The sequence below is a fragment of the Citrobacter sp. MGH100 genome (assembly GCF_001034465.1).
Classification (GTDB): domain Bacteria; phylum Pseudomonadota; class Gammaproteobacteria; order Enterobacterales; family Enterobacteriaceae; genus Citrobacter; species Citrobacter youngae.
Map to the genome: position 1 here is coordinate 727,283 of NZ_KQ089801.1, position 57,671 is coordinate 784,953.

At 52.4% G+C, this 57,671-nt stretch carries 49 protein-coding genes and 3 tRNA genes (2 of these 52 running past the window's edge); 19 read left to right on the plus strand and 33 right to left on the minus strand.

Annotated elements, in window-relative coordinates:
- The 6 genes from SK32_RS15035 to syd all read right to left on the minus strand — a co-directional run.
- Positions 1-678, minus strand: partial view of an enolase C-terminal domain-like protein gene (locus SK32_RS15035; RefSeq protein WP_048213077.1) — the 5' portion only. Its footprint begins 663 nt before the window's first position; 678 of the gene's 1,341 nt are visible here — the first part of the coding sequence; its start codon is at positions 676-678; its stop codon lies off the left edge, out of view.
- Positions 679-680: 2 nt separating this feature from the next.
- Positions 681-2,033 (minus strand): galactarate/glucarate/glycerate transporter GudP, encoded by a 1,353-nt coding sequence (gene gudP / locus SK32_RS15040; RefSeq protein ID WP_048213078.1) that lies wholly within the window; start codon positions 2,031-2,033, stop codon positions 681-683.
- A gap of 346 nt (positions 2,034-2,379) precedes the next feature.
- Positions 2,380-2,829, minus strand: a complete 450-nt coding sequence (locus tag SK32_RS15045; RefSeq protein WP_005130932.1) for a flavodoxin — start codon at positions 2,827-2,829, stop codon at positions 2,380-2,382.
- Positions 2,830-2,848: 19 nt separating this feature from the next.
- On the minus strand, positions 2,849-3,631 hold the full coding sequence (truC, locus tag SK32_RS15050; RefSeq protein ID WP_048213079.1) for a tRNA pseudouridine(65) synthase TruC: 783 nt from the start codon (positions 3,629-3,631) through the stop codon (positions 2,849-2,851).
- A complete protein-coding gene (locus SK32_RS15055) occupies positions 3,631-3,960 on the minus strand; it encodes a YqcC family protein (RefSeq protein WP_048213080.1) in 330 nt (109 codons plus the stop codon). Before SK32_RS15055 ends, truC begins: the two co-directional genes overlap by 1 nt.
- Positions 3,961-4,592: 632 nt before the next feature.
- On the minus strand, positions 4,593-5,138 hold the full coding sequence (syd, locus tag SK32_RS15060; RefSeq protein WP_048213081.1) for a SecY-interacting protein: 546 nt from the start codon (positions 5,136-5,138) through the stop codon (positions 4,593-4,595).
- A 68-nt stretch (positions 5,139-5,206) separates the two neighbouring features.
- On the opposite strand from syd, the gene queF reads away from it, so the two are divergent.
- The 5 genes from queF to xni all read left to right on the plus strand — a co-directional run bounded on the left by queF (position 5,207) and on the right by xni (position 11,710).
- Positions 5,207-6,055 (plus strand): NADPH-dependent 7-cyano-7-deazaguanine reductase QueF, encoded by an 849-nt coding sequence (gene queF, locus SK32_RS15065; protein ID WP_048213082.1) that lies wholly within the window; start codon positions 5,207-5,209, stop codon positions 6,053-6,055.
- 113 nt (positions 6,056-6,168) lie between these two features.
- Positions 6,169-7,533 carry a nucleotide 5'-monophosphate nucleosidase PpnN gene (gene ppnN, locus SK32_RS15070; RefSeq protein ID WP_048213083.1) on the plus strand — a complete coding sequence of 455 codons (1,365 nt, stop codon included), beginning with the start codon at positions 6,169-6,171 and terminating at the stop codon, positions 7,531-7,533.
- A gap of 559 nt (positions 7,534-8,092) precedes the next feature.
- Entirely contained in the window at positions 8,093-9,382 is a 1,290-nt protein-coding gene (locus tag SK32_RS15075) for an HAAAP family serine/threonine permease (protein WP_003034073.1), read from the plus strand.
- A 53-nt stretch (positions 9,383-9,435) separates the two neighbouring features.
- Complete coding sequence (locus SK32_RS15080) at positions 9,436-10,803, plus strand: L-serine ammonia-lyase (RefSeq protein ID WP_048213084.1); 1,368 nt, start codon at positions 9,436-9,438, stop codon at positions 10,801-10,803.
- A gap of 151 nt (positions 10,804-10,954) precedes the next feature.
- The gene (gene xni, locus SK32_RS15085) at positions 10,955-11,710 is read left to right on the plus strand and encodes a flap endonuclease Xni (RefSeq protein WP_048213085.1); all 756 of its coding nucleotides are present in this window, start codon (positions 10,955-10,957) and stop codon (positions 11,708-11,710) included.
- A 76-nt stretch (positions 11,711-11,786) separates the two neighbouring features.
- Here the strand turns inward: xni and fucO are convergent, their stop codons facing one another.
- The 7 genes from fucO to SK32_RS15120 all read right to left on the minus strand — a co-directional run bounded on the left by fucO (position 11,787) and on the right by SK32_RS15120 (position 19,962).
- Positions 11,787-12,935 carry a lactaldehyde reductase gene (fucO, locus tag SK32_RS15090; protein WP_048213086.1) on the minus strand — a complete coding sequence of 383 codons (1,149 nt, stop codon included), beginning with the start codon at positions 12,933-12,935 and terminating at the stop codon, positions 11,787-11,789.
- Between the two features lie 27 nt (positions 12,936-12,962).
- Positions 12,963-13,610, minus strand: a complete 648-nt coding sequence (gene fucA / locus SK32_RS15095; RefSeq protein ID WP_005130946.1) for an L-fuculose-phosphate aldolase — start codon at positions 13,608-13,610, stop codon at positions 12,963-12,965.
- Positions 13,611-13,752: 142 nt separating this feature from the next.
- Entirely contained in the window at positions 13,753-14,751 is a 999-nt protein-coding gene (locus SK32_RS15100; RefSeq protein ID WP_005130949.1) for a LacI family DNA-binding transcriptional regulator, read from the minus strand.
- A gap of 66 nt (positions 14,752-14,817) precedes the next feature.
- A complete protein-coding gene (locus tag SK32_RS15105) occupies positions 14,818-16,398 on the minus strand; it encodes an FGGY-family carbohydrate kinase (protein WP_048213087.1) in 1,581 nt (526 codons plus the stop codon).
- A 53-nt stretch (positions 16,399-16,451) separates the two neighbouring features.
- Positions 16,452-17,402, minus strand: coding sequence for an ABC transporter substrate-binding protein (locus SK32_RS15110; protein WP_005130953.1), 951 nt, complete (start codon positions 17,400-17,402; stop codon positions 16,452-16,454).
- Positions 17,403-17,475: 73 nt separating this feature from the next.
- Positions 17,476-18,459, minus strand: coding sequence for an ABC transporter permease (locus SK32_RS15115; RefSeq protein WP_003034055.1), 984 nt, complete (start codon positions 18,457-18,459; stop codon positions 17,476-17,478).
- Between the two features lie 3 nt (positions 18,460-18,462).
- Positions 18,463-19,962 carry a sugar ABC transporter ATP-binding protein gene (locus SK32_RS15120; RefSeq protein ID WP_048213088.1) on the minus strand — a complete coding sequence of 500 codons (1,500 nt, stop codon included), beginning with the start codon at positions 19,960-19,962 and terminating at the stop codon, positions 18,463-18,465.
- A 464-nt stretch (positions 19,963-20,426) separates the two neighbouring features.
- On the opposite strand from SK32_RS15120, the gene fucI reads away from it, so the two are divergent.
- From fucI to fucR, 4 genes are all read left to right on the plus strand, one after another.
- On the plus strand, positions 20,427-22,202 hold the full coding sequence (gene fucI / locus SK32_RS15125; protein ID WP_048213089.1) for an L-fucose isomerase: 1,776 nt from the start codon (positions 20,427-20,429) through the stop codon (positions 22,200-22,202).
- 122 nt (positions 22,203-22,324) lie between these two features.
- Positions 22,325-23,743 carry an L-fuculokinase gene (gene fucK / locus SK32_RS15130; protein WP_048213090.1) on the plus strand — a complete coding sequence of 473 codons (1,419 nt, stop codon included), beginning with the start codon at positions 22,325-22,327 and terminating at the stop codon, positions 23,741-23,743.
- Position 23,744: 1 nt separating this feature from the next.
- Positions 23,745-24,167 carry an L-fucose mutarotase gene (fucU, locus tag SK32_RS15135; protein ID WP_048213091.1) on the plus strand — a complete coding sequence of 141 codons (423 nt, stop codon included), beginning with the start codon at positions 23,745-23,747 and terminating at the stop codon, positions 24,165-24,167.
- 58 nt (positions 24,168-24,225) lie between these two features.
- Positions 24,226-24,954, plus strand: a complete 729-nt coding sequence (fucR, locus tag SK32_RS15140; RefSeq protein ID WP_048213092.1) for an L-fucose operon activator — start codon at positions 24,226-24,228, stop codon at positions 24,952-24,954.
- Between the two features lie 31 nt (positions 24,955-24,985).
- On the opposite strand, the gene rlmM is transcribed toward fucR, so the two are convergent.
- The 4 genes from rlmM to SK32_RS15160 form a co-directional block, all read right to left on the minus strand.
- Positions 24,986-26,086, minus strand: coding sequence for a 23S rRNA (cytidine(2498)-2'-O)-methyltransferase RlmM (gene rlmM / locus SK32_RS15145; protein ID WP_048213093.1), 1,101 nt, complete (start codon positions 26,084-26,086; stop codon positions 24,986-24,988).
- Complete coding sequence (locus SK32_RS15150; RefSeq protein WP_003034037.1) at positions 26,079-26,474, minus strand: DUF423 domain-containing protein; 396 nt, start codon at positions 26,472-26,474, stop codon at positions 26,079-26,081. Before SK32_RS15150 ends, rlmM begins: the two co-directional genes overlap by 8 nt.
- 18 nt (positions 26,475-26,492) lie before the next feature.
- A complete protein-coding gene (gene gcvA, locus SK32_RS15155; RefSeq protein WP_005130970.1) occupies positions 26,493-27,410 on the minus strand; it encodes a glycine cleavage system transcriptional regulator GcvA in 918 nt (305 codons plus the stop codon).
- 362 nt (positions 27,411-27,772) lie between these two features.
- Positions 27,773-28,000 carry a YgdI/YgdR family lipoprotein gene (locus tag SK32_RS15160; RefSeq protein WP_048213094.1) on the minus strand — a complete coding sequence of 76 codons (228 nt, stop codon included), beginning with the start codon at positions 27,998-28,000 and terminating at the stop codon, positions 27,773-27,775.
- 192 nt (positions 28,001-28,192) lie between these two features.
- Between SK32_RS15160 and csdA the strand changes: the two genes are divergently transcribed.
- Entirely contained in the window at positions 28,193-29,398 is a 1,206-nt protein-coding gene (csdA, locus tag SK32_RS15165; RefSeq protein WP_048213095.1) for a cysteine desulfurase CsdA, read from the plus strand.
- Positions 29,398-29,841, plus strand: coding sequence for a cysteine desulfurase sulfur acceptor subunit CsdE (gene csdE, locus SK32_RS15170; RefSeq protein ID WP_048213096.1), 444 nt, complete (start codon positions 29,398-29,400; stop codon positions 29,839-29,841). The genes csdA and csdE overlap by 1 nt, the downstream gene beginning before the upstream one ends.
- A 68-nt stretch (positions 29,842-29,909) precedes the next feature.
- Here csdE and tcdA read toward each other — a convergent pair whose 3' ends face one another.
- Both tcdA and mltA read right to left on the minus strand, forming a co-directional pair.
- Complete coding sequence (gene tcdA, locus SK32_RS15175; RefSeq protein ID WP_048213097.1) at positions 29,910-30,716, minus strand: tRNA cyclic N6-threonylcarbamoyladenosine(37) synthase TcdA; 807 nt, start codon at positions 30,714-30,716, stop codon at positions 29,910-29,912.
- A 134-nt stretch (positions 30,717-30,850) separates the two neighbouring features.
- Entirely contained in the window at positions 30,851-31,948 is a 1,098-nt protein-coding gene (gene mltA, locus SK32_RS15180; protein WP_048213098.1) for a murein transglycosylase A, read from the minus strand.
- A 205-nt stretch (positions 31,949-32,153) separates the two neighbouring features.
- Here mltA and SK32_RS15185 point away from each other — a divergent pair.
- From SK32_RS15185 to SK32_RS15195, 3 genes are all read left to right on the plus strand, one after another.
- Positions 32,154-32,230, plus strand: a tRNA-Met gene (locus SK32_RS15185).
- Positions 32,231-32,278: 48 nt separating this feature from the next.
- Positions 32,279-32,355: transfer RNA gene (locus SK32_RS15190), tRNA-Met, on the plus strand.
- 58 nt (positions 32,356-32,413) lie between these two features.
- A tRNA-Met gene (locus SK32_RS15195) sits at positions 32,414-32,490 on the plus strand.
- Between the two features lie 74 nt (positions 32,491-32,564).
- On the opposite strand, the gene amiC is transcribed toward SK32_RS15195, so the two are convergent.
- Positions 32,565-33,818 carry an N-acetylmuramoyl-L-alanine amidase AmiC gene (gene amiC, locus SK32_RS15200; protein ID WP_048213099.1) on the minus strand — a complete coding sequence of 418 codons (1,254 nt, stop codon included), beginning with the start codon at positions 33,816-33,818 and terminating at the stop codon, positions 32,565-32,567.
- 234 nt (positions 33,819-34,052) lie between these two features.
- Here amiC and argA point away from each other — a divergent pair, with 234 nt between their 5' ends.
- A complete protein-coding gene (gene argA / locus SK32_RS15205) occupies positions 34,053-35,384 on the plus strand; it encodes an amino-acid N-acetyltransferase (protein ID WP_048213100.1) in 1,332 nt (443 codons plus the stop codon).
- A gap of 47 nt (positions 35,385-35,431) precedes the next feature.
- On the opposite strand, the gene recD is transcribed toward argA, so the two are convergent.
- The 12 genes from recD to rppH all read right to left on the minus strand — a co-directional run bounded on the left by recD (position 35,432) and on the right by rppH (position 53,811).
- Positions 35,432-37,252, minus strand: coding sequence for an exodeoxyribonuclease V subunit alpha (gene recD / locus SK32_RS15210; RefSeq protein WP_048213101.1), 1,821 nt, complete (start codon positions 37,250-37,252; stop codon positions 35,432-35,434).
- The gene (gene recB, locus SK32_RS15215) at positions 37,249-40,794 is read right to left on the minus strand and encodes an exodeoxyribonuclease V subunit beta (protein WP_048213102.1); all 3,546 of its coding nucleotides are present in this window, start codon (positions 40,792-40,794) and stop codon (positions 37,249-37,251) included. Before recB ends, recD begins: the two co-directional genes overlap by 4 nt.
- Positions 40,787-43,675 (minus strand): pitrilysin, encoded by a 2,889-nt coding sequence (ptrA, locus tag SK32_RS15220; protein WP_048213103.1) that lies wholly within the window; start codon positions 43,673-43,675, stop codon positions 40,787-40,789. The genes recB and ptrA overlap by 8 nt, the downstream gene beginning before the upstream one ends.
- 178 nt (positions 43,676-43,853) lie before the next feature.
- On the minus strand, positions 43,854-47,222 hold the full coding sequence (gene recC, locus SK32_RS15225) for an exodeoxyribonuclease V subunit gamma (RefSeq protein WP_048213104.1): 3,369 nt from the start codon (positions 47,220-47,222) through the stop codon (positions 43,854-43,856).
- Positions 47,223-47,234: 12 nt separating this feature from the next.
- On the minus strand, positions 47,235-47,558 hold the full coding sequence (locus SK32_RS15230) for a prepilin-type N-terminal cleavage/methylation domain-containing protein (protein WP_048213105.1): 324 nt from the start codon (positions 47,556-47,558) through the stop codon (positions 47,235-47,237).
- Positions 47,543-47,950 carry a DUF2509 family protein gene (locus tag SK32_RS15235; RefSeq protein WP_048213106.1) on the minus strand — a complete coding sequence of 136 codons (408 nt, stop codon included), beginning with the start codon at positions 47,948-47,950 and terminating at the stop codon, positions 47,543-47,545. Before SK32_RS15235 ends, SK32_RS15230 begins: the two co-directional genes overlap by 16 nt.
- Positions 47,947-48,510, minus strand: a complete 564-nt coding sequence (locus SK32_RS15240; protein ID WP_048213107.1) for a prepilin peptidase-dependent protein — start codon at positions 48,508-48,510, stop codon at positions 47,947-47,949. Before SK32_RS15240 ends, SK32_RS15235 begins: the two co-directional genes overlap by 4 nt.
- The gene (locus SK32_RS15245; protein ID WP_048213108.1) at positions 48,501-48,971 is read right to left on the minus strand and encodes a prepilin peptidase-dependent protein; all 471 of its coding nucleotides are present in this window, start codon (positions 48,969-48,971) and stop codon (positions 48,501-48,503) included. The genes SK32_RS15240 and SK32_RS15245 overlap by 10 nt, the downstream gene beginning before the upstream one ends.
- 183 nt (positions 48,972-49,154) lie before the next feature.
- The gene (gene thyA / locus SK32_RS15250) at positions 49,155-49,949 is read right to left on the minus strand and encodes a thymidylate synthase (RefSeq protein ID WP_005123418.1); all 795 of its coding nucleotides are present in this window, start codon (positions 49,947-49,949) and stop codon (positions 49,155-49,157) included.
- A gap of 6 nt (positions 49,950-49,955) precedes the next feature.
- Positions 49,956-50,831: a prolipoprotein diacylglyceryl transferase gene (gene lgt / locus SK32_RS15255; protein WP_048213109.1), complete on the minus strand. Its 876-nt coding sequence runs from the start codon at positions 50,829-50,831 to the stop codon at positions 49,956-49,958.
- Between the two features lie 190 nt (positions 50,832-51,021).
- The gene (gene ptsP, locus SK32_RS15260; protein ID WP_048213110.1) at positions 51,022-53,268 is read right to left on the minus strand and encodes a phosphoenolpyruvate--protein phosphotransferase; all 2,247 of its coding nucleotides are present in this window, start codon (positions 53,266-53,268) and stop codon (positions 51,022-51,024) included.
- A gap of 12 nt (positions 53,269-53,280) precedes the next feature.
- Complete coding sequence (rppH, locus tag SK32_RS15265) at positions 53,281-53,811, minus strand: RNA pyrophosphohydrolase (RefSeq protein ID WP_003825602.1); 531 nt, start codon at positions 53,809-53,811, stop codon at positions 53,281-53,283.
- A gap of 684 nt (positions 53,812-54,495) precedes the next feature.
- On the opposite strand from rppH, the gene mutH reads away from it, so the two are divergent.
- The 4 genes from mutH to SK32_RS15285 all read left to right on the plus strand — a co-directional run bounded on the left by mutH (position 54,496) and on the right by SK32_RS15285 (position 57,491).
- Positions 54,496-55,191, plus strand: a complete 696-nt coding sequence (gene mutH, locus SK32_RS15270; RefSeq protein ID WP_048213111.1) for a DNA mismatch repair endonuclease MutH — start codon at positions 54,496-54,498, stop codon at positions 55,189-55,191.
- Between the two features lie 74 nt (positions 55,192-55,265).
- Positions 55,266-55,979: a TerC family protein gene (locus tag SK32_RS15275; RefSeq protein ID WP_040232169.1), complete on the plus strand. Its 714-nt coding sequence runs from the start codon at positions 55,266-55,268 to the stop codon at positions 55,977-55,979.
- Between the two features lie 146 nt (positions 55,980-56,125).
- Positions 56,126-56,344 carry a lipoprotein YgdR gene (gene ygdR / locus SK32_RS15280; protein ID WP_005123410.1) on the plus strand — a complete coding sequence of 73 codons (219 nt, stop codon included), beginning with the start codon at positions 56,126-56,128 and terminating at the stop codon, positions 56,342-56,344.
- A gap of 106 nt (positions 56,345-56,450) precedes the next feature.
- The gene (locus tag SK32_RS15285) at positions 56,451-57,491 is read left to right on the plus strand and encodes an NADP(H)-dependent aldo-keto reductase (RefSeq protein ID WP_048213112.1); all 1,041 of its coding nucleotides are present in this window, start codon (positions 56,451-56,453) and stop codon (positions 57,489-57,491) included.
- 82 nt (positions 57,492-57,573) lie between these two features.
- On the opposite strand, the gene lplT is transcribed toward SK32_RS15285, so the two are convergent.
- Positions 57,574-57,671: the 3' portion of a lysophospholipid transporter LplT gene (gene lplT, locus SK32_RS15290; RefSeq protein ID WP_048213113.1), read on the minus strand. Its footprint extends 1,096 nt past the window's final position; the window shows 98 of its 1,194 coding nt (coding positions 1,097-1,194); its start codon lies off the right edge, out of view — the gene reads right to left on this strand; its stop codon occupies positions 57,574-57,576.

The following is a 57,671-nucleotide window of genomic DNA, read 5'->3' on the forward strand; positions in this document are numbered from 1 at the left end:
GAAACATGCTTTCAGCGCACGGACGGTTTCAATTTCTTGCTCACCCGGCAGCACACCGCCCTTCAGTTTGAAATCTTTAAAGCCATAACGATCCTGTGACGCCTGCGCCAGACGCACCACCGCGTCGCTGGTCATCGCTTGCTGGTGACGTAATTGATACCACTCATGTTTACCCGGCGTACTTTCCAGATACGGCAAATCGGTTTTGCAGCGATCACCTACATAGAACAGATACCCGAGCACGGTCACTGCATCACGCTGCTTACCCGGACCTAACAGCTCGCAGACCGGTACATTCAGCGCTTTGCCCAGCAGATCCAGCAGCGCGGCCTCCAGCGCCGCCACCGCATTGACGCGCAGCTCAAATGTCCAGGCACCTTTGCCGAAAGTATCAAAGTCAGCAGCCTGATTGCCTTTATGTACCTGCTGGACCACCTTATTCAGGCGGGCCACTTCCTGACCCAATACCATCGGGATAGCGTCAACCAGAGTCTGATAAATCACTTCACCGCCCGGCGCTTCACCGACGCCGGTATTACCGGCGTTATCGGTAAGAACCACAATATTGCGAGTGAAATATGCGTTGTGCGCACCACCAATATTGAGCAGCATGCTGTCATGCCCGGCCACCGGGATGACCTTCATATCGGTAATAACGGGGCTTGATTGTGTTGTCATCATCATTGTCCTGCGACAGGTTTCAGTTCGATACGTTTAATATCACCGACCAGCACCAGATAGCTCACCACAGCAATCAGCGCATGCACCCCAACGTAAATCAAGGCACCATTAAACGACCCCGTCGTGCCCACAATGTAGCCAATAGCAATCGGTGTCACGATGCCGGAGATATTACCGAACATATTGAACAGGCCGCCGCTCAGGCCGCTAATCTCTTTGGGGGCCGTGTCTGCCATTACCGCCCAACCCAGTGCACCAATACCTTTACCGAAGAAGGCCAGCGCCATAAAGCCGATAATCATCCACTCAACGTTGACGTAGTTACAGAACACCATCACCATTGACAGCAACATACCCAACACGATTGGCGTTTTGCGGGCGATATTCAGCGAACCGGTGCGACGCATCAGCCAGTCGGAAATAATGCCGCCGAGCACGCCGCCTGCGAATCCGCAAATAGCCGGGACCGACGCGACAAATCCCGCTTTCAGAATCGACATACCGCGCGCCTGTACCAGATAGACCGGGAACCAGGTGATAAAGAAGTAGGTCAGCGCGTTAATACAGTACTGACCGATGTAGATACCGATCATCATCCGTGAGCCAAGCAGTTGTTTGATTTGTCCCCATTTCACGCTGAACGGAACTTTAGCTTTAGCGGCTGCCTGATCCATGTTGATCAGTGCGCCACCTTCGGCAATGTAGTCCAGCTCTTTTTGGTTTACACCCGGATGCTGGTTTGGTTCATGAATCACCTTCAGCCAGACAAAGCTGATGATGATCCCGAGTCCACCCATAAAGAAGAATACGTGTGACCAGCCTACTTCGTGGGTCAGCCAGCCCATGATTGGCGCGAAGATAACGATGGCAAAGTACTGCGCAGAGTTAAAGATTGCGACCGCCGTGCCCCTCTCCTGTGCCGGGAACCATGCCGCAACAATGCGACTGTTGCCGGGGAAGGATGGCGCTTCAGCTAACCCCACAAGGAAGCGCAGGGTAAACAACGCAACGATAATGCCGAAGCCGCTAAAGATATCGACGAAGCCCTGCAGCAGGGTAAACATGGACCAGATAAAGATGGACCAGAAATAAACGCGTTTTGAACCAAAGCGGTCAAGCAACCAGCCGCCGGGGATCTGGCCGATAACATAGGCCCATGAAAAAGCGGAAAATACATACCCCATCCCGACGGCATCAAGGCCAATGTCTTTGGCCATCTCCGAACCGGCAATGGATAAGGTGGCGCGATCGCCGTAGTTGAAGGATGTGACGATAAACAACATCACCACTATCCAGTAGCGAGCGTTAGTGCGTTTTTCCGCGCTGCTCGCCGCCTGACTTAATGAACTCATTGTTGCACTCCTGAATCGTGGCTTTCGCCAGTTCATTCTGTACAGCACCTGTAGGGTGATCAGAATGAGAGGTTAGTGTGTGGCAGTTTTGGTACAGCTCAGGGCCGTTTTATTCTGACTCGCTGCCTTTTCGGGAACTGACGGGAAAAGTATATGAAGGAGTGCCTCTTACCCTCACCGTGCAAAAACACAACATTGCGAGGGGTGAATGAGGTTGTTTATGGCATAAGCCTAAGGGAATGGAAGATGCTTCACGAAATTGGCGTTTGAGGGGGATTTATTGCCGGGTAATGGCGACGCCTTACCCGGCTTATGATTCGAACTGTGCGGATGGTTGGGTAATATTCTATTTGAGGAGCGTTGCCCAGTGTTCTACCCACGGGTTGGATTCGCTTTCCGGTTCCGGATGTTCACCGGCATCAATCAGCAGCATCTCACCTACACGCTGGGCGCTCTGTTCCTGCAAAAGCGCATCAAACTGCTTACCACCGCCGCAGAAATTGGCATATGAACTGTCACCGAGTGCAATAATGCCGTAGTGAACGTCGGGCTGATAACCCAGTTGGTCTTTAATTCCCTGAAACAGCGGCACGATGCTGTCCGGCAGATCGCCTTGTCCCGTCGTTGACGTTACGACCAGGATGTACTTGTCTTTGTACTTTTCCCAGTCAGCCAGTTCCGGATCTTCATAAACCGTAGCTTTATGCCCCTGATTTGCGAGGATAGCTTCGGCCTCTTCGGCAACCAGCAGCGCGTTTCCGTACATCGTGCCGACAAAAATTCCAATTTCCGCCATAACCGTAATCTCCTGGGACTTAAGAATCTATCTGCTTATCCTGACCTGACAGCCCGCTGAACTCAACCCTTTCATTCTCAGGGAGAAGTCCACGCCAGCCAAACTGTGATAGCGCCTGCATCCAGACGTCATCCAGCCCGGCGCGAATAACCAGAGGTTCACCGGTGAAGGGGTGCGTAAGTTCAAGCTGGCTGGCATGCAACATCAGGCGCTGGCAACCGAAATGCTCCGCGGCGCTGCGGTTTTGTCGCAAATCACCGTGCTTGCTGTCGCCAATAATCGGATGACGCAAATGCGCCAGGTGACGTCTGAGCTGGTGTTTTCGACCGGTTTTAGGATCCAGCTCCACCAGCCCGTAACGGGTGGTCGGATAACGTCCGGTCGCCACCGGCATTTCAACCGTCGCCAGGCCGCGATAATGGGTTACCGCAGGCTGTGGGCCTTTGTCGTCACGGGCAAATTTATCGGCAATCTTGTCCAGCTCTTCCACCAAAGGATAATCCAGCACGGCATCATCCATCAGCCAGCCACGCACAATCGCATGATAGCGTTTTTGGATTTGATGCTGCTCAAACTGCTGTGCCAGCCGTCGTCCGGCCTCGCTGGACAGCCCCATCAACAGCACACCGGATGTCGGTCTGTCGAGTCGGTGGGCGGTAAAAACGTGCTGACCAATCTGGTCGCGCACCGTTTGCATGACCACCACTTTCTCATCGCGGTCGAGCCAACTGCGATGAACCAGCCAGCCCGAAGGTTTGTTGACTGCAACCAGCCATTGGTCCTGATAGAGAATCTCCAGCATCAGGCGTTATCACTGGTAAATAGCGCATCCAGATCCTGCAATGCAATCAGGATCACATCGCGCTGTGGATGATCGGCTGCCAGCGCCATTTCATAATATGGCGCAATAGCGAACGCTTCTGGAAGTGGCTGCGCATTATCAAGCAGCGCATGCATGCGGGGAATCAACACCCACTGCAGCCATTCAACCGGCTCCATGGTATCCATACAAAAAGGCTGCGTGCTGGAAAACAGATGCGCTTCTGGCTCATCCATCCGCCAGTGATTATGTTCACGCAGCAGTGCTTCAAGCGCATGCAACTGCTCGCGCACACGGTCATGAGTCGTCATGAAATTAACCTCAATGATGAAAAATCTGGCGCGAAGAATAGCACCAGTAGAAAGGAAATAAAAAAAGGGAGCACTGTAAAAACAGTGCTCCCGGTTCGTTTCGCAGCATTCCAGCTACTTTTAGTGCTCCCTGCTCATCCGTGACAACTTTTCCTGTGGTCTTGCGACCGCGTTCATCCTGAACTTTTGCATCCTGCTCACATCACCCCGATGTGAAAACTTCATCCTGAAGTGTCCTGGCCATCCTGACCCGCCGAACATCCTGACCGGCTCTCGTTCTCCATCCTGGAGGTGTCCTTTAACGCTTCCCGCGTTTTCCTCTTTGCTTCATCCTGAAACCTGTCCTTGCAGCACCGTCCTGGTGTGTCCTGCCGAAGTGTCATCATCCTGATGTTCACTTCGTTGTGCGACTCCTTGTCGACAGAGATAGAATCGCCTGTTTCGCATTGTCTTACAAGACACTTACAGACATACCCTAATGATTATTTTCATATGAAAGTTATCAATAAAACATTAACCAATTGAATTATAAATAGTTAACATTATATCGGTCGATGAAGTCTTTACTGATCACCTGGCAATCTCCTACAGGGTTTGTAAGAGATCTCTCACACGCCCTAGGGCAAACTGGATTACAGAACAGGCTTAAGTTGAGTAAGAAATTCCGCAAGCGAGGCCGCCAGAACCGTCCGTTTACGGGTTCCCAGCGTTTCCTTGCAGACTTCCCCAGACAAGTTGCACACTGAAATAACATCAAGTTCATTGTCCAGTGTGGCAATAAAAAGTGTAGGAGAGAGCTTAAGGCGTTTTTGCGTAACCAGGTGGCCGATCAGGTTTTCCTGTACGCGCCTGAAGTCATCTTCAGACCAGGTTTGCAGCAGAGTAAGTTTCTCATCCGCAAATTGTGCGTGCATGTCCCCGGCAAACTGGGTGGTATAAAACGCATGAACAGCGGGTTGTACCACAATATCAAAGGCGCGTTCAACCGCGTTTACATTCGGCTCGCCCACAAAAGGCTGCGGTTGCCAGTACACCGCATCGTTCGTGGAGGAGATGATGCACGGAGACGGTACGCCATACAGCTCTTCACTCAGCGGCCAGCTGCCGTTTTTTTCATGCCATGCATCGCAATAACGCGTCGTAAAGGCTGCCAACGCCTGTGCTGTCAATTCGTCCACTGATTTCTCTCTTCACAAAAGCCAGGATACACTTGTCGCATAGTGTATCTGGTTTATGACGGTGAAACATGTCCTCTTATGAAAATCATCAGGCGCTTGACGGCCTGACTCTCGGAAAATCAACGGATTACCGGGATATTTACGACGCCAGCCTGCTGCAGGGTGTTCCGCGCAGCCTGAACCGCGACCCGCTGGATCTTAAGGCCGATAATCTGCCTTTTCACGGCGCCGATATCTGGACGCTGTATGAACTGTCATGGCTGAATGCCAACGGCTTACCGCAGGTTGCGGTCGGCCATGTGGAGCTGGATTACACCAGCGTTAATCTGATTGAATCAAAAAGTTTTAAGCTGTATCTGAACAGTTTTAATCAGACGCGTTTTGACTCATGGGAACACGTCCGTCAGACGCTGGAACACGATCTACGCGCCTGCGCGCAAGGTGATGTCAGCGTAGCGCTCTATCGTCTTGACGAACAGGAAGGGCAGCCGATAGCCCACTTCAATGGCACCTGTATCGACAATCAGGATATCGTCATCGATAACTACCAGTTCAGCACCGACTATCTGGAAAATGCCGTAAGCGGTGAAAAAGCGGTGGAAGAGACGCTGGTCAGCCATCTGCTAAAATCCAACTGCCTGATCACTCACCAGCCAGACTGGGGTTCCATACAAATTCAGTATCGCGGTCGCAAAATCGACAGGGAAAAGTTGCTGCGCTATCTGGTCTCCTTCCGCCACCACAATGAATTTCACGAGCAGTGTGTGGAACGCATTTTCAATGACCTGCTGCGTTTCTGTCAGCCGGAGAAACTGAGCGTATACGCACGCTACACGCGACGCGGCGGCCTCGATATCAACCCATGGCGCACCAACACAGATTTCACCCCCGCAACAGGCAGACTGGTGCGTCAGTAATCTTTTTTCTCAATTTTGCGTGTCGGATTCCGCGCGCAAGGTTGTGAAAGGTCATAAGCCAGGGCTATTGTAATCAGTAGAGGATGATATCTCTCGTCCCGTAAGGAGTTTACTTGATTACACATATTAGCCCGCTTGGCTCAATGGACATGTTGTCGCAGCTGGAAGTCGATATGCTTAAACGCACGGCCAGCAGCGACCTGTATCAACTGTTTCGTAACTGTTCGCTTGCCGTTCTGAACTCCGGCAGTTTGACAGACAACAGCAAAGAGCTGCTGTCTCGTTTTGAAAGTTTCGACATTAACGTGCTGCGCCGTGAACGCGGCGTGAAGCTGGAACTGATCAACCCACCTGAAGACGCGTTTGTCGATGGGCGCATCATTCGCGCGCTGCAGGCCAACCTGTTTGCCGTACTGCGCGACATTCTTTTCGTCAATGGCCAGATCCATAACGCGGGTCGTTTCCAGCATCTGGATCTCGAAAGCTCGGTTCACATCACCAACCTGGTCTTCTCCATTCTGCGTAACGCCCGGGCGCTTCACGTCGGTGAAGCGCCGAACATGGTCGTCTGCTGGGGCGGTCACTCCATCAACGAGAACGAATACTTGTATGCGCGTCGCGTGGGCACTCAGTTAGGCCTGCGTGAACTGAACATCTGCACCGGGTGTGGTCCGGGCGCGATGGAAGCGCCAATGAAAGGCGCCGCGGTCGGCCACGCTCAGCAGCGCTACAAAGACAGCCGCTTTATTGGTATGACCGAGCCGTCAATTATCGCGGCGGAACCGCCTAACCCGCTGGTTAACGAACTGATCATCATGCCGGACATTGAAAAACGTCTGGAAGCGTTCGTGCGTATCGCTCACGGCATTATCATCTTCCCGGGCGGCGTAGGGACAGCAGAAGAGCTGTTGTATCTGCTGGGTATCCTGATGAATCCGGCCAACAAAGATCAAGTTCTGCCACTGATCCTGACCGGGCCAAAAGAGAGTGCGGATTACTTCCGCGTGCTGGACGAATTTATCGTGCACACGCTGGGGGAAGATGCGCGTCGCCACTATCGCATTATCATTGACGATGCAGCGGAAGTCGCTCGTCTGATGAAAAAAGCGATGCCGCTGGTGAAAGAGAACCGCCGAGACACCGGCGATGCCTACAGCTTTAACTGGTCAATTCGTATCGCACCTGATTTGCAGATGCCGTTCGAACCGTCCCACGAAAACATGGCGAATCTGAAACTGTATCCAGACCAGCCTGTTGAAGTGCTGGCTGCAGACCTGCGTCGCGCATTCTCCGGGATTGTCGCGGGGAACGTGAAAGAAGTCGGCATTCGCGCCATTGAAGAGTTTGGCCCGTACAAAATCCACGGTGACCCTGAGATGATGCGCCGCATGGACGATCTCCTGCAGGGCTTTGTTGCACAACATCGTATGAAGTTGCCGGGCACTGCGTATATCCCGTGCTACGAGATCTGCGCATAACCTTCAACACCCGCTAGCAGCGCTATAGCGGTGACAGTTTTGTCCATATCAAAGCCGGATTTGGCGCTTCAGCCAACCGGCTTTTTTAGTGATACCAATCACATAGCTCACGCAATAACATAAATATCAATTATCTTTCGTCTGGCGAGCCCCAAAACGCAAACGATTACCTCCCAGGGGAAACCGTGATTTATCACCGCAAATTATAATTAGTCATCAGAATTCACTAAAAACAACAGTTTTTATAGCGCAACCCTCGTATCTTCGCGCCCTGTCTTTCATGCCATATGTCGTTAATGTTAGCCTTCACGCCCGTAAATTCGCTTTGACTATTTTTTAACAGATTAATGGTCCAAATTTATCCACATAAAAGGTGGATTATTGCATTTGAGATCGCGATCACTGATACATTCATTACTTAAATGTATCTTTCCGCCCGAAAATTATTACGGCGAAAAATTATATAAAAATCGCTAAACGAATTTCGTTTTACAGTCGGGTATTTTTTCATTGGATTGAACCCAAACCCGACTTTTTAAGCTTCCTCCAGGAGAAACAGATGGAAAACACGCAAACCAGCACTATCGTTACGGGCCAGACCCGCAGCGCATGGCGCAAGACAGACACCATGTGGATGCTGGGCCTTTACGGCACGGCGATTGGCGCGGGTGTATTATTCCTGCCAATTAACGCAGGCGTTGGCGGTATGATCCCGCTGATCATCATGGCCATTCTTGCCTTCCCAATGACCTTCTTTGCTCACCGTGGTCTGACCCGCTTCGTGTTGTCCGGTAAAAATCCGGGTGAAGACATCACTGAAGTTGTAGAAGAACACTTTGGCGTTGGCGCAGGTAAACTGATTACTCTGCTCTACTTCTTCGCTATCTACCCCATTCTGCTGGTATACAGCGTTGCAATCACCAACACCGTTGAAAGCTTCCTGACTCACCAGTTGGCGATTACGCCGCCGCCGCGTGCAATCCTCTCTCTGATTCTGATTGTCGGCATGATGACCATCGTGCGCTTCGGTGAGCAGATGATCGTGAAGGCGATGAGTATCCTGGTATTCCCGTTCGTTGCGGCTCTGATGCTGCTGGCGCTGTACCTGATCCCTCAGTGGAGCGGTGCGATTCTGGAAACCATGTCTTTTGACTCTGCGGCAACCACCGGCAACGGCCTGCTGTTGACCCTGTGGCTGGCGATTCCGGTAATGGTGTTCTCCTTCAACCACTCCCCGATCATCTCCTCCTTCGCCGTGGCGAAGCGTGAAGAGTACGGTGATGAAGCTGAGAAGAAATGCTCCAAGATTCTGGCATTCGCTCACATCATGATGGTACTGACCGTTATGTTCTTCGTCTTCAGCTGTGTATTCAGCCTGACCCCGGCGGACCTGGCAGCAGCAAAAGAGCAGAACATCTCGATTCTGTCTTACCTGGCGAACCACTTTAACGCGCCGATTATTGCCTGGATGGCACCGATCATCGCGATTATCGCTATCACCAAATCCTTCCTCGGCCACTACCTGGGCGCACGTGAAGGCTTCAACGGGATGGTGATTAAGTCTCTGCGCGGCAAAGGCAAATCCATCGAAATCAACAAACTGAACAAAATCACTGCACTGTTCATGCTGGTAACCACCTGGATTGTGGCGACGCTGAACCCGAGCATCCTCGGTATGATTGAGACCCTGGGTGGCCCAATCATCGCGATGATTCTGTTCCTGATGCCGATGTATGCGATTCAGAAAGTACCGGCAATGCGTAAATACAGCGGCCATATCAGCAACGTTTTCGTTGTGATTATGGGCCTGATCGCTATCTCCGCTATTTTCTACTCTCTGTTCAGTTAATTCCCCTGCGCCGCTCTTCGGGGCGGCGCACCTCGATACACAATGGACGCCTCATGATTAGCGTATTCGATATTTTCAAAATCGGCATTGGCCCTTCCAGCTCCCATACTGTTGGCCCGATGAAAGCAGGCAAACAATTCACGGATGACCTGATTGCACGCGGAATTCTCACTGACGTAACCCGCGTAGTGGTTGATGTCTATGGCTCTCTGTCCCTGACCGGGAAAGGTCACCATACCGACATCGCGATTATTATGGGCCTGGCGGGTAATCTGCCGGATACCGTAGACATTGATGCTATCCCGGCCTTTATCCAGGATGTGAATACTCATGGACGTTTGCTGCTGGCGGACGGTCAACATGAGGTCGAATTCCCGGTTGATAAGTGCATGAATTTCCATACGGACAATCTGTCCCTGCACGAAAACGGGATGCGTATTACCGCACTGGCAGGCGAAAAAGCCATTTACAGCCAGACGTACTATTCCATCGGCGGTGGATTTATCGTTGATGAAGAACACTTTGGTTTGCCGAATAACAATCCGGTAAACGTGCCATATCCGTATACATCCGCAGCCGATTTGCAACGACACTGTCAGGAAACCGGACTGTCACTTTCCGGCCTGATGATGCAGAACGAACTAGCCCTGCACAGCAAAGAAGAGCTGGAACAGCACTTTGCAAACGTCTGGGAAGTGATGCGCAGTGGAATTGAACGCGGTATCACCACCGAAGGCGTATTGCCGGGCAAACTGCGCGTTCCGCGTCGTGCGGCAGCACTGCGTCGTATGCTGGTTAGCAGTGACAAAACCACGACTGACCCGATGGCAGTTGTAGACTGGATCAACATGTTTGCGCTGGCCGTGAACGAAGAGAACGCTGCCGGTGGACGTGTAGTTACCGCCCCGACGAACGGCGCATGCGGGATTGTTCCTGCAGTGCTGGCGTACTATGACAAGTTTATCCGCGAAGTGAACGCTAACTCACTGGCACGCTATATGCTGGTCGCGAGCGCCATCGGTTCCCTGTACAAGATGAATGCCTCAATTTCGGGTGCTGAAGTGGGCTGTCAGGGTGAGGTCGGCGTGGCGTGTTCTATGGCGGCAGCGGGTCTGGCAGAACTGCTGGGCGGTAGCCCGACGCAGGTATGTATCGCCGCAGAAATCGGTATGGAACACAACCTGGGTCTGACCTGCGATCCAGTTGCCGGACAAGTTCAGGTTCCGTGCATTGAGCGTAACGCCATTGCATCGGTGAAAGCGGTGAACGCTGCTCGTATGGCGCTGCGCCGTACCAGCGAGCCTCGTGTATGCCTCGATAAAGTTATCGAGACCATGTACGAGACAGGTAAAGATATGAATGCCAAATACCGCGAAACCTCACGTGGCGGTCTGGCGATGAAGATCGTTACCTGCGATTAATCCCTGGCGCAAGCTTATCCGGCCTACAGTGCCACAGTCATTTGTAGGCCGGATAAGGCGTCAGCCGCCATCCGGCAAAATGTTGTTTCAGATCTTCGCCTCCCCCCACTGTGAATGTTACCCTACAGCCTGATTTATCAGGGAGAACACCGTGGCCGTCCATCTGCTCATTGTCGATGCACTCAATCTCATTCGTCGCATTCACGCCGTCCAGGGGTCGCCCTGCGTGGAGACGTGCCAGCACGCGCTCGATCAGTTGATTGTGCACAGTCAGCCCACACACGCCGTGGCGGTATTTGATGACGAAGCGCGCAACAGCGGCTGGCGTCACCAACGCTTACCTGACTACAAAGCCGGTCGCCCGCCAATGCCTGACGATTTACACAAGGAAATGCCCGCCTTACGCGCCGCTTTTGAACAACACGGCGTCTGTTGTTGGGTCTCGAGCGGGAATGAAGCCGATGATTTAGCCGCAACGCTGGCGGTGAAAGTCACCCAGGCGGGACATCAGGCCACCATCGTTTCGACAGATAAAGGTTATTGCCAACTGCTCTCCCCAACATTACGCATTCGCGACTATTTCCAGAAGCGCTGGCTGGACGCGCCGTTCATTGAGAAAGAATTTGGTGTAATGCCTCAGCAATTGCCAGATTATTGGGGACTGGCCGGGATCAGCAGCTCAAAAGTGCCGGGCGTTGCAGGTATTGGTCCCAAGAGTGCAACACAGCTACTCGTGCAGTTTCAGCATCTGGAAGGGATTTACGCACATCTGGAAGACGTGCCGGAAAAGTGGCGCAAGAAACTGGAGATGCACCAGGAGATGGCGTTTCTGTGCCGTGATATCGCGCGGCTGCAAACGGACTTACATATTGACGGAAATCTCCAGCAGCTTCGGCTGGCACGGTAGTCTTATTGCCGGATGGCGCTGCGCCTATCCGGCCTACGCATCGTACCCTCCTGTAGGCCGGATAAACGCCAGGTGATTACCAGGCGGTGTGGTACAGCTCGACAATATCGGCAATGCTTGCTTCACGCGGATTACCGCCAGTGCAAACATCGTCAAATGCCGCCTGCGCCAGCGCAGGAATATCTTCCTTACGTACCCCCACATCACGTAAGTGCGGCGGGATCCCCACATCGCGGTTAAGCGCAAACACAGCATCTACCGCGGCCTTACGCGCCTCTTCCAGCGTCAAACCTTCCACTTTCACCCCCATAACCCGGGCGATATCGCGGAATTTCTCTCCGGTGTATTCGGCGTTGTAGTGCATCACGTGCGGTAACAAAATGGCATTGGCGACGCCGTGCGGAGTGTTATAAAAGGCCCCTAGCGGGTGCGCCATCCCATGCACGAGTCCCAGACCGACGTTTGAAAATCCCATCCCGGCAACGTACTGACCAAGCGCCATTGCCTCACCGGACTGGCTGTCACCATTAACAGAGCCGCGCAGCGCCCCGGCAATGATCTCAATGGCTTTGATGTGCAACGCGTCAGTGAGTGCCCACGCCGCCCGCGTAATATAACCTTCAATAGCATGGGTCAACGCATCGACCCCGGTCGCCGCTTTTAACGCGGCAGGCATACCGTCCATCATATCGGCATCAATAAACGCCACCTGCGGGATGTCATGCGGATCGACGCAGACAAATTTACGCCGATTTTCTTCGTCCGTGATCACGTAGTTAATGGTCACTTCCGCCGCCGTCCCTGCCGTCGTAGGGATAGCCATCACCGGTACGCTCGCAGCACGTGTTGGCGATAACCCTTCAAGGCTGCGTACATCGGCAAACTCAGGGTTATTGTGGATAATGCCAATCGCTTTGCAGGTATCCTGTGGGGAGCCGCCGCCTATAGCTATCAGATAATCAGCACCACTTTGCTGAAAGACTCCCAATCCCTCCTTCACCACTGCAATTGTAGGATTTGGGATCACGCCGGAATAGATTTCCCACGGCAAACCGGCGGCATCCATACGGGATGTCACCTTATCGACAACGCCGCACTGTACCAGGTTTGCATCGGTGACAATCAAAGCCTTGCGATAACCCCGACGGATAACCTCATCCGTTAATGCCCCAACAGCTCCCCGGCCAAACCATGCCGTTTCATTCAGAATCATTCTGTTCGCCATCGTATTTCTCCTTTTCGCTATGCGAAATTACTCTTCAATTCGTAATCCGTAAGATTTGAATTTCTCCAGCACAATGGCGATCTCTTCGTCATCCAGCACTGGCACCGGGTCGACAATCGCCAGGGTGCTCAGATAAAGGCGGGCCAGGACTTCTACTTCATGCGCCAGCCATAGTGCTTTTTCCAGATTCGCTTCACAGGCAATCAACCCGTGGTGCTGCAACAACGTTGCCTTACGGCTTTTCAACGCGACGCTCACATGCTCTGACAGCTCTCGTGTACCAAACGTCGCATACGGCGCACACGGGATAGAGTTCCCCCCAGCCGCGGCAATCATGTAATGGATTGCCGGAATAGGACGGTTCAGAATCGACACGGCGGTGCAATGAATCGCATGGTTATGAACGACTGCATTGGCATCCGGGCGCGTCTGATAAGCCGCCAGGTGAAAACGCCATTCACTGGAAGGTAATTGTCCTTTATCATATTTGCCGTCGTTATCTACGAACACGATCATGTTTTCAGTGAGTCTTTCGTAAGGGATACCGCTGGGTGTGATCAGCATTCCATTTTCATAGCGCGCACTTACATTTCCTGCAGTCCCCTGATTCAACCCAAGCCGGGTCATTTCAAGGCAGGTTTCGATGATTTCACGTGATAAACGCATTCTTTCCATAATGATTCTCCGGGTACAGTTGCCCCTCGTCTTTATTGCGAAAAAATGCAGCCGCAGAGTAAGACGGGTCAGGTTTCAGGTATGAGCAGCCACTGAACATATTTATTCAGATTCAGTTGGCCGATTTAGTTAGTGCGACGAATTATTGTTGTCTTACACGCTTAATTAGTTTCATCTCAACTTTTACAGTTTCTTTAATTGGCTGGTCATCAATAGCACTCATCATCATAGCGAAGGCTTTTTCCGCCCAGACATTTTCATCCTGCTGCATTGACCAGACATTATTCGCGAGGAATCCCAGCATGGGATGTTCATCAAATGTCCCGATATTAATATCCGGTGGGATCACACCAAAACGATTGCGAATAGCAACAACGGCACCTTCCAGCACAGGTAATGATGAGGCAATAAACGCCTGCGGACAGCCCTGTTCGTTGATCAATTTATCCATCAACCGATAACCACCCTCCGGCGTATTATCCGGACCTTCACGCACCCAGTCACGATGAGAAATCCCATTATTGTTCAATGCGTTAAGATAACCTTTTAAACGATCGCCAATACTGGGCAATCCGGTATCCCCGACTAAAAACCAGATCGGAGATTTGCCTGCATCAAACAAACTTTGCGTCAGCTTTTCACCGCCTAAAATGTTATGACTTTCAACCAGCGCGTTATCGGTATACTTAAAATCCCTGTCGAGTAGCACCATCGGTTTTCTGACCTGACGCAAATGGTGTTGCTGATTCTCTAATGTTGAGGGAACAATAAAAAGACCGTCAACATTACGAGCTATTAACGCTTTCGTTAATTTGTTTTCATAATCAACATCATCGTAGGTACAACTAATCGTTAATTGATATCCAGAACGACGGCAACGTTGTTCAAGTTTCTCGGCCAGTGTGGCAAAAAAGACGTTAGATATATTGGGTACAATCAGCCCCAACGTATCTGTTTTATTCAGTTTCAGGCTGCGGGCTGAATGGTTTATGACATAACCATACCGTTCAACGTATTCATTAATACGCGTTTGGGTTTTGACACTGATACGATATTGCTCAGCCTTCCCGTTCAGCACCAGTCGCACGGTCGTCACCGATAAATTCAGATCGCTGGCTATCTGTTCTACTGTTTTAGCCATTTATATGTCCCAGTTCACATCCAAAAACGTCAATTCTCAATCATAAAAGTATTTTAAACTTTTGTCTTACTGCATAACCTGGTTAAGCGCCTGCTGTTGATCCCACATCATCAGATATGCCTGGTATTTACGGTCATAGAAGTCCTGTCGTGCCGGATTCGCTTTAATCACCCCGCCTGGACGAACCATCGCCCGGCAGGCGGAGGGAACATCTGCCCACACCCCGCAGGCTACCGCACCGGTGATAGCCGCACCTAACGTCACCGCATCTTCTTCCTGCATAAGATGAATATCGCATCCGGTGGCGTCTGCATACTCTCGCAACCACAGTGGATTATGTGTTGCACCGCCGCACAGCGTCAGTCGAGAAATGGTATGACCGTTGTCGCGCATCACTTCCATAATGTGTCGGGTACCGCAGGCAATCGCCTGTAATGTCGCCAGATACAGACGAGCAATCTGCTTCTCGCCTCGTTCAAGCGTCAAACCACAAACGCTGCCCCGGGCATCGGGTCGCGCACGCGGGGAACGGTTACCATGATGATCGGCCAGGACATGCAGATAACGACCAGGCTCTGACTCCTGCGCTTCCAATGCAGCCACCCATTCATTAACTAACGCTATCGGATGACAACCCCGCGCCTCAGCCTGGTGATACAACTCAGCGCTGGCACCCGACTCCTGAAGCGTCCAGTCAACCAGCGCCCCAGCCGCGCTTTGCCCCCCTTCCGTCAGCCAGTAGCCAGGCAGCATGGCAGACCAGTACGGCCCCCATACACCCGGTGTATGAATCTCCTGCTCGCTGCACAACATATGGCAATTTGATGTTCCGCTGATCAACGCCAATGTTCCCGCAGGCTCAACCCCGGCAAGCGCAACTCCGCCAGCATGGGCATCAATCATACCACTGGCAACTACCACCGCTGTCGTCAGTCCCAGCGCCTGTGCCGCATCGGGGCTGAGCGTCCCAACGGCCGCGCCTGGGGGCAGGATCCGCGACGGAATTTTGTTCAGTAAATCAGTTAATTCAACCGCATCCAGCAGGGAGTGGCTAAAGCGTTGCTCATGTGCCAGATAGTTCCATTTACAGGTTAAAGTACACAGACCAGCAACATCACGAGCGGTGGCTTTCCAGACCAAAAAATCCGCCAGGTCGTAGAAGCGGTGTGCACTCTGCCAGGTCGCGGGGAAATGGTTTTTTAGCCACAACACTTTGGGTAGTTCCATTTCGACACTGACTTCACCACCGACATAACGCAACGCCGGATCCTGCGTAGCGTTGATACGCAGTGTCTCCTGCACCGCACGATGATCCATCCACATGATGATGTTGTGGTCTGACGGTTCACCAGGTGAAACCGCCAGACCCTGCCCCTGTTCATCCAGAGCCACTAACGAACAGGTGGCATCAAACCCCAACGAGCGGATCTCCTCAACGCCAACCCCGGCTGACGACACAGCCTCCTTCACGGCATGGCAAACCTGCTGCCAGATTTCGGCAGATGACTGCTCTACCCGCTCGGGGCCTGGTCGAAACTGCGAGATAGGGAATGTCGCAAAAGCCAGCCGTTTGCCACTGGCATCAAAAACACCAGCCCTGACACTGGCGGAACCGACATCCACTCCGAGGAAATATCCACTGCTCATAGTAGCTCCCTGACGCTGGCTAATAATGGGGCGAATGTACCGTCCCCGCGGTCTTATTTTTTACCGAATGGGTGCAACAGCTTGTCGATTTCCGGTGTATCAATGTTCTGCGCACTGACAAACTTCACCGGAATATCAATTTCTTTCGGCACAGACTGACCCGATACCGCTGCATTCAGCGTCTTGATGCCCTGATAGCCAATCTGATAAGCGTCCTGCACGACAAAGCCCTGAATAACCCCAGACTTCAGGAAGGCAATGATTGCCTCAGTGCTATCAAAACCAATCACCTTCACTTTGCCTTTCAGGTTCTGACTATCAATAGCGTTTGCTACGCCCAGCGTTGAACCTTCATTAGTGCCATAAATCCCCGCAATATCGGGGTTGGCCTGGATCATATCGATGGTTTTATCCATCGCTTTTTGCGGATCGCCATCACTGTACTGAACCGGCAATACTTTGATATCCGGATATTTTTCCTTCATGCGGGCAATAAACCCTTCCGAACGCTCAATCGCTGAGGAGGTCCCCGCCACGTGCGCAATAATGCCGACTTTCCCTTTGCTACCCACTTGTGCAGCGAGAGCATCTGCCGCTTCAGCCCCTGCTTTACGGTTATTCGTTGCCACAAAGCTGACAGGAATGTCAGAATTTACGCCTGAGTCAAACGTCACCACCTTGATGCCGCGTGAATTCGCTGTTTCCACTAATGGCGCAAGCGCATTGGCGTCCAATGCCGCCAACAGCAATCCATTAGGTTTTTGCGCCATTGCGTTTTCAACCAACTGAATCTGCTCGGCAATCTGAGTTTCATCGGCAGGCCCAACATAGCTGGTCTTATCGCCCAACTCTTTCGCTGCCGCTTCGGTACCCATTTTTACGGTCTGCCAGAATTCATGCTGGAAGCCTTTACTGACCACAGGAAGGTTCATATCTTTAGCCAGTGCGCTGGATGTCATGCAGGCCAGCAGGGATAACGCATAGACAAAATTCCTGGTTCTCATTGTTTTACTCCGTTCTGAGTGAGTCACCCTAAACGTCAGGGTTATGTTGTCCCGTGACTTCCGGGTGCGTAAATCAACGAATTTTTTTGCGTAAAGTATCGAGATAAACCGCGGCGATAACGACTACGCCCATGGCCACCATTTGCCAGAACTGCGAGACGCCCATCAGGTTCAGACCATTTTTCAACACGCTCATAATGAATGCGCCGATAATGGTGCCGCCAATAGTGCCAATCCCCCCCATCAGGCTGGTACCGCCAATGACCACCGCTGCAATGGCTTCCAGTTCATAGCCCACGCCGACGGTTGGCTGGCCCGAGTTCAAACGAGAGGCCAGAATGACCCCGGCAATCCCGGTCAGCAGACCACAAAATGCGTAGACGAAAATTTTCACGCGCTGGACTTTAATCCCGGAAAGATGCGCAGCAACCTCATTACTGCCCACGGCATAGACATAGCGACCAATCACCGTTTTCTTGAGGATATATGCGGCGATCAGTGCGACAACCACGAGGTAGAAAACGGGGTAAGGCAGCACATCGAACAAGCGTCCCTGTGCCAGCATCTTGAAGGTGGGATAATCAGCAAAGTAAATTGCCCGGCCGTCAGTCATTACCATATTGATGCCTCTGACGGACATCATCAGACCCAGGGTGGCAATAAAGGGCGGAATAGTCATTTTAGTGACCAGCAACCCATTGATATAGCCGCATAATCCACCCGCCAGCACACCCGCCAAAATACATACGGGCAGAGGTAATCCCAGCGTGGCGCTGATACCTACCGCAACACCAGAAAAGGCCACTACCGAGCCAAGAGAAAGGTCGATTCCTGAAGTGATAATGACGAAGGTAACGCCAATCGCCATGATGCCAATCACCGAGGTTTGCAGGGCAATTGTCATAATGTTTTCAGTGTTAAAGAAGAAAGGTGATCCAAAACTAAAAAATATCACCAGAATAATCAGACTCAAAAGCGGCGCCAGGCGCATTAAAAGCTCTTTGTTAATTTTTATTTTCTTATTATTGCTGTCTGAAGAGGTTACAGAGATAGTCATAAATTAGTCCTCTAACGTCGCATATTGCATGATTTTTTCTTGTGTGGCGTCATCAGAAGCTAACTCTCCGGTAATACGCCCATTACGCATAACTAAAATGCGATCGCACATACCCAGCACTTCCGGTAATTCAGAGGAAATCATGATGATTGATTTCCCTTTTGCCACCAGTCGATTCATTAATTCATAAATTTCAAGTTTGGCTCCCACATCAATACCGCGGGTGGGTTCATCAAAGATGAGAATGTCGGTGTCTTTGCATACCCATCTGGCAATAATAATTTTTTGCTGATTACCGCCACTTAAATTCAACGCAGCCTGTTCAAGATGCGGCGTCTTAATACGCAGTGCTTTCACCTGCTCTTCGCTGGTTTGCTGACAGCGTTTACTATCCACGTTGCCATATCGGTTGGAATATTCGGGGTAATTTCCTAGCATAATATTGCGTTCAACGGACAACCCTAATGCCAGCCCCTCTTTTTTTCTGTCCTCGGTTAAGTAGCTAATACCCTGCTGGATGGCATCAGGAATATCCTTGATTACCGTCTCTTTACCGTTCAACTTGATGGTTCCGCTGTCGATGGGATCGGCACCAAAGATAGCCCGTGCCAGCTCTGTTCTCCCGGCCCCCATCAGCCCGGCAAAACCTAAGATTTCCCCCTGATGCAAGGTAAAATCGATATTGTTCAGTACGCCTTTGCGCGTCAGTCCACTGACTTCCAGCACCGGTTTACGCTGGGGTTGCGGCTCCCGACGGGGATAGATATTGCCAAGGTCACGCCCAACCATCATGGCAATCAGGTCGCTGATTTTGACCGAATCATAATCCACGGTGGCAATAAACTGTCCATCACGCATGACGGTAGCGCGATCGGCTATCAGCGCCAGTTCCTCCAGTCGGTGCGAGATATAAACGATGCCCGTTCCCTGTTCTTTAAGTAAGCGTGTAACCCGGAATAAACTGTCAATTTCGGTTTCCGTCAACGCCGCCGTTGGTTCATCCATAATAAGAATCTTGGCATTCACCGATATCGCTTTCGCAATCTCAACCATTTGTTGCTGAGCAACAGTAAGATCGGCAACCAGTGTGTCTGGGGAGATATTCAGGTTTAATTTTTGCAAAATATCGATCGCAGCCTGCCGCTGTTGTTTCTCATCCAGACGCCAGCGATTATTTTTGCAAAACTCCCTGCCAATAAATATATTGTCTTCGACCGTCAGTTCAGGAAAAAGGTTAAACTCCTGATGAATAATGGTGATACCTACGCTTTGTGCTCTCAATGGGTTTGCAAACGAAACGGGTTGGTTCTCAAAAATAATATCCCCTTCATCAGGTTGATATACACCGGATAAAATTTTCATCAGGGTAGACTTTCCCGCGCCATTCTCCCCCAACAGCGCATGAACCTCACCTTTGCGTAAAGTAAAATCCACATTACTCAACGCTAATACGCCGGGAAAACGTTTCGTAATATGACTCATCTGTAAAAATGTTTCAGACATTGCTGCTTTCCTCAATATACAGAAACTGTAATCAGTGAATCAGGCGAAAAACAGCGTTGCCAGGAAGCCATCGTCACCGTTAATGCGAATGTGTCTACAAGATCATATGCGTTTTATCAACAATGCTAACTCGAGTTAGCGATTGCCTTTTAAAGCTATTTTAGCTGCCAAAAATAGCCAAATCATTTGGTTTAAAACTGTGACACTGAACAGACAATTTATTTTATCTTATTAATTTAAAAAGAATTTAATGAAAAAAACTGTATTTGTTTATTTGACGCAGATCGAATTTTAACCACTTCTCGTGAGGCTTCTCACAGTTCCATAACAAAAAAGTTGTGCAAAAAACTCTCTAATACCTAAGCTAACTCGAGTTAGCAAAAATGGGTAATTCAGCCAACTGCGACAGTGGTGTCCGACATCCGCTTTTGCAGCACGGCATAAAGTGAGATGAGGAACCTCGAATGAAAAAAAATAGTTTACCGAGAATCGGTATTCGTCCGGTGATTGATGGGCGTCGTATGGGTGTACGCGAGTCGCTCGAAGAACAAACCATGAACATGGCAAAAGCCACTGCCGCACTGATTTCCGAGAAACTTCGTCATGCCTGCGGGGCACAGATCGAGTGCGTTATCGCAGACACCTGTATTGCCGGATTGGCTGAATCTGCCGCCTGTGAAGAAAAATTTAGTAGCCTGAACGTCGGCGTGACAATTACCGTCACGCCGTGTTGGTGCTACGGCAGCGAAACTATCGATATGGACCCTATGCGCCCGAAAGCCATCTGGGGTTTCAACGGGACGGAGCGTCCAGGTGCCGTGTATCTGGCTGCAGCACTGGCTGCACATAATCAAAAAGGGCTTCCCGCCTTCTCTATTTACGGTCATGACGTGCAGGATGCAGGTGATACCACTATCCCTGCCGATGTTGAAGAAAAACTGCTGCGTTTCACTCGGGCAGGTTTAGCCGTTGCCAGCATGAAAGGTAAAAGCTATCTGTCCGTCGGCGGCGTTTCAATGGGAATTGCAGGCTCTATTGTCGACCATAACTTCTTTGAATCCTGGCTGGGAATGAAGGTTCAACCTGTTGATATGACCGAATTGCGTCGTCGCATTGACCAGAAGATCTATGACGAAGCGGAGCTGGAAATTGCCCTGGCATGGGCGGATAAACATTTCCGTTATGGCGAGGATCAGAACGCACAACAGTATAAGCGAAATGAAGAACAGAGCCGTGCAGTGCTGAAAGAGAGCCTGCTGATGGCCATGTGCATTCGCGACATGATGCAGGGTAACCAGAAACTGGCAGAGAAAGGCCGGGTTGAAGAGTCGATGGGGTACAACGCGATTGCCGCCGGTTTCCAGGGCCAGCGCCACTGGACGGATCAATATCCAAACGGCGACACCGCCGAAGCGTTGCTCAACAGCTCATTTGACTGGAATGGCGTGCGCGAACCGTATGTCGTCGCCACCGAGAACGACAGCCTGAACGGTGTCGCAATGTTGTTTGGCCACCAGCTCACCGGCACGGCACAGGTCTTTGCTGATGTACGAACCTACTGGTCACCGGAAGCAGTAGAGCGCGTCACAGGTAAACCGCTGACCGGTCTTGCGGAGCACGGCATTATTCACCTGATTAACTCCGGCTCTGCGGCACTGGATGGTTCCTGCAAACAGCGTGACAGCGAAGGCCAGCCAACCATGAAACCACACTGGGAGATCTCACAGCAGGAAGCAGATGATTGCCTGGCGGCGACGGAATGGTGTCCGGCGATCCACGAGTATTTCCGAGGCGGCGGCTACTCTTCCCGTTTTCTTACCGAAGGTGGCGTACCGTTCACCATGACCCGCATCAATATCATCAAAGGTCTGGGTCCAGTGCTACAAATTGCGGAAGGCTGGAGTGTGGAATTACCGAAAGAGGTACATGCTCAGCTTGATGCTCGCACCAACTCTACCTGGCCGACCACCTGGTTTGCACCGCGCTTAACCGGCAAAGGTCCGTTCAGCGATGTCTATTCCGTAATGGCTAACTGGGGTGCCAACCACGGTGTGCTGACGATTGGCCACGTTGGTGCGGACTTTATTACGCTCGCCGCCATGCTGCGTATCCCTGTGTGTATGCACAACGTGGAAGAAGAGAAGATCTATCGCCCTTCCGCATGGGCGGCGCACGGTATGGACAGCGAAGGCCAGGATTATCGCGCCTGCCAGAACTATGGCCCGCTGTATAAGCGTTAAACATCAAGCGATTGCCTGATGGCGACGCTTACGCATCTTATCGGGCCTACGAAGTGCACGGTTTTGTAGGCCCGATAAGGCGAAGCCGCCATCCGGCAATAGGTAATATCCCAGGAGCAATTATGAAACAAGAGGTTATCCTGGTCCTTGACTGTGGCGCGACCAACGTGCGGGCTATCGCTGTTGACCGCCAGGGAAAGATTGTCGCTCGTGCGTCCACCCCAAACGCCAGTGACATCGCTGCAGAAAATAGCGCCTGGCATCAGTGGTCCCTCGACGCTATTGTGCAGCGCTTTGCCGATTGCTGCCAGCGGCTCTCCGCGCAACTGGCCGCCTGCCAGGTCCGTGGGATCGCCGTCACCACCTTTGGCGTAGACGGCGCATTGGTTGATCAGAACGGCAAGCAACTGTATCCGGTAATCAGCTGGAAATGCCCACGCACCACGGCAGTAATGGAGAATATCCACCGCTACATGCCGTCGCAGCAGTTGCAGGAAATTTCCGGCGTCGGCGCGTTCAGCTTCAACACGCTGTATAAACTGGTTTGGCTAAAAGAAAACCATCCGCAATTACTGGAACAGGCGCACGCCTGGCTGTTTATTTCATCACTGCTCAACCATCGCCTCACCGGTGAGTTCACCACAGATATCACCATGGCCGGTACCAGTCAGATGCTGGATATTCATCAGCGAGATTTCAGTGTTGATATTTTGCAGGCAACCGGGATACCACGCCGACTGTTTCCACGTTTAGTTGAAGCGGGAGAGCAGATTGGAGTACTGCAACACGAGGCCGCCAGCCTGCTCGGGCTACCAGTGGGTACTCCTGTGATATCTGCCGGACACGACACGCAGTTTGCGCTATTTGGCGCTGGAGCCCAGCCAGATGAACCCGTGCTCTCCTCCGGTACATGGGAAATTCTGATGGTGCGCAGCGCGCAGGTGGATACATCCCAGCTTAGCCATTATGCGGGTTCAACCTGTGAACTGGATAGCCAGCCCGGACTCAATAACCCCGGAATGCAGTGGCTTGCTTCCGGTGTCCTCGAATGGGTACGCAAGTTGTTGTGGACTGCTGATACCCCATGGCAAACGCTGATTGACGAAGCCAGGGCAATCCCGGCAGGTGCCGAAGGCGTGAAGATGCACTGCGACCTGCTGGCCTCTCAGAATGCGGGCTGGCAAGGGGTTACGCTCAATACCACCCGTGGGCATTTTTATCGCGCCGCGATGGAAGGACTGACAGAACAGTTGCAGAGAAATCTGCACACGCTGGAAAAAATCGGTCACTTCCAGGCGACCGAACTGCTTCTGGTTGGTGGAGGAAGTCGTAATGCACTATGGAATCAGATAAAAGCGAACATTCTGGGTATTCCCATCAAAGTGCTGGATGATGCCGAAACGACGGTTGCCGGTGCAGCGATGTTTGCCTGGTCCGGTATCGGCGAATTTGCCTCTCCGGAACTGGCTCGCGCGCAGGTGGACTATCAGTATCGTTACTTCTATCCACAAACAGAACCCGTATTCACAGGAGTCGAGTGACATGCTCAAAACGATTTCCCCCTTAATTTCCCCGGATCTGTTAAAGGTGCTGGCTGAAATGGGTCACGGTGATGAGATTATTTTTTCCGACGCCCACTTTCCGGCCCACAGTATGGGCCCGCAGGTTATCCGGGCCGATGGTCTGCAGGTCAGCGACCTGTTGCAGGCGATTATTCCGCTGTTTGAACTGGACAGTTACGCCCCACCACTGGTGATGATGGCCGCCGTCGAAGGAGACTCGCTCGACCTCGACGTAGAAGCGCGATATCGGCAGGCACTGTCATTACAAACACCTTGCCCGGACATCACTCGCATTGACCGTTATGCATTTTATGAACGCGCACAAAAAGTATTCGCAATCGTTATTACAGGGGAGCGGGCAAAGTACGGAAATATCCTGTTAAAAAAAGGGGTAACGCCATAATCTCTTACCTGAATGCCCGACAGGTACGGGCATTCATCGCATGATGGGGTGAGAAAACATGAAAGCAGCGCGCCTGCAAGCAATCCTGGATCTGTTGAGCAACCATAAAAGTCTGACGACTGAAACCTTATCCTCACAGCTCAATGTCAGTAAAGAAACTATCCGTCGCGATCTTACGCAACTGCAGGCGCAGGGTAAGGTACTGCGTAATCACGGGCGCGCCAAAGTGATACATCGGGTAAACCAGGACTGCGGCGAGCCGTTTCATATCAGACTGAAAAGCCATTATTCCCACAAAGCAGATATCGCCAGAGACGCGTTAACGTGGATAGAGGAAGGTATGGTGATCGCGCTGGATGCCAGTTCTACTTGCTGGTACCTGGCTCGCCTGTTGCCAGACATTAACATTCACGTATTTACGAATAGCCAACCGATTTGCCTCGAATTGGGTAAACGTGAAAATATTCAGTTGATCAGTTCCGGCGGTCGCCTTGAGCGTAAATACGGTTGCTACGTTAATCCATCGCTCATCTCACAGCTAAAGTCACTTGATATCGACCTGTTCATCTTTTCCTGCGAGGGGATCGACCGTGGCGGTACACTTTGGGATTCCAACGCTACCAACGCCGATTTTAAATCCATCCTGCTTAAGCGTGCGGCGCAGTCATTATTATTGATTGATAAGAGTAAATTTAATCGCTCGGGTGAGACGCAGATTGGGCATCTGGAAAATGTGACGCATATTATTTCAGATACAGAAATGATTGAAACAACCCACGCCGGATGAGGCGTTCACGCCGCCATCCGGCATATAAGTATTATCGTTCGTCGCGACGACCACCGACGGCAGCCCACAGACGACGCACGTGAACAGTTACTTCTTCACGGTCATGATACAGCTGACGCGCCTGAATCTGGGCATTTACGCCATGTTCATCAAGCTGGGCCTGAATGTAAGCCAGGTTCTGTGATACCTCTTCGTAGCGTTTTTTCATCGGCAGCTTGAGGTTGAAAATCGTCTCACGACACCAGCCGTTGACCAGCCATTGTGCCATCAGCGCGGCAACCTTCGCTGGCTTCTCCACCATGTCGCACACCATCCATGAGATGTTGTTGCGATTCGGGCGATACTTAAATCCATCCTCCCGCAGCCAGGTGACCTGCCCGGTATCCATCAGGCTTTGTGCCATCGGACCGTTATCCACGGAGTAAACCCACATGTTGCGTTTAACCAGCTGATAGGTCCATCCGCCCGGGCAGGCCCCTAAATCCACCGCATACATTCCATTGGCCAGACGCTCATCCCACTCATCGGCAGGGATAAACACGTGCAGCGCCTCTTCCAGCTTCAACGTTGAACGGCTCGGCGCATCCGCCGGGAATTTCAGACGCGGAATCCCCATGTAGAACGGGGAGTTATTGTCAGGCCAGGAATAGCCGGTATAGCAACAGCCTGGCGCAATAAAGAAGACGTGCACTACCGGACGTTTTGGCGTTTCATGTTTTGCCAGCACGCCCGCTTCACGCAGCGCGGCGCGCAGCGGTACGGTAAATTTGCGGCAAAACTTAACCAGCTCTTTGCTTTCATTCGTGTCGGCAACTTCGACACGCAAATCGCCGCCTTTCTCCACCACGCCCTGCAGCATACCGACGATCGGTGTGATGCGGTCTTCCGGCGGCAAATATTGCAGTAGCTCGCCGACAACAAACATTTGGCGAGCAAAAATCAGTGAGCTAAACGGCAACTCTTTAACCAGCTTTTCCGCATCTTCCTGCTGATAGCATTCAAAGATGACATAACCCGCATTTTCTTTGACGCGGGCGAAACCAAAGATTTCGCGACGCCCTGCTTTATCCGTAATTTCTGCAGCGCACTCTTTTTCAAAACCCGGGCGACACAACAATACAACCTTATTCATGGCTTACGCCCTTACGTTTCAATCGAATAGCGCCCACTAACATCAGTGCCCAGCCTACAAGGAAGCTAAAACCACCGACAGGGGTAACAAACGCCCACAGGCGTAAATGAGAAAGCGCGAGGCAATACAGACTGCCGCTAAACAGCACAGTCCCTAATGCCAGGAACACGCTACTCCAGTAAAACCAAATGCTGATGCGTCGCTGCATGGCGACGGCCAGACCAAAAATAGCCAGCGTATGAAATGCCTGATACTCAAGGCCAGTCTGGATCCACCCCATTTCAACAACGCCGAGGGTTTTACTCAGAACATGTGCCCCAAAGGCTCCCAGAGCTACAAAGATAAAGCCACTGACGGCGGCAAAAATCAGCATAAAACGGCTGGTCATGTTAATACCCTACGTAAATTATTGTTCATAACGAAAGCGGAATTTTTCTTGTTCCGTGGCCGCTTTCGCCAGTATCCACTGACGGAAGGCGGCTATTTTACCCAGTTCTGCCTGACTGTCATGACAAACCAGATAAAATGCGTTTTTGCTGACCAGAACATCATTAAATGGACAAACCAGACGTCCGGCTTCAATTTCGGACTGCGCCATAACGTTATTGGCCAACGCAACGCCCTGTCCATGGATAGCGGCCTGTAGCACCATGGCGCTATGGCTGAAGATAGGTCCCTGCTGTACGTTGATATGATTCAGCCCAAGCTGGCGTGTATAAGCTTGCCAGTCACGCCGTGACGCATCGTGCAATAACGTATGTTTTGCCAGATCTTCAGGCGTCTTCAGCGGTTTATCACCGGTAAGCAACAGCGGCGAGCATACCGGCAATAAATATTCTGCGTACAATTTTTCAACGCGCAGACCCGGCCAGTTGCCGCGTCCGTAGAAAATCGCCACATCCACATCGTCAGCCAGTTTGTCTTCCTGACGGTCCACCGCCTGGATCCTGACATCGATTCCCGGATAAGCTGAGTTAAAGCTAGAGAGTCTGGGCACCAGCCATTGGATCGCAAAACTGGGCAATAAACTGACCGTAAGCGCACCTTTTGCACTGCGTGCCTGAAGTTTACGCGTCGCGTCGGTTAATTGCGAAAAAATCTCTTTGATGTCGAGGAAGTAGCTTTGGCCTTCTTCCGTCAACAGTAAAGATCGATTGCGTCGACGAAACAGCTTCAGCCCAAGGAAATCCTCGAGTGACTTGATTTGATGACTTACTGCGGCCTGCGTCACAAAAAGCTCTTCTGCTGCACGCGTAAAGCTCAAATGACGCGCTGCAGCATCAAAAACACGCAACGCATTTAAGGGTGGTAATCGTTTTGACATGACTTTTAGGCTTTGATGTTAAATGAATTTAACAATTAGCTAACAGGCTGTAACCTATTAGTTTTTTTTATCTGAGCCATTATAAATTGTCCGTTGAGGTTCTACCAGCAAATACCTATAGTGGCGGCACTTCCTGAAGCCGGAACGAAAAGTTTTATCGGAATGCGTGTTCTGGTGGGCTTTTGGCTTACGGTTGTGATGTTGTGTTGTTGTGTTTGCAATTGGTCTGCGATTCAGACCATGGTAGCAAAGCTACCCTTTTTCACTTCCTGTACATTTACCCTGTCTGTCCATAGTGATTAATGTAGCACCGCCAAATTGCGGTGCTTTTTTTTGTCCGTGTGTCTGCCAATGACGACCGGCTATTTCTCCAGTTCTACCATCTCTTTCACATCGGTACGGTTAATCTGCTGTTTGTTGCCGTTAGCGTCTTTATACGAAATCATTCCTGTCTCATTATCGGTCTTTGGCTTACCGTCAGACACGATTGTCCGGCCATCGTTGGTGTGCATCACGTAATTCGGACCGGAACAGGCGCTCAGGGCAAAAGTCAGCATACAGGCAGAGATTATGGCGGTAGTCTTTTTCATATTCTTCTCCTCACAGCAATTTATGCCAGATAAAACGAATTTCATAACAGGCAAAATTATTCGCCTAACACTATCTAGCATAAGACACTGCACAGACTTTGCGGGGATATCCAGAGGATTCCGATGGTTAGCGCAACCCTTGTGTCTGCGCCCTTTTTGCGCCACGATCCGTTTACTGAACTGAGGAATACCATGAACGCTTTTAACCCCACGCAGTTTCGCGCACAATTTCCCGCACTCAACGATGCAGGTGTCTATCTCGACAGCGCCGCGACGGCATTGAAGCCGCAGGCAGTGATTGAGGCGACCCATCAGTTTTATAGTCTGAGCGCCGGGAACGTCCATCGCAGCCAGTTTGCTGAAGCCCAGCGTCTGACCGCGCGCTATGAAGCCGCGCGGGAAAAAGTCGCACGGCTGATTAACGCGCCGGATGACAAAACAATCGTCTGGACCCGTGGCACGACGGAAGCTATCAATATGGTTGCCCAAAGTTATGCGCGTCCGCGCTTACAACCGGGCGACGAGATTATCGTCAGCGTAGCGGAACATCACGCCAACCTGGTTCCCTGGCTGATGGTGGCGGAGCAAACGGGGGCCAACGTCATCAAGCTTCCGCTCAATGCCCATTTGCTGCCTGACACTGAGCGTCTGGCGGACCTCATCACCCCACGCAGTCGCATTCTGGCTCTCGGTCAGATGTCGAACGTCACCGGTGGCTGCCCTGACTTAGCCCGCGCGATTACGCTTGCTCATGCGGCAGGCATGGTGGTGATGGTGGATGGCGCTCAGGGAATTGTACATTTCCCCGCTGACGTTCAGCAGTTAGATATTGATTTCTATGCCTTTTCCGGACACAAATTATATGGTCCGACGGGCATTGGCGTATTGTATGGTAAACCAGAACTGTTGGAGGCCATGTCACCGTGGCTCGGCGGCGGTAAAATGATTAGCGAAGTCAGCTTTGATGGTTTCTCCACACAAGCGGCACCGTGGAAGCTTGAGGCAGGCACGCCGAACGTTGCGGGCGTCATTGGATTAAGTGCGGCGCTTGAATGGCTTGCGGATATTGATATCGTGCAAGCCGAAAACTGGAGCCGCAGTCTGGCGACGTTGGCAGAAGATATGCTGGCAAAGCGGCCAGGATTTCGTTCCTTCCGCTGCCAGGACTCCAGTCTGTTAGCCTTTGATTTCGCAGGCGTTCATCACAGCGACATGGTGACGCTACTGGCCGAATATGGCATTGCGCTGCGAGCGGGGCAGCACTGCGCACAACCGCTGCTGGCGGAGCTGGGCGTCTCCGGGACGCTGCGCGCCTCATTTGCACCTTATAATACGCAAAGCGATGTGGATGCGTTGGTCGCAGCCGTCGATCGCGCACTGGAAATATTGGTGGACTAATGACAAGCCCTCTGCTCGCCGGACACCCGTTTGGCACAATCGTAACGGAAGAGACGTTACGGAATACTTTTATCCCACTCACCCAGTGGGAAGATAAATATCGTCAACTTATTTTACTGGGCAAGCAACTTCCGGCCCTTTCAGATGATCTGAAAGCGCAGGCAAAAGAGATTGCCGGATGCGAAAACCGCGTTTGGCTGGGGTACAGTCTGCATGAGAATGGCACACTTCACTTCTTCGGTGATAGTGAAGGCCGAATTGTGCGCGGCCTGCTGGCGGTACTACTCACGGCTATCGAAGGTAAAACTACCGCGGAGTTACAGACGCGTTCGCCGATGGCGTTATTTGATGAGTTGGGCTTAAGCGCACAACTGAGCGCGTCACGTAGTCAGGGGCTGAATGCGCTCATTGAGGCAGCTCAGGATGCCGGATGGCAACGCTGATGCGTCTTATCCGGCCTACAACGCTGCGTGAACCGTAGGTCGGATAAGCGTCACGCCATCCGATACAATCAGGCCTGACGCGCGGCTTTCGCCATCATTTTCTTCAGCGCGTGAGAGACCGCAACAAAACCAAAGGTCGCCGTCACCATGGTGGCAGCGCCAAACCCGGATGCGCAATCCATACGCTTCGGCCCTTCCGCCGTAGCCTTCATTGCACATACCGAGCCATCTGCCTGCGGATACACCAGCGCTTCGGTCGAAAACACGCAGTCCACGCCCAACTTGCCTTTGCTGTTTTTCACCACCCCAAAATCACTTTTCAGCCGCTCACGTAGCTTGGCCGCCAGCGGATCCTGGATGGTTTTTGCCAAATCAACGACCTGTATCTGCGTCGGGTCGATCTGCCCGCCCGCACCACCGGTGGTCACCAGCGGAATTTTGTTACGCCGACAGTAAGCGATCAGCGCCGCTTTTGGGCGCACGCTGTCAATCGCATCAATGACATACGCATAACCCACACTCATATACTCAGCAACGTTATCCGGCGTGACAAAATCATCGACCACGTTAACCCGGCACTCCGGGTTAATCTGACGGATACGTTCAGCCATCACTTCAGCTTTTGCCAGACCGACGTTATCGCGCAGAGCATGGATCTGGCGGTTAGTATTGGTGACGCACACATCATCCATATCGATGAGCGTGATGGCACCAATGCCAGTGCGCGCCAGCGCTTCCGCCGCCCACGACCCCACGCCGCCAATTCCAACGACACAGACGTGCGATTGGGCAAACAGTTGCAGCGCATTTTCGCCATACAGACGCGCCGTACCGCCAAAACGCTGACGCCAAGCATCACTTATAACCACAGACATAGAACCTCAGATATAGAAAACAAAAAGAGCGGACAAATGCCGCCCTTGATGACTGCATCACTGCCTGATGGCGGCTACGCCTTATCAGGCCTACTCAATAATCCAGGCCGGATAAGCGAAGCGCCATCCGGCAATTAACCGCTGAATACGTTACCCGCGTTGGCCGCTGTTTTCAGCACCCACACGCGTCCGTAGTGATTATACCACCCCGCACGGTGTCCGGCGTCTGCACCAATACCCTGGTAGATATCGAAGTGCTGTCCTTTTATCGCCCCACCGACATCTAACGCCACCATCAGACGTAATTCATACTGACCGGTGAATTTCCCGTTATTGTCCAGCAGCGGAACTTCCGCCAGTAACGTTGTGCCCGCAGGAATGATGCTGCGATCAGAAGCCACGGATGCGCGACCAATCAGCGGTACCGCGCTGGCCCCTTTGACCGGCGCAAAAGATTGCGGTTTAAAGAAGACAAACGATGGGTTCTGCTCCAGAAGCTCACGCACTTCAGCTTCGCTGTGCGTTTCACCCCAATGGCGAATGGCCTGCATCGACATATCTTCTTTTTTCACTTCACCACGGTCGATAAGCACCTTACCGATGCTGCGATAGGCGTGACCGTTTTTCCCGGAATAGCTAAAAAAGTTCAGCGGACTGCCATCGCCGAAATCGATGTAACCACTGCCCTGAACATCCATAATGAAGTTATCCATTAGGGAGTTGCTGTACGCCAGAATATAATTGTCGCTCAGGGCGCCCGCATAAATCTCGGCACGGCTTGGTAAGCGCCCACGTTTTGGCGGCATGCGGTAGATAGGGTACTGAAATTCGCCCTGACGCGTATGGCGCGCCTGGATAACCGGCGTGTAGTAGCCCGTAAACTGGACGTTACCGTAGTTGTCCGCCCCTTCCATTTGCCAGGCATCAATACCAAACTGGCGCATACTGCGCGTATCACCGCCCGCACGTAGCCACTGCTGGATAGCGTTGTAAACGTTACTCTGGTTACCGTACAAACGTGGCGATGCGCTGCGAATTTGATTAACCTGCTCGGCGAAATCACCGGCGTTAATTGGCGCGCCAACCGCATCAGGCTGGTTCACCAGTGAGAAAGGCTGGGTAAATTTCCCGTCTTTATACTGCTGCCCACGATCGGTGGGTTTTGAGGAACATGCTGCGAGCATCGCGACGACTGCTCCCGCCAGAAGATATTTTGCCCAACGTCCTTTCATTGTTCTCGTCTTATGTTGCCTGAATGCGAGACGAAGATAACAAACCCCCGAACCTAATGAAATGCGTATACCTACCTGAACGCAAATTTTGCGCAAAAAACAATCCAGAATGCGTTGTTTTTGTTCGTTTTCGCCCTAAAAACGTGATCAAGGTGAAAAAAGGGTTGCATGAAATCATTAGCAGAGTATAGTGCGCATCCACGGACGCGGGGTGGAGCAGCCTGGTAGCTCGTCGGGCTCATAACCCGAAGGTCGTCAGTTCAAATCTGGCCCCCGCAACCAATTAAAATCAGAAGCAGTAACGTTACTCGATGGAAGAGTAATGACGGACGCGGGGTGGAGCAGCCTGGTAGCTCGTCGGGCTCATAACCCGAAGGTCGTCGGTTCAAATCCGGCCCCCGCAACCAATTAAAATCTGATGTAATATTTTTGCAAAGTGTTTGAAATACGAAGCAAAAAGACGGACGCGGGGTGGAGCAGCCTGGTAGCTCGTCGGGCTCATAACCCGAAGGTCGTCGGTTCAAATCCGGCCCCCGCAACCAACACATTAAACACCTTAACGGGTGTTTTTTTGTATCTGCGATCCGTAAAAAAAGCGCTTTTCAGCGCTTTTTTGTTATCCCCTTCTCGCCAGCGTCGCCCCATCGGCAAAGTAGGCTTTAATCCCCGCCAGAATCGACTCTGCAACTTCCTGCTGGAAGGTCGCCGTTTTGAGTTTGCGCTCTTCCTCAACGTTACTGATAAACGCTGTTTCTACCAGAATGGACGGAATATCCGGCGCTTTTAGCACCGCAAACCCGGCTTGTTCAACCTGATTCTTATGCAGATTGTTGATTTTACCAAGCTTATTCAATACCGCTTTACCAAACTTCAGGCTGTCGGCGATGGTCAGCGACTGCACCATATCGAACATGGTATGGTCGACGTAGCGGTCGCCACTCTTGCTGACGCCACCGATGAGATCCGAGGCGTTCTGGGTCTGCGCCAGATATTTCGCTGCGGTACTGGTCGCGCCTTTGGTCGAGAGCGCAAACACCGACGAACCGCTGGGCTGTCGACTGGTAAAGGCATCGGCGTGAATCGAGACAAACAGGTCTGCGCGCTGCTTCTGCGCTTTTGCCACACGGACTTTAAGCGGAATGAAAATATCTTCATTTCGCGTCATAAAGACCTTCATGTTGCCCTCTTTCTCTATGAGGGCTCGCAGACGGCGGGCAATCTGCAGTACCACATCTTTTTCACGCGTCTTGTATTTCCCCACCGCGCCGGAATCTTCCCCACCGTGGCCCGGGTCCAGCATAATGACAATGGGGCGATCGCGTCCCGCTTTGCCCGGCTGTGGGCCACTCTGCGCAGGTGGAACCTGTTTATCCAGATCGCCCTTGTTGTAATCTTCCAGCAACGCCAGCAGAGGATCCTGAACATCCTGGGCATTCGCGGGATAGAGATCCATCACCAGACGTTCTTTAAAGCCCGCCACCGGCGCCAGAGCAAAAAGTTGCGGCTTCACATTCTGTTTCAGCTCGAACACCATCCGCACGGTTTGTGGATCAAACTGGCCAACGCGCGCCGATTTAATATACGGGTCGTCAGGACGAATCTGCGCTCCCATGCCCTTGAGCACCGAGTTCAGATTAACGTCTTCAATATCCACAACCACACGCTCAGGATTACTCAGGGCAAACTGTTTGTATTTCAGCAGACGGTTAGATTCTACCGTGACGCGGGTATAGCTGGACGCAGGCCAGATACGTACGGCAACGACCTGACTCGTGGCTGCCAGACCAACCTGGCTGACGCTTAAAAGCCACATAGCACCCGCACCTTTCAGTAAACGGCGGCGACTGATTGCTGAGTTGGATCCCGACATGCTTCTCCCGAGCAAAAGAAATCTGTATTGAGGTAATACGTAAAACGTCCGAATTGACCGGAAACTTTAGCGAATGACGCATAATCTGTCATCTATAAAAGGGTAAACATTCTTTTTATATTCACGGTATTACTGATAAAAATCTTCGGTATGGGTAAAAATTACGCTTGCGTACAGCGCAAAAACAGAATAAAAATACACAAATTACGAATAATCATGCAATGAGGGTGTGCCGTGGTGAAGGAGCGTAGAACCGAACTGGTACAGGGATTCCGCCATTCTGTTCCCTATATCAATACCCATCGGGGAAAAACGTTTGTCATTATGCTGGGCGGCGAAGCCATAGAGCATGAAAACTTTTCCAGTATCGTCAATGACATTGGTCTTCTTCATAGCCTCGGCATCCGCCTGGTCGTGGTCTATGGCGCACGACCGCAGATTGATGCCAATCTTGCGGCGCATCATCATGAACCGGTGTACCACAAAAACACGCGCGTCACCGATGCGAAAACCCTGGAGCTGGTCAAACAGGCTGCGGGTTTACTTCAGCTTGATATTACCGCCCGCCTGTCGATGAGCCTGAATAATACGCCGTTGCAGGGGGCGCATATCAATGTGGTCAGCGGTAATTTTATTATCTCCCAGCCGCTGGGCGTTGATGACGGCGTAGATTACTGCCACAGCGGGCGTATTCGTCGCATCGATGAAGAGGCGATTCACCGCCAGTTAGACAGCGGCGCGATTGTGCTGATGGGCCCGGTCGCCGTTTCCGTCACTGGTGAGAGCTTTAATCTGACGTCAGAAGAGGTCGCCACGCAGTTGGCTATCAAACTGAAGGCGGAGAAGATGATCGGCTTTTGCTCCTCTCAGGGCGTCACCAACGATGATGGCGATATTATTTCCGAGCTGTTTCCCAACGAAGCCCAGGCTCGCGTTGAATTGCAGGAAGAGAAAGGCGATTACAGCTCCGGTACGGTGCGCTTCCTGCGCGGCGCAGTGAAAGCCTGTCGCAGTGGCGTACGCCGTTGCCATCTGATCAGCTATCAGGAAGATGGCGCATTACTGCAGGAACTGTTCTCCCGCGACGGGATCGGGACGCAGATCGTAATGGAAAGCGCCGAGCAGATCCGCCGCGCCACCATTAACGATATCGGCGGGATTCTGGAGCTTATCCGCCCGCTGGAACAGCAAGGTATTCTGGTCCGCCGCTCCCGCGAACAGCTGGAAATGGAGATCGACAAGTTCACCATAATTCAGCGCGATAATCTGACCATTGCCTGCGCCGCCCTGTACCCTTTTCCGGAGGAGAAGATTGGCGAAATGGCGTGCGTGGCAGTGCATCCGGACTACCGTAGCTCATCACGCGGCGAAGTTTTGCTGGAGCGGATTGCTGTGCAGGCCAGACAAATGGGGCTGAGTAAGCTGTTCGTGCTGACGACGCGCAGCATTCACTGGTTCCAGGAGCGCGGCTTCACGCCGGTCGATATCGATCTGCTGCCGGAAAGCAAAAAAGAGATGTACAACTATCAGCGGCGGTCAAAAGTGCTGATGGCGGATTTGGCATAGGAGTGGTTGCCGGATGCGGCATAACTGCCTTATCCGGCCAGCAAATGTTATTGATTAAACAGCGCCGACAATCCGCTTCGGCGTTCGGTTCGGGTGGCAATGGCGCTACTCAATATCCGTTCATCGGCATACAGTGACAAACGACGGCGTGCGCGGGTGACGGCGGTATAGACCAGCTCACGGGTCACCACGGGTGAGTGCTGGTTGGGTAAAATTAACGCCGCGTGGTCAAACTCAGATCCCTGCGATTTGTGCACCGTCATTGCCCAAGTGGTTTCATGTTCAGGCAAACGGCTGGGCTGGACCGATTTGATAGAACCGTCCGGCAGCGCAAACCACACTCTCAGGCCCTGCCCACGATCGAGGGCAATACCAATATCACCGTTAAATAATCCCAACGAACTGTCATTGCGCGCGATCATTACCGGCCTTCCCTCATACCAGCGGCTATGCGTCGAACGGTGAATTTTGCGCTTTTGCGCCATCACCTGCTCAATGCGTTCATTCAAGCCACCCACGCCAAACGGGCCTTCCCGCAGGGCGCACAATAGCTGATACTCATTGAAGGCCTGAATGACAGCATCCGGCTCGGCACGATCGCGCAGTAAATCGAGATAGTTCCCATAACCCGCCAGCGCTTCTTCCAGCATCGCGGCGTAATCCTCGCTGCTGTGCAGAGCGCGTTTTTCGATGTCGCTAAATCCCTGCTGGAAGACCGTTTTTATCGCGGCTTTATCACCACGATTAATCGCCGCAGCCAACTGGCCGATTCCGGAATCGCTACCGAAACGGTAGCTCTTTTGCAGCAGGCACAAACTGTCGCGCAGAGCAGCCGCCTGAGTTCCCGAACCTGCCGGAATAGCGCTTTCGGTCAGGCGACTAAGCTGGCGGGCACGTTCCGGGGTAAAGCCATCACCGACGAAAGCACAGATATCCCCCAGCACCGCCCCCGCTTCAACGGAAGCGAGCTGGTCGCGATCGCCAAGAAAAATCACCCGCCCATGTGGCGGTAGCGCATCGATAAGGCGCGACATCATCGGCAAATCGATCATCGAAGCTTCATCCACCACCAGCACGTCCAGATGCAGCGGGTTTCCTGCATGATGCCGCAGGCGTTGGCTTCCAGGTTGAGCGCCCAATAATCGGTGCAATGTACTGGCATCATCGGGAATGCGCTTCTTTTGCTCATCGGTCAGCGGCAGTTCTCGCAGCGCCGCGCCCAGCGAGGCGGTCAGACGGGCTGCCGCTTTTCCCGTTGGCGCCGCCAGACGAATACGACAGCGTTCACCGTCCGCCATCTGAATCAACGCCGCCAGAAGCCTCGCCACCGTTGTCGTTTTTCCGGTCCCCGGCCCGCCGGAGATCACCGATATACGGCGGGTCAACGCCACAGCAGCCGCCACTTTTTGCCAGTTAACGCCTTCAACGGGTGGAAACAGCGCCGCCAGCGTGTGGGTCAGCCGTTGTTCATCCACCTCAATGGCGTGGTTAACTTCACCGAAAAAGCGCGCCACCGCGCGTTCGTTATGCCACATGCGGTTCAGATACAAGCGATCGCCGTACAGCACCAGCGGCGTGGGCTGCTCGCCACGGCTTACCGCAGCGGAGGCCAGCAGGCATTCCGACCAATCTTCCGGTTCACCGGCCTCGTACAGCCCGGCGCTCAACAGCGGATGGGCATCTTCGCGTAAAGACAACCGGGAAAGCGGTAAGCAAACGTGCCCCTCGCCCGCCTCACGGCTAAGCAGAGCCGCCGCCAGCGTAACGGCAGGGTTGTCGTTTCCGGCAACCGCCAGCGCAAACTGAGCATCCAGAGGACGGAGCTGTTTTTGCTCTACGGCCTCCAGCAATCGTTTCTGGATTGTCATTGCATCTCCTCCAGAGCCGCACCGGCAAACAACTCGTCCATCAACGCGATCAATTCCCCATCGGGTCGGGTAGCGTAAATTCCCTGCTGCGGATTTTCACGGTCAACGCCACGCAGGAAGAGATAAATAACGCCGCCAAAATGGCGTTCATAATCGTAATCAGCAATGCGATGGCGCAGATAACGGTGCAGCGCCAGGGTATACAACTGATACTGCAGATCGTAACGGTGCGCCTGCATGGCTGAGGCCATTGCCTGCTGGGTATACGCAGAACTGTCTTCGCCCAGCCAGTTTGACTTGTAGTCGAGCAGGTAATAACGCCCCTGGTGGCGGAACACCAGGTCAATAAACCCTTTCAGCATGCCGCGTACCTGCATAAAGTCCAGCGGCGGGCAGCCAGCCGAAAGCGGATCGTATTGGCGGATCAACGCATCAAGTTGGCTGGCCATCAGCGGCTGCGAAATCGGCAGATAAAACTCCATCTCCACCTGTTTTTCACGCGCGGAAAGCTGACTCAAACTCACGCCGGTCTCGTTGAGAGGCGCCAGCAAAATGGCGTCCAACCATGCGGTCAAAACCGGCGTCCAGTGTGCATCATAACCGCCCAACGCCAGTTTTTCTTCGACCCAATGCGGCTCTACCGGTTGGGTGAAGTCGAGATCTTCAAACAGGCTATGCAAAAATGTACCCGGCGAAGCGCCGCGCGGAAACTGATGCGGCGTGAGTCCTGACTCTTCAATAACCTCACCGACGCCTGCGGCATCGATATCCAGTCGCGGGATCAGATCCTGCGCAATACCATGCCCACGCTGTTGCAGACCGGAATAGCTGGTCACGCGCCAGCTGTCACCAGGTGTACGCTGCAGTATTTTTGCATTCAACGTAGAACTGGCGGGCTGTGCAACCTGCCAGCGCTCACCGTCCGGTTTATTCGGCGTCAGGCAGGCGATATCCTCACCGCACAGCGCCTCAATAGCGCCACGCAGACCCGCGGCATCCATCGGCTCGCCTTTTTGCAGCAGGCGGCCAAGGGCACTCTGATGCACATCGGTATCCCCTTTCTTATCGCCCCGACGGCGTACCAACGGCGCCACGCCAAGGCTGCAGTGCCATACCGAACGGGTGAGCGCAACATAGAGCAAGCGCAAGTCTTCTGCCAGACGTTCCGCTTCGGCCAGCTCAACGCTCTCCGCGGCATCGCTGAGATCCAGCACCGCTTCAAAGGAGCTGCGATCGTGGTAGAAAGCCTGATCCTGGACGCGGAAATTAGTGATAAACGGCAACCAGACCAGCGGATATTCCAGCCCTTTCGATTTATGGATGGTGACGATTTTAACCAAATGCTTGTCGCTTTCGAGCCTGAGCTGCTGACTGGACGCATTGCTGTCGGGTTCAAGAATATGCTGAGATAGCCAGCGCACCAGCGCATGCTCGCTTTCCAGTTGCGATCCGGCTTCCTGGAGCAGTTCGCTGATATGTAAAATATCGGTCAGGCGGCGTTCGCCCCCCGCCGTCGCCAGCAGGTTTTCCGCAATATGGCGAGCGGACATCAGCGCGCGCAGCATGGGCATCACGCCGCGTTTATGCCAGATCTGACGATAGCCATCGAACTCCTCGACTACCGCATCCCAGGCATTTTCGTCGTTATTTAACGCTTCGAGATCCTGCGCATTCAGCCCCATCATTGAGGTTGCCAGCGCGCTACGCAGCGTGTTCTCACGCTCCGGCGTCATCACCGCTTGCAGCACCCACAGCAGTTCCTGCGCTTCCAGCGTTTCAAACACGCTGTCACGGTTGGAGAGATAAACAGAGGGAATGGCCAGTTGCGTCAGCGCATCGCGGACCAGCGCCGCCTCCTGGCGGCTACGAACCAGTACGCTGATGTCCGAGGCGCGTACCGGCCTGGACGTTTTACCGCTGACCAGTTGTGCAGCGCCAGAATACCCGGCCTTAAGCCAGTCGCGAATTTGCGTGGCGCACACCTGCGCCATGTAGTTCTGATAGTCGCCTACGCCACAGCTTTCCCCTTCCATCAGCCACATACTCATGGCTGGCTGCGTTTCACCGTGTAAAACAAACTGAAGCGACTGGTTTTTCTCTGCGGATTTTACCGGGCTGAAGGGGATGTCGCGGAACATAAAGGCGTCGTTCATCTGGCTGAAAATCGTATTCACGCTATTGACCATGCCAGGAGCCGAACGCCAGTTAGTATCGAGCGTATAGTGCGCGCTGACTTCGCTGCGCGCCTTCATGTAGGTAAAGATATCCGCGCCGCGAAAGGCGTAAATTGCCTGTTTCGGATCGCCAATCAGCAGCAGCGCGGTGTCCGGTTGATGCTGCCAGATACGGCGGAAAATACGGTATTGCTGCGGGTCGGTATCCTGGAACTCATCAATCATCGCGACCGGAAAACGGGTACGAATCGCCGTCGCCAGCGCATCGCCGCTTTCACTGCGCAACGCTGCATCCAGACGGCTGAGCATATCGTCAAAACCCAGCTCGCCGCGGCGGCGTTTCTCCTCGGCAACCGCCGTGCGGATCTCCGCCAGCGCCCGGGTGATCACCAGATCGCGGATTGTCAGCGGTTGGCCAAGCAGTTGATCAATAGCGACGAAAAGCGGGTGCTGAGGCGTTACGCCGCCCGCTTTGGTTCGCTCTTCTAAAAAGCGCTGGGAGAATTTCTCCAGCGCATCAGGCAACTGATAGCTTTGGGTTTCTTCCTGCGCCCATGCGCTGATCTTTTCGATCCACTTACCCTGGTTACCACGATTAAATTTACGCCGGTCGATCCCGGATGCTTCCAGCAGGCCATCCAGCTCATCAACGGCATCGCACCATTGCTGCTTAATTTGATTAATGCGCGCGAGGATTTGTTCGTGCCGGGTTGCCAGCGTTTCGTCATCGGGCGGTGGAGCCTTGATAACCGGTGCTTCCCCTTGCAGATAGCGATCGATATCTCTCAGCAGCGCCTGCGGTCCTTTCCACGTTTCAAAAATCACCTGCGCAATGTCACGGGGCAGCGGATAGCAGTGTCGACGCCAGAAGTCCGCACAGGCCTGATAGCGCAGCAGCGATTCATCTTCGATTAGTTGTTGCTCAAACAGCATGCCTGACTCAAAAGCGTTGAGGCTGAGCATACGCTGGCAAAAGCCGTGAATGGTAAACACCGCCGCTTCATCCATCTGTCTTTCTGCCAATAGCAGCCACTGGGCGGCCTGTTTTTTATCGGCGATTTCATCTAACAGACGGACGTATAGCGGGTTATCGGTGGTTTCACGCAGGCAGGCAATACGCAGTTCATGGATGTTGCTACGAATTCGACCGCGCAGCTCTTCAGTAGCCGCCTCGGTGAAGGTGACCACTAACAGTTCTTCGACGGTCAGCGGACGGGGAAAGGCGGCAGAGCCGCCCAGTCCAAGCAGTAAACGTAAATACAGGGCGGCGATGGTAAAGGTTTTACCGGTGCCCGCAGAGGCTTCAATCAGGCGCTCGCCCGTCAGGGGCAAGCGGAGTGGATCAAGGGACTCAGCGGCATCATTCATTCTTATCACTCATCAGGGGTAAGGTTTGCTGCAACGCGCTGACGGTCTGCCACACTTTCCAGCCTTCCGGGTGCACATATTCTGCTTTCCCGTTCTGACTGCCGGAAACCTGTGACAGTATCGCCATGCCTTGCGGCTCAACCACCGCCTGATGGAAGAAGTCGGCAAGCTTTTGCGGCGTCAGCAGTTTAATCTGAGCCACTATTTTATCACGTGAATCGAAGCGCATATTGCCGCGATCAAAATCTTTGCTTAACTGCGAGGCTTCTGCCCCCAGCGTTTGCGGGGCCTGGAGCATTTGCGCAATAATCGCCTGCTGAATTTGTGCGAACTCATCAGCTTTCATCGCCCGCAGCTTCGCTTCCGCCGTGGGGAAAAATGCCTTATAGCGTTCCCAGAGATAGGACGGTTGCTTGTCGCTGCTTTGCAACAGGAAGCCCATTCCCCACTGGCGGCCAACGCTCATTGGGAAAGCAAAGACGGCATAACCTAATTGCTCTTCAGTACGCAGTTGATTGTAGAACCACGGTTGAACAATCTGCCCTAACATGGCGCTATAGGCTGAACTGGTGTACTCATCGTATCCAGTTGGCACAAATACCGCCGCCAGCGCGGAATCCGTACTACTGCCCGCTTTTTCAAAGATGACAGACTGCTTCTTGTCTACCACAACATCTTTGTTTCGGCACCACTGTGAGCCGTTCGCACCAAGCTGCTTCTGGATATCCCGCGCCATGGTTTTCGCCTGAGTTTCACTCATATTACCGACCACCAGGAATTCGGGACGCGCCCCGGTTTTCAAGGCGTCGCGATAGGCCATTACCTCTTTCAGGGTGATGGAAGGCAGTAGCTTACGGCGCTCATCGCGTGAGAAGTACGGTACCTGAGACAGCATCTGAACCGGCATGATCGCCTGATCGTAGGCTTTGCCTTTCTCCGCCGAGTCCATCATCTGGGCGTACCAGGATTTCGCCTGTTCCAGCTGTTCATCTGTTGAGGTGTAACTGAAATAACCGCTCAGCAGCGCCTGGAAAAGCTGCGGCAAACGCTGAGTATAGCCGTTGGCGTTAAGCATCAGGCCGTTATTAGCGTTTGTAGAAAAACCAATACCTCCCACTGCGGCCTGGTTACTTAACTGGTCGAGTGCAATACCCGCCAGATAATCGTTCAGGGCGAATAAGACCTGATTGCGGGCGCTGTCCATCGCTTTCGGGTTACGCAGTATCACGCTGACATCAACCTTTGGCTCGCTGGCAAAATATTGGCTCGGCGCATACACCACGCGTAAATCCGGCTCATCAACGATCAGTTCCGGGTGAGCGTATTTTTTATCCGCCTTAATCAGCGTGAAATCATCAGGAATGTAGGGGTTCAACTCCGGTAATGACAACGCAATGCCCTGCGCTTTTTGCTGCCAGTCGGCAAAGGTTTTGTCGCTGATTTTATCTACCTGATAAGGCGCATCGACAAAGTAAGCAGTTTTATTATGCGGCTCTTTCGCACTGATATACCAGATACGCGCATTCTGCGGCGTCATCATTGCCAGACGTTGCTCAACGGCTTTGGCATCGTACTGGTCGGCAATATTCACCGCATCCAGAGTATGCTCGACGGGAACGCGGATCATGGTATCCGCCAGCCATTCAACGTAGTCCATATCACGGGTGATAGAGGGATAACGAAAATCGAGATCCAGCACGTGCGCCAGTTCGTCAAAATAGCGTTTATTGATACCTTTTTCACGTAACAGGTTGAGATAGCTAAAGATTGCAGCAACAACTTCATCGCGATTCGCCAGCCCTTTGTCGGTTAACGTCGCGGAAATGGCTAACACGCCGCTATTCCCATTGACCACCGGATCGGAGTCCGCACGAATACCTTCAACCAGCCCCTGCTTTTGCAACCAGTCAGACAATGTGCCCGGACTACGATTGCCAATCAGGTAGGTCACCAGCTCATCGGTTTTACTGCGGAACTGCGCGCTATTGTTATCAATACGAAACTCGACGCGCAGCACTTTACGCGGCATTGCCGGAACATAGTGGATGATGACGCCCTTTTGCGCGTCGGTGACAACCGGGACGGTTATTTCCGGTTTTTCGATATTTCTGTTTGGCACGCGTCCAAAGGTGTCAGCCGCTATCCGCGCCAGCTCTGGCAATGGTTTATTGCTATAAATCACCGCCTTCATCAGGTTCGCGGAGTAGTACTTTTCATGAAATTTGTGTAACGCCTGTACCACCGGATTACCCGGTTTATCGCTTAATGTTTCCAGATTTCCGCCGGAGAAGCGCGAACCAGGGTGCGCCGGGTTAATAGTCTCCGCACTCACCTGCGCCATACGCATCCCGTCTCGGGTACGCGCCAGCGTCAGCTCGGAGTTAACCGCGTTACGCTCGCGATCGGCATATTTTTTATCCAGTAACGGATCGGCAATAGCGTCTGCCAGGCGATCTACAGCCCCCACCAGCGCGTCGTTTTCAACCTCAAGATAGAAAGCCGTACGATAAGGCGCAGTGCTGGCATTATGGCTGCCGCCGTGCATTTTCAGGAATTCAGACAGGCTGTCCGGCTGCGGATATTTTTTCGACCCCATCAGACACATGTGTTCGAGATAATGCGCCAGCCCCTGATGATCGTCCGGATCTTCCAGCGAACCCACGGGGACCACCAGTGCAGAAAGGGATTTCACGGCCTGCGGATCGGATACCAGCAATACGACCATACCGTTATCAAGGCGCACGGCCTGATACTGACGGGTGTCTTTATCGCTTTTACGGATGGTTTCAGCTAAAGGCTGCCAACCGGTATCAGCCTGACTTACGGGAACCCAAAGGGCGACGAACAACAGTAATGCGCTAAACCAGGTGCTGCAGGGCATTCACAAACCTCATCATTAACGTATTCACCTGTTCACTGCAAACAACGCATTAAGCGTGTTCTGAACAGGGCAAGACTCTGTGCTGAACGCGTCAGCCTCTTCTCTTTGTAAGAATCAGTCCGTGACAGAAAGCGCATCATAGTGGAAGCCATCAAATTGCGCAATTTTTATACAATCATCACGACTGATTAAATCGAAAAATCGGTAACAGGTAACGCTGAGACTGTAAAACAATGGTCTCCAGCGTATCAGCATCCAGTTGACGCCACAGACGTTGATACCAGATGTCATCACCTTCACCGCGTACCATCATGTTGCCTTCATAGGCCTGCAGAAACTTACTGCGCGCTTTTTGCAACGTATCATCGTCATCTAACATGGCATCATTTACGGCGTCATAACAGGTTTTTATCCACGCCCCACCACTTTCCGGTAATACCAGTAGCGGCGATGACATGCCTTCCCGATATCCCTCAATAAGTTGCGACAGATACTGTAACGCCTGTTCGGCCTCCAGTGGAGGGAAACGCCACTCGCCGTCTTTGCGTAAGAACAACCGGCTTTCTCCCGTACCGCCACTCGCACAATAGACAAGATGTTCCAGCCAAAGTTGCACACCCTGCGCAATGCTGATCAAAGATGGGCGCCAGCGCAACAAACCGTCCTCTTGCACCTGCGGCAACCAACCGGTGATTTGCACGCCGTTACAGGTAAGATCGATTTCCATGCTCTGACAAGGCTGACGACAGGCGATAATGCGTTCAGCCAGCGTCTGCATCTCCTGACGCTGCGTATCCCACAGAATTTCACCAAATGGCCCATAGGGAAGCGCACCCGCCGCACGAAAACGGCGAAACAGTCGTTCAGCGTCGTTCTCTTCAACCAGGGTATTAAGCAACTGCTGATTAAGTTGATAGCGGCTGAGCCCTTCGAGGATAAAGGGTTCTGTTTCCGGGATTTCGCTCTCTTCAGAGCGGAAATTTACCCTCAGGCGCATCTGGAAAAACGCCCGCACCGGATGAGCCCAAAAGCGTTGCAGCGTTTCCAGCGTCAGGGTTTCAGGCATTGTAAAGGGGAGCGGCTGGACAAAATCCGTGTGCGCTTTGCCTGACAGACTTGCCGCTGGCAACCACTCTCGAGCATAACTTTGCTGCTCACCTGGCAGATAGTTTTGTGCATCAAAGGGCATACGGGTATGTAAACGGGTAATGTGCGCTTTTACTTTCGCTTCACTTTGATCGCTAGTGAGTAATTCATCGCCCGGCAAATAGTGGCTTTGCCCAATGTAATCCATAAGTTCCTGCACCAGCACCGACGGGAAGCGCTCACTGTTATCCTGGATTGAGCGGCCGATATAGCTGATATAGAGCGTTTGTTGCGCCGAAATCAGGGCTTCGAGGAACAGATAGCGGTCATCATCACGGCGGCTTCGGTCACCACGCCTCGGTTTTTGGCTCATCAGATCAAATCCCAGCGGCGCAAGCTGGCGCGGATAAACGCCATCGTTCATGCCCAACAGGCACACCACTTTGAAAGGGATAGAGCGCATCGGCATCAGCGTACAGATATTGACAGGCCCTGCCAGGAAACGCTGGCTAATGCGCTCCTGGTCAAGACGCTGCGCCAGTTCGTCACGTAACAGAGACAGCGGTATGGCCTCGCCATACTCGGCCCCCAAACCTTCAGTGATAATGGCCTGCCACTGCTGTTCAATCAGCGTCATCGCCGCTTCGGTGTCCGCGTCCGGCAGGAAGAAATCATTAAGCATGTCCCGGCAAACGGGTAACCACTCTTCCAGCGGGCGTTCCTGTGCTAACCCTCTGCGCCAGATGTTTAGCTGCATCAGCAACGAGGCCAAATGCCCGACTAACTCGGCAATCAAACCACTGGACTCATCATAGGGCAATACCGACTGCCACTCACCCTGTGCGCTTTCCATCGCATAGCCCAGCAGCATACGTGTTAAACCAAATTGCCAGGTATGCTGGCCAGTTGGAGGAAGCGCGAGTTCGCGCACGTTGTCGTCGTCAATGCCCCAGCGAATTCCAGATTCATTGACCCACAAACGAAGATAGCGCAACCCTTCTTCATTGATGTTGAAACGCGCAGCCAGCACGGGCACATCCAGTAATGCCAGGACATCCTCTGAGACAAAACGGCTGTCCGGTAGCGAAAGCAGGCTAATAAACGCCTGTAAGACGGGATGAGACTGACGCGCCCGGCGATCGGAAATAGCATACGGCAGGTAACGATCGGCCGGTGCACTGCCAAAGACAGCCTGAATAAATGGACTGTAGCTGTCGATATCCGCCACCATCACGATGATGTCGCGCGGCGTCAGTGTTGGGTCCGCTTCCAGCATTGCCAGCAACCGGTCGTGGAGTATTTCCACTTCGCGTTGTGGGCTATGACAGACATGAAACGTCACACTAGTATCATTCGGTTCAAGCAACCGTTTATTGTCGCTACGCGAATACTCCTCCAGGCTGACTCCTGCCACCGCATGGTTTTCGAGTTCCAGAATATCCGCTTGAATATTATGCAAAAGATTGTCAGGAGTAATATCGACAAACGCATCCAGCTCCTGGCTGTTTTCCAATTCCGAAAGCAAATATATGTAGTCACGTCCTAGTTTTCCCCATGAGGCCAACATCGGATTCCCCACATCCTGCTCACCATCGCTGTTAAACAGTCCTTCAGCATTCTGACTATCGCGAAACAGCGGTAAATGTCGTTCTTCAAAGCTATGCCTACGCTGACGCGCCAACAGTTTAGCCAGATAAGCGGGGTCTTTAATATCCCCCCAGTAGTAACGACAGGGATTGGTAAAAAGCAGATGAATATCAATATGCTTACCCAGCGCTTGTAATGCCTGCAGATACACGGGCGGTAGCGCGGAGATACCACAAATAAAGACGCGCGAGGGCAAGCCTTGTGGGCAGTCAGACGTATTCTCCAGGGTCTGAATAAACCGCTGATATAAATTGGCACGATGCCAGCCTGGCTGTCCCAGTTCAGCCGTGTATTCCACCAGTGCTTTCCACAATGGCGCTTGCCAGGCCTGAGCATCTCCTAGCCCTTCCACCTGCAGCCCCACCTCCCACTGCGTCAGCCATTCAGGACGGTAGACTAAATACTGGTCGAACAGATCCGCAGCGCGTGATGAAAGCTGAAACAGCTTACGTTTGTCTGTGTCGTCGGTGAGATAGTGGCGTAGCAGTGCGAAATCGTCGTTATCCAGCAATTGAGGTAGCAGCGTCATCAGCTTCCAGCTCATGCTCTGTTTGCTAAATGCGCTCTCTTTTGGGATATCCGGCAATACACGCACAAACATATCCCAGATAAAACTCGCTGGCAGCGGGAAATCAATGTTAGCGGCAATACCAAACTTCTGTGCCAGAGTCATTTGCAACCACTGCGCCATACCGGTGCTTTGAACCAGGATCATCTCGGGTTCAAAGGGGTCGTCCAGCCGCTCGCGCTCAACGATATATTCCATCAACGCTTCCAGCACATCCAGACGATTGGAGTGGTAGACCCTTAACATAGCAACTCCTGACTACTGACGATTTGGGCAGTGCAGTCGTGTCATCTGACCCTGCCTGCCCAGAGGGGAAGTAATTTTAACATTGATGCTGACACATCCCGCTATCGTTGTCTGCATTCGGTTAATTTGCCAGTTTAAAGGTGGTGAATACATATGCAACTGCGTTTGCTGCCAGGCGTGATGCCACAATTGTTGATACTGGCTTCTGACTAAAAAGCTCTTCATCAGCGCCCGCTGATATCCGGAAAGCGCGGTCACGATCATAATCATCAGCACCATTGCCAGCATCACTTCCGGCAGGCTAAAACCACGCTGTCTGTTCAGGGTATCAGACATAACGCCAGCACCTTTAACGGGCAGAAATCGCTCCAGCCATGCGCTGAGAATTCGATAGTACCCTCGATAATCATCCCCTGACGCCATAGCGATATACCTTCATATTGCGCAATAAGCAGCACAAGATCGTCGTCGAGCACACGCAGGCAGACTGTCGCACCCTGTGTGGAATAGCGTCGACACTGCGTTGCCATCTGCAAGCTCCAGGGCTGCATACGTGCCCATTCCATGGCGGATTGCACCACTGCCTGATGTTGTAGCGACTGGCTTTCCGTTGCCACCCGCGACGCAAAACTCGCCTCCTGTCGGCTCACGCCTTGCAGCAACAGACTGCCAAGTACCAGGAGTAAAAGCACCATTGCAAGCGATGAAACACCTCGCTCACGGTTCACAGGTTGAATCCTGTGACGTCATAGAATACCTCAATGACCTTTTGAGGTTCGGCGTTGCTTCTCCCGCGCAGGTGCAACGAAAGCACTGGCGCAAATCCTCTGATATTCAGGCGCTCCACCTGAAATACCTCAATCTGAATAGAATCCGGATCGGTCATTTTATCCCAACCTTTTCCCACGCAGGTTGTTGCGCCACGCAAGGTTTCCAGCACCTTATCTTGAACACGAAACCCAACGGCATCGGCCTCCTTTGTCGGAATATCGTCCCAAACACCGTTGCTATTGGCATCCCAGCGTACAATCACACAGTCTCCCGCGGCTGATATCATCAGCCCTTCTCCGATACAGTTTCCCCGACAATAGCCAGCCCGCTGGAGATGCTTCGCCACGGTATAGATCCGCTGCCAGAGCTCATCTTCAAGCACTAGCTGACGAGTGTTCTGCAAAATTTCTCGCTGCAGCGCAGGTAAAAATCGCGCAGCGCTGAGGAGTAAAATGCTGCTTATCACCATAGCGATAAGCACCTCAAGCAGTGAAAAGCCACGTTCACTTACCGACATTGATCCGCCTCACCGCGTTCGCAAAGCCTGATTCGTCCCCAACCAGACACCACCACACGCCATTCACCTGCAGCATTCTTCAGGTAGATATGCCCGGCCCATGCGGTATTACGTAGGCCAAAAAAAGCCAGTGACGGTGTTATCTCTGCCATCTCGACATCAGCCCAGAGTGGCGTAAAAATCAACGGTGAAACCGGCTGACACGAAGTTTGTGACGTCGCTGAGCTTGCCAGACACCATGTTCCTCCTTCGCGGAGCACGTTGATGACGTGATCACGATTACGCCAGTTAGCATCTTCGCGCAATTGCAGCAGGTAATCCCGCACCTGGCTGGCTGTTTGCCATAACCGCTGCTGTTGTTGCCAGCGCTGCCAACCGTACAACCCCGATGCGCCAAGCGCCGCGACAATCAGCATTGCAATCAGGGTTTCGAGAAGCGTGTAGCCTTGTTGTTTTTTCATGTCGCCAGTATGGCGTGAGAGAAATTAATAACGAGGGGGAAATTCAGCTTCTTCGGCAAGCTACGGAGAATATTTATCGCATTACATCACGTTGCAAAATTTCAGGAATCAACGCCGCAGAATAGAATGTAAGGCAAAAAAAACCGACGCATAAGGCGCCGGTTGTGACAGGATTAGCCTCGATCAGATAGCGACCGGTGCTTTAATGCCTGGGTGCGGATCGTAACCCTCAATTTCGAAGTCGTCGAAACGATAGTCGAAAATTGAATCAGGTTTACGCTTGATAACCAGCTTCGGCAGCGCACGTGGCTCACGGCTAAGCTGCAGATGTGTTTGATCCATATGGTTGCTGTACAGGTGCGTGTCACCGCCTGTCCAGACAAAATCACCGACTTCAAGATCGCACTGCTGCGCCATCATGTGAACCAGCAAGGCGTAGCTGGCGATGTTGAACGGCAGACCGAGGAACACATCGCATGAACGCTGATACAGTTGGCAAGAGAGTTTGCCATCCGCCACGTAGAACTGGAAGAACGCATGACACGGCGCCAACGCCATCTTATCCAGTTCGCCTACGTTCCACGCGGAAACGATAATACGACGGGAATCCGGGTCGTTTTTCAACTGGTTCAGCACCGTCGTGATCTGGTCGATATGGCGGCCATCCGGTGTTGGCCATGCACGCCACTGTTTACCGTACACCGGACCTAAATTACCGTTCTCATCAGCCCATTCATCCCAGATTGAGACGTTGTTTTCATGCAGGTAGGCAACGTTGGTGTCGCCCTGCAAAAACCACAACAGCTCATGGATGATCGAGCGTAAATGGCAGCGTTTAGTCGTAACCAGCGGGAACCCTTCCTGCAGATTAAAACGCATCTGATGACCAAAAATGGAAAGCGTTCCGGTTCCGGTGCGGTCGTTTTTCTGTGTGCCTTCATCCAGCACTTTTTGCATCAGTTCTAAATACTGTTTCATGGTTCCTCAGGAAACGTGTTGCTGCGGGCTGCGACGGTACGCCCAAACCATCATAATAATACCTGCGACAATCATCGGGATAGACAGGATCTGCCCCATGCTGATGTACTGGACCCATGTGCCGGTAAACTGCGCATCCGGCTGGCGGAAGAATTCGACGATAATACGAAACGCGCCATAGCCAATCAGGAACAGACCGGAAACCGAGCCCATCGGACGAGGTTTGCGAATAAACAGGTTAAGAATGATAAACAGCACAACCCCTTCCAGCGCCATCTCATAAAGCTGTGAGGCATGGCGAGGCAAAGAGCCGTATGTGTCAAAAATAGACTGCCACTGCGGATTGGTTTGCAGCAATAAAATATCTTCAGTGCGGGAGCCAGGGAACAGCATGGCGTACTTAAAGTTAGGGTCAACGCGTCCCCACAGTTCACCGTTGATAAAGTTACCCAGGCGGCCTGCGCCCAAACCAAACGGAATTAGTGGAGCAATAAAATCAGAGACCTGGAAGAATGTACGCTTGGTGCGTTTGGCGAAGATAATCATCACCAGAATCACCCCGATAAGCCCGCCATGGAAGGACATGCCCCCATCCCAGACGCGGAACAGATACAGCGGGTTATCAAGGAACAGCGGGAAGTTATAGAACAGCACGTAGCCAATACGCCCGCCGAGGAAGACCCCGAGGAAGCCTGCATAAAGTAAGTTTTCTACTTCGTTTTTGGTCCAGCCACTGCCCGGGCGATTAGCCCGGCGCGTCGCCAGCCACATCGCGAAAATAAACCCCACCAGATACATCATGCCGTACCAGTGAAGCGCGACGGGTCCAATTGAGAAAATGACCGGATCGAAATCCGGAAAATGCAGATAGCTACTGGTCATCTGTCACCACAAGTTCTTGTTATTTCGCTGAAGTCAGACAGCAATTGATAAGCGCGCCTGCATAATGCAGGCGCTCCAAAGGTGCGAATGATAGCACAAGGGGATCGCAGCGGATGCCGGGAAGATGTAAAAGATCTGTATAGGTAATCTTTACCCCCCGTATTGCCTGATGGTGCTACGCTTATCAGGCCTACAATCCTCCGCGAATCAATCCTCCCATGCCACGGCGCTCCATAAAGGCCGCTACCTGATGGCGTACCTCTGCCGCCATCTGCGCTTCCAGGCTGCGCTGCGCCAGCGTTTGCGCCTCATCAAAATCGATATGACGCAGCAGATATTTAACGCGAGCGACAGAACGACCGTTCATTGACAAATGGCGAAAACCCAGGCCTATCAGAATGGCTACACACATCGGGTCGCCCGCCATTTCACCGCATAAGCGCAAATCGATACCGCTTCTTTCGGCTTCCTGCACAATCATCGCCAGCGCGCGTAACATCCCCGGATGCAGACTGTCATAAATGCTGGCTACCCGTGTGTTGTTACGATCGACGGCCAGTATGTACTGGGTAAGATCGTTGGTTCCGACCGAGATAAAGTCAATCCGGTTTGTCAGATGCGGCAGCATGAACACCATCGACGGAACTTCCAGCATGATGCCAATGCGCGGTTTCGGGATCTCGTAGCCGATCATCTCTTCCACTTCGCGTCCGGCGCGTTCAATCAAACGTCGCGCTTCGTCCACTTCATCAATGCTGGTTACCATCGGTAGCAAAATGCTGAGGTTGCCGGTTGCCGCGTTGGCACGCAGCATGGCGCGAACCTGGATCAAAAAGATCTCTGGCTGATCGAGCGTTATGCGGATCCCTCGCCAGCCAAGGCACGGGTTCTCTTCACTGATGGGCATGTAGGGCAGTTGTTTATCGGCACCGACATCCAGCGTACGCAGAGTTACGGGCTTATCGTTAAACATCTGCAGCATACCCTGATACTGCGCAACCTGTTCTTCTTCCGAAGGAAAACCGCTTTGCAGCATGAACGGGATTTCGGTGCGATACAGGCCAATACCGTCGATCCTGCTACCCAGCTTTTCTTCATGTTCCGGGCTGAGACCCGCATTGAGCATCACCTTCACGCGCTCGCCGCTTTTCAACTGTGCTGGCTGGTTGACGTCGTCTTCCGCCAGGCGGCTCAGCTCAATTTCTTCACTGATAAGACGCTGGTATTCCTGAATCAATACCGGTTCCGGATCGACCAGCAGTTCACCGCGATAACCGTCCACCACCAGCGTGCGGCGATGCAGCACCGACGGCTGGATATCGGCCCCCATAACGGTAGGGATACCCAGCGCACGAACCATAATCGCCGCGTGAGAGTTGGCGGCACCATCCCTGACGACAACCCCTACCAACCGGTCCTGGGGAAGTTCCGCCAGCGTAGTGGCAGACAGCTCATCCGCCACCAGCACGAAACGTTCCGGCCAGGCATTCGGCCCCTGAACAGAGTCGTCAAGATGGAACAGCAGACGCTGCCCCAACGCGCGCAAATCCCCGGCGCGTTCTTTGAGATAGTTATCGCTTAGCGCGGCAAACTGTTCGGCAAACTTCTCGATGATCGTTTTAACCGCCCACTCGGCCACCGAGCCGTTATCCACTTCCGCGAACAACTCGCGGCGCAGACGGGTATCGGAGAGCAGGTGCGAATAGAGATCAAAAATTGCCGCCGTCTCTTTCTGTGCCCCGGCAGCAAAACGCTTACTGTAGCGGCGAAATTCATTTGCGGCTTCTTCCAGTGCGCCAGTCAGACGTTCACGCTCAAGCACTGGATCCAACGTTGAAGCCTGATACACCTGTTCCATCAGCGGTAACGTGGCATCCTGCCAGCCTTCAGCGATCGCCACGCCGGGGGCGGCAGGCAATGCGCGGATACGCGTTTGCCGGTATTGCCCAAATAGCGCGGTTAACTGCGACTGAGACAGAATAGCGGCCATTTGTGTGGCAAGCGTGACCAGAAAAGATTCTTCGCTTTCGTCGTACTGGCGCAACTCACGTTGCTGTACCACCAGGACGCCTAATAACTGGCGTCGCTGGATGATCGGTACGCCTAAGAACGCACGAAAGCGTTCTTCTTTCACCGAAGGAATATATTTAAAGCTGGGGTGTTTTTGCGCATCGGCAAGGTTGATAGGTTCCGCCAGCCTGCCAACCAGGCCAACGATCCCTTCATCAAACGCCAGTGCAACAGTGCGACCGCGTGGTTTTTTAAGTCCTCGGGTCGCCATCAGGTAATAACAGCGTCGGTCGTGATCGGCCAGGTAGACCGAGCAGACCTCTGTATCCATCGCAAGACAGATGTCAGTAACCAGAATATTCAACGCCTCATTGAGACGTGGGGCACTGGCCACCTTTTCGACTATTTCGCGCAGGCGGGTGAGCATAATTTGCGTAGCTTAACCTCTTTTACGTCTGTACGCAGGTGCGCTTTGCGGCTTAGGAGTGCTCTCCTGAAGCGCCATCACAACACTTGCGAATTCTTTCATCACCCTGCGATAGACATCGCGTTTAAATGACACCACCTGTCGAACCGGATACCAGTAACTCACCCAGCGCCAGCCGTCGAACTCAGGTGTACTGCTGGTTTGCATATTGATTTCAGCATCGCTACTGACCAACTGCAAAAGAAACCATTTTTGTTTCTGGCCGATACAAACCGGCTTTGTGTCCCAACGCACCAAACGTTTCGGTAACTTGTAACGCAACCAGTTACGAGTAGAAGCAAGGATCCGCACATCTTTACGACTCAGACCTACTTCTTCAAAGAGTTCCCGGTACATCGCCTGCTCTGCTGTCTCTCCTGCATTTATCCCGCCTTGCGGGAATTGCCAGGAGTGCTGACCAAATCGCCGGGCCCACATGACCTGCCCCTGGCGGTTACAAATTACTATCCCTACATTCGGGCGGTAGCCATCGTCATCAATCACCGGACTACCTCAACATAAACCTTATATACAAACGATTGTTTCACACTCCAGAGGGGCGGTAAACCACTCTGTTAAGGGCGCGATATTCTAATAACAATTGAATAACTCACAGCAAAGAGCCGAGTTATAAACAGAAGATATGCTACATAGGCGATTTTATTCACCTTTTCTGTGGATATAGTTGTGAAGAAGTACGGAATTACTATGGGAAAACCCGGAGCAGTCTGAATAAGACATCCGTCACACTCAAAAAATAGTCTTATATATTCATTAAGTTAAAAGCAACAACTGTAGCTAAACATGCAGAAATGTGATGCACGTCACGCATACGATCTTCGAGCTGATGAAAGATCGACCAGCGTTGGTTTTATCCACAGATTATGCCAATAAGTTAGGCACAATTTGTGTGAAAATTCGATTTTCGTCGCACGTCAAGGCTGTAAATTGAAACAGTAGTGGGGGTTTTTCACAGTTATCCCATCTTTCTGTGGATAACATGGTGTAAGATCCTGTTCATTGTCAGTGACCAGAATTGGAAAACCCGGTTTTCTGTTGCGCAACCCTTTACATCAAAATATAAAAACCACTATAAATCATGCAATTGGATAAAGCATGTGGAAAAAGATAAACTCTGTCCACACGGTATAAAATCATTGCTCATTTTTTAACCCAAGGGTAACCCTGATGCCAGAACTCCATCCATTGATTTCTCCGCCTGAATCCGAAGCCCAGTTGCTGCACCAGGCACGGCAACTTTCGGGCTACACGCTGGGAGAACTGTCGGCGATGGCAGGACTCGTCGCGCCAAAGGATCTGAAGCGGGACAAAGGCTGGATTGGCGTGCTGCTGGAAATTTGGCTTGGGGCCAGTGCGGGCAGTAAACCGGAGCAGGATTTTGCCGCGCTGGGTGTGGAGTTAAAAACGATCCCTGTAGATAGCCTTGGCAGACCGCTGGAAACGACCTTTGTCTGCGTGGCACCGTTAACCGGTAATACCGGCGTGACCTGGGAAACCAGCCATGTTCGACACAAGCTTAAACGCGTGTTGTGGATACCCGTAGAAGGTGAACGCAGCATCCCTGTGGCTGAACGGCGCGTTGGCTCTCCGTTGCTGTGGAGTCCGAATGAAGAGGAAGATCGACAACTGCGTCTGGACTGGGAAGAGTTGATGGACATGATAGTGCTAGGCCACGTCGAACGCATCACCGCTCGCCATGGGGAAGTGCTGCAACTGCGTCCTAAAGCCGCTAACGCCCGGGCGCTGACCGAGGCCATTGGCGCCCATGGCGAACCGATCCTGACTCTGCCCCGCGGGTTTTACCTGAAAAAGAACTTCACTCGCGCATTGCTGGAACGGCATTTTCTATTCCAGGCTCAATAACACACCCTGACCTTTCGCCCGTCGCGTTACGCGCCTATAATTACCGCTTCTTTTTTTTGGCAGGACTTTGTTTGATGTTATTTGCATGGATAACCGATCCTAACGCCTGGCTGGCGCTCGGTACGCTGACGCTGCTGGAGATCGTTCTCGGGATCGACAATATTATTTTCCTTTCTCTGGTTGTAGCAAAACTCCCAACAGCACAACGTAATCATGCCCGACGAATCGGGCTGGCGGCAGCGATGGTGATGCGTCTGGCGCTGCTGGCATCCATCGCCTGGGTAACGCGGCTCACTAACCCGTTATTCGAACTGTTTGGCGAGGCGATTTCAGCGCGCGATCTGATCCTTCTGCTCGGCGGATTGTTCCTGATCTGGAAAGCGAGTAAAGAGATCCACGAATCCATTGAGGGCGAAGAGGAAGGGCTGAAAACCCGCGTCTCTTCTTTCCTGGGCGCGATTGTGCAGATCATGCTGTTGGATATTATCTTCAGTCTGGACTCAGTAATCACCGCAGTAGGCTTGTCCGATCATCTGTTTATTATGATGGCAGCCGTCGTGATTGCCGTGGGCGTAATGATGTTTGCAGCCCGCCCAATCGGTGAGTTTGTTGATCGTCACCCTTCGGTAAAAATGCTGGCACTCTCTTTCCTGATACTGGTTGGCTTCACGCTAATCCTGGAAAGCTTCGATGTCCATGTTCCGAAAGGATACATTTACTTCGCTATGTTCTTCTCTATCGCTGTAGAGACCCTGAACCTGTGGCGCAATAAAAAAAATCCACTCTGACTGACACTATCGCTCCCCCCATGGGGAGCGAATACTCCCCGCGCACCTTCCTTCTCTCACAGATTAAGATTTTACTGCTTTCGCCCTGCACAACTTCGCGTTATTACTAAACTAGTGTCAGACGCAGGCCATGTGAGGATAAGCAGATGAAAAAATGGGCAGTTTTAATTTCCGCCGTTGGGCTGGCTTTTGCCGTTTCCGGATGCAGCAGTGATTATGTGATGGCAACAAAAGATGGTCGAATGATCCTGACCGATGGTAAACCAGAAATTGACGATGATACCGGTCTGGTGAGTTACCACGATCAGCAAGGCAATGCGATGCAAATTAACCGCGACGAAGTCTCTCAAATCATTGAGCGTTGATGGTTAAGGTCAGCAGCGCGCTGGCCTTAACAATTTTGCTTCCCTTTTTCCCTTCCCTCAGCCATTTTTATAATCCTTATGTCGTGATTATAAAAAGGAAACGGCTATGCAATATCACCGTATACCCCACAGCTCGCTGGAAGTCAGTACACTGGGGCTGGGCACAATGACGTTTGGTGAACAAAACAGCGAAGCCGACGCACATGCACAGCTCGACTATGCCGTTGCACAAGGCATAAATTTAATCGACGTTGCCGAGATGTATCCGGTACCGCCTCGTCCAGAAACCCAGGGACTCACCGAAACTTACGTGGGCAACTGGCTCGCCAAACACGGCAGCCGCGAAAAGCTAATCGTGGCGTCGAAGGTCAGTGGACCATCACGTAACAACGACAGCGGCATTCGACCGAATCAGGCGCTGGATCGTAAAAACATCCGTGAGGCACTGCACGACAGTCTGAAAAGACTGCAGACCGATTATCTCGATCTCTATCAGGTCCACTGGCCGCAGCGTCCGACCAACTGCTTTGGTAAGCTGGGATATAGCTGGACGGACTCCGCGCCGGTCGTTTCCCTACTGGATACGCTGGACGCGCTGGCAGAGTTTCAGCGTGCAGGTAAGATTCGTTACATCGGTGTTTCCAACGAAACCGCGTTTGGCGTAATGCGTTATCTGCACCTGGCAGACAAACATGACCTGCCACGTATCGCCACTATCCAGAACCCGTACAGCCTGCTAAACCGCAGCTTTGAAGTTGGACTGGCCGAAGTGAGCCAGTATGAAGGCGTTGAGCTACTGGCCTACTCGTGCCTTGGTTTTGGCACCTTAACCGGTAAATACCTGAACGGTGCGAAACCTGCCGGCGCACGCAATACGCTGTTTAGCCGTTTTACGCGCTACAGCAGCGAACAAACGCAAAAAGCGGTAGCTGCCTATGTGGATATCGCCAAACGCCATAACCTCGATCCTGCGCAAATGGCGCTGGCATTCGTGCGTCGTCAGCCGTTTGTCGCCAGCACACTGCTGGGCGCCACGACGATGGAGCAGCTAAAAACCAACGTTGAAAGCCTGTATCTGGAATTGAGCGAGGAAGTGCTGGCAGAGATTGAAGCGGTGCATCAGGTGTATACCTATCCTGCACCTTAACAGTTAGCGCCTGATGGCGCTGCGCTTATCAGGCCTACAGACAGCGTTCCCTGTAGGCCTGGTTGCAACAGCATATAACAGACTAATGGCGGCGCTGCCAAATCCACAGCGCCGTAATCGCCAGGGCAAACAACGCACCAAATCCAACGCCAATGGCTACCGCAGGAATACCCACCAACA

Bases quoted from the DNA above. Each gene is read 5' to 3' on its own strand.
- gudP (WP_048213078.1), bottom strand. From the start codon at position 2,033: ATGAGTTCATTAAGTCAGGCGGCGAGCAGCGCGGAAAAACGCACTAAC.
- SK32_RS15045 (WP_005130932.1), bottom strand. From the start codon at position 2,829: ATGGCGGAAATTGGAATTTTTGTCGGCACGATGTACGGAAACGCGCTG.
- truC (WP_048213079.1), bottom strand. From the start codon at position 3,631: ATGCTGGAGATTCTCTATCAGGACCAATGGCTGGTTGCAGTCAACAAA.
- SK32_RS15055 (WP_048213080.1), bottom strand. From the start codon at position 3,960: ATGACGACTCATGACCGTGTGCGCGAGCAGTTGCATGCGCTTGAAGCA.
- queF (WP_048213082.1), top strand. From the start codon at position 5,207: ATGTCCTCTTATGAAAATCATCAGGCGCTTGACGGCCTGACTCTCGGA.
- SK32_RS15075 (WP_003034073.1), top strand. From the start codon at position 8,093: ATGGAAAACACGCAAACCAGCACTATCGTTACGGGCCAGACCCGCAGC.
- SK32_RS15080 (WP_048213084.1), top strand. From the start codon at position 9,436: ATGATTAGCGTATTCGATATTTTCAAAATCGGCATTGGCCCTTCCAGC.
- fucO (WP_048213086.1), bottom strand. From the start codon at position 12,935: ATGGCGAACAGAATGATTCTGAATGAAACGGCATGGTTTGGCCGGGGA.
- fucA (WP_005130946.1), bottom strand. From the start codon at position 13,610: ATGGAAAGAATGCGTTTATCACGTGAAATCATCGAAACCTGCCTTGAA.
- SK32_RS15100 (WP_005130949.1), bottom strand. From the start codon at position 14,751: ATGGCTAAAACAGTAGAACAGATAGCCAGCGATCTGAATTTATCGGTG.
- SK32_RS15105 (WP_048213087.1), bottom strand. From the start codon at position 16,398: ATGAGCAGTGGATATTTCCTCGGAGTGGATGTCGGTTCCGCCAGTGTC.
- SK32_RS15110 (WP_005130953.1), bottom strand. From the start codon at position 17,402: ATGAGAACCAGGAATTTTGTCTATGCGTTATCCCTGCTGGCCTGCATG.
- SK32_RS15115 (WP_003034055.1), bottom strand. From the start codon at position 18,459: ATGACTATCTCTGTAACCTCTTCAGACAGCAATAATAAGAAAATAAAA.
- SK32_RS15120 (WP_048213088.1), bottom strand. From the start codon at position 19,962: ATGTCTGAAACATTTTTACAGATGAGTCATATTACGAAACGTTTTCCC.
- fucI (WP_048213089.1), top strand. From the start codon at position 20,427: ATGAAAAAAAATAGTTTACCGAGAATCGGTATTCGTCCGGTGATTGAT.
- fucK (WP_048213090.1), top strand. From the start codon at position 22,325: ATGAAACAAGAGGTTATCCTGGTCCTTGACTGTGGCGCGACCAACGTG.
- fucU (WP_048213091.1), top strand. From the start codon at position 23,745: ATGCTCAAAACGATTTCCCCCTTAATTTCCCCGGATCTGTTAAAGGTG.
- fucR (WP_048213092.1), top strand. From the start codon at position 24,226: ATGAAAGCAGCGCGCCTGCAAGCAATCCTGGATCTGTTGAGCAACCAT.
- rlmM (WP_048213093.1), bottom strand. From the start codon at position 26,086: ATGAATAAGGTTGTATTGTTGTGTCGCCCGGGTTTTGAAAAAGAGTGC.
- SK32_RS15150 (WP_003034037.1), bottom strand. From the start codon at position 26,474: ATGACCAGCCGTTTTATGCTGATTTTTGCCGCCGTCAGTGGCTTTATC.
- gcvA (WP_005130970.1), bottom strand. From the start codon at position 27,410: ATGTCAAAACGATTACCACCCTTAAATGCGTTGCGTGTTTTTGATGCT.
- SK32_RS15160 (WP_048213094.1), bottom strand. From the start codon at position 28,000: ATGAAAAAGACTACCGCCATAATCTCTGCCTGTATGCTGACTTTTGCC.
- csdA (WP_048213095.1), top strand. From the start codon at position 28,193: ATGAACGCTTTTAACCCCACGCAGTTTCGCGCACAATTTCCCGCACTC.
- csdE (WP_048213096.1), top strand. From the start codon at position 29,398: ATGACAAGCCCTCTGCTCGCCGGACACCCGTTTGGCACAATCGTAACG.
- tcdA (WP_048213097.1), bottom strand. From the start codon at position 30,716: ATGTCTGTGGTTATAAGTGATGCTTGGCGTCAGCGTTTTGGCGGTACG.
- mltA (WP_048213098.1), bottom strand. From the start codon at position 31,948: ATGAAAGGACGTTGGGCAAAATATCTTCTGGCGGGAGCAGTCGTCGCG.
- amiC (WP_048213099.1), bottom strand. From the start codon at position 33,818: ATGTCGGGATCCAACTCAGCAATCAGTCGCCGCCGTTTACTGAAAGGT.
- recD (WP_048213101.1), bottom strand. From the start codon at position 37,252: ATGACAATCCAGAAACGATTGCTGGAGGCCGTAGAGCAAAAACAGCTC.
- recB (WP_048213102.1), bottom strand. From the start codon at position 40,794: ATGAATGATGCCGCTGAGTCCCTTGATCCACTCCGCTTGCCCCTGACG.
- ptrA (WP_048213103.1), bottom strand. From the start codon at position 43,675: ATGCCCTGCAGCACCTGGTTTAGCGCATTACTGTTGTTCGTCGCCCTT.
- recC (WP_048213104.1), bottom strand. From the start codon at position 47,222: ATGTTAAGGGTCTACCACTCCAATCGTCTGGATGTGCTGGAAGCGTTG.
- SK32_RS15230 (WP_048213105.1), bottom strand. From the start codon at position 47,558: ATGTCTGATACCCTGAACAGACAGCGTGGTTTTAGCCTGCCGGAAGTG.
- SK32_RS15240 (WP_048213107.1), bottom strand. From the start codon at position 48,510: ATGTCGGTAAGTGAACGTGGCTTTTCACTGCTTGAGGTGCTTATCGCT.
- SK32_RS15245 (WP_048213108.1), bottom strand. From the start codon at position 48,971: ATGAAAAAACAACAAGGCTACACGCTTCTCGAAACCCTGATTGCAATG.
- thyA (WP_005123418.1), bottom strand. From the start codon at position 49,949: ATGAAACAGTATTTAGAACTGATGCAAAAAGTGCTGGATGAAGGCACA.
- lgt (WP_048213109.1), bottom strand. From the start codon at position 50,831: ATGACCAGTAGCTATCTGCATTTTCCGGATTTCGATCCGGTCATTTTC.
- ptsP (WP_048213110.1), bottom strand. From the start codon at position 53,268: ATGCTCACCCGCCTGCGCGAAATAGTCGAAAAGGTGGCCAGTGCCCCA.
- mutH (WP_048213111.1), top strand. From the start codon at position 54,496: ATGCCAGAACTCCATCCATTGATTTCTCCGCCTGAATCCGAAGCCCAG.
- SK32_RS15275 (WP_040232169.1), top strand. From the start codon at position 55,266: ATGTTATTTGCATGGATAACCGATCCTAACGCCTGGCTGGCGCTCGGT.
- ygdR (WP_005123410.1), top strand. From the start codon at position 56,126: ATGAAAAAATGGGCAGTTTTAATTTCCGCCGTTGGGCTGGCTTTTGCC.
- SK32_RS15285 (WP_048213112.1), top strand. From the start codon at position 56,451: ATGCAATATCACCGTATACCCCACAGCTCGCTGGAAGTCAGTACACTG.